This window comes from Actinokineospora pegani (assembly GCF_009745975.1).
Taxonomy (GTDB): Bacteria; Actinomycetota; Actinomycetes; order Mycobacteriales; family Pseudonocardiaceae; genus Actinokineospora; species Actinokineospora pegani.
Genome location: NZ_WHOL01000050.1, coordinates 1 through 53,321, shown reverse-complemented (window position 1 = coordinate 53,321; position 53,321 = coordinate 1). Strand labels below are relative to the sequence as shown.

Below are 53,321 nucleotides of genomic sequence, written 5' to 3'. Positions count from 1 at the left end.
GCGCCGCAAGACCCGGCAGTTGCAGGTCGGGACGGTGGGTGTCGGTTCGGACCACCCGATCTCGGTGCAGTCGATGACGACGACCTTGACCTCGGATGTCAACGCCACGTTGCAGCAGATCGCGGAGTTGACCGCGGCGGGCTGCGACATCGTCCGGGTGGCCTGCCCGTCCGCCGACGACGCCGAGGCGCTGCCCGCGATCGCGGCCAAGTCGCAGATCCCGGTGATCGCCGACATCCACTTCCAGCCCAAGTACGTCTTCGCCGCGATCGAGGCCGGGTGCGCGGCGGTGCGGGTGAACCCGGGCAACATCCGCAAGTTCGACGACCAGGTCAAACAGATCGCCCACGCGGCCCGCGACCACCGCACCCCCATCCGGATCGGGGTCAACGCCGGGTCGCTGGACCCCCGCCTGCTGGCCAAGCACGGCAAGGCCACCCCGGAAGCGTTGGCCGAGTCGGCACTGTGGGAGGCGTCGCTGTTCGCCGAGCACGACTTCCACGACATCAAGATCTCGGTCAAGCACAACGACCCCGTGGTCATGGTCCGGGCGTATGAGATCCTCGCCGAGCAGTGCGACTACCCGCTGCACCTGGGCGTCACCGAGGCCGGACCCGCCTTCCAGGGCACCATCAAGTCCGCGGTCGCCTTCGGCGCGCTGCTGCGCCAGGGCATCGGCGACACCATCCGGGTGTCGCTGTCGGCCCCACCGGTCGAGGAGATCAAGGTCGGCACGCAGATCCTGCAATCGCTGAACCTGCGCCCACGCAAGCTCGAGATCGTCTCCTGCCCGTCCTGCGGCCGCGCCCAGGTCGACGTCTACACCCTCGCCGAGCAGGTCACCGCAGGCCTGGAGGGCATGGAGGTCCCACTGCGCGTCGCGGTCATGGGCTGCGTCGTCAACGGCCCCGGCGAGGCCCGCGAAGCCGACCTCGGCGTCGCCTCCGGCAACGGCAAAGGCCAGATCTTCGTCAAGGGCGAGGTCATCAAGACCGTCCCCGAACACCAGATCGTCGAGACCCTCATCGAAGAGGCCATGCGCATCGCCGAGGAGATGGGCGAGCCCGTCGACGGCGAGACCGGCGCCCCCACCGTCAGCGTGAGCTGATCAGGTCCAGGCGCCTGCGCCGAACGGGTTCCCCGATGTCGGCCACGGCGTTTGTCTGGCAATCTTGAAGGGTGTTGCGGCTGGCAGGAGCGAGGCTGCTCGACGAGCGCGACGGGCAGGCCGTGCGGGCGGTGCTGACCGGCGACCCGGTGGCGAGCTGCATGGTCGCGTCCAGGATCGAGTCCGTGGGGTTGGACCCCTGGCGGCTCGGGGGCGAGGTGTGGGGCTGCGACCCGCGCGGGCTGCGCGGCGGCGGTCGGCTCGACGCGCTGTGCTTCGCCGGGCCGAACATGATCCCGTTGCGTGGCAAGCGCGCGGCGCTGCGGGCCTTCGCCGACCGGGCGTTGCGGCGGCGGCGGATGTGCTCGTCGATGGTGGGGCCCGCTGAGCAGGTCATGGGGTTGTGGGCGGAGCTGGAGAGCGACTGGGGGCCTGCCCGCGAGGTGCGCGCCGACCAGCCGCTGATGGCCATCTCGGACGCGCCCAGGGTCGCCGCCGACCCGCGGGTGCGGCCGGTGCGGCCCGAGGAGCTCGACCGGTACCTGCCCGCCGCCGTGGCGATGTTCATCGAGGAGGTGGGCATCGACCCCCGGCTCGGCGACGGCGGGGCCGGGTACCGGGCGCGGGTGGCCGAGCTGATCGCCGGGGGGCGGGCGTTCGCCCGGTTCGAGGGTGGCGACGTGGTGTTCAAGGCCGAGATCGGGGCCATGTCCCGCGCCGTCGGCCAGATCCAGGGGGTGTGGGTGCACCCGGACCGCCGGGGCCAGGGGCACGCGGCCGGGGGGACCGCCGCGGTCGTGGAGCGGCTGGTCACCACCATGGGCCGCACGGCCAGCCTCTACGTCAACGGCTACAACACCCCGGCCCGCGCGGTCTACGACCGGATCGGTTTCCAGCAGGTCGGCCAGTACGCCACCGTGCTGTTCTGACCCGCGTGGCCGGGACCCCGCACCCGGGCGGGGCGAACCGGGCATACTCGCGACCGTGCGCGCCCCAACCCGCAGGCTCTCCGCCCTGTTCGCCGTCGTCGCCCTGGTGCTCCCCGGCTGTGGTCTGGTCGACTCCGACAACGGCCCGGAGCAGTCGGCCGAGCAGTTCCTGGCCGCCTTCGCCGGGGGCGACTCCGCCACCGCGGCGGACAAGACCGACTCCCCGGAGTCGGCGAAGGCGCTGATGGACAAGGTGCGCGGCGCGCTCAAGCCCTCGACGGTCATCGCGCAGGTCGAGAAGGTCGACACCACCGCGTCGGGCGCCCGCGCCAGCTTCCGCGTCACCTGGGACCTCGGCCGCGCCCGCACCTGGGCCTACGACGGGTCGTTCGAGCTGGTCGGCTCCGGCGACGACTGGAAGGTCCGCTGGTCGCCGTCGGTGCTGCACCCGAAGCTGAGCGCGCAGCAGTCGCTGGCCGTGCGGGACGCCGACCCGAGCCTGGCCCCCGTCCTCGACCGGGACGGCACCGCGGTGCTGGCCCCGGAGCGGGTCATCTCGGTGCTGTTCGAGCAGTCCAAGGCAGGTGAGCAGGCCCCGGCGACGATCGAGGCGCTGGCGGGCGCGCTGAGCGGCATCGACCCGGCGATCACCGTCCAGTCGATCACCGACGGGGCCAAGGCCGCGGGCGGGGCCTACCAGGTGGTGGCGCTGCGCGACGCGGACTACCAGAAGGTCAAGGCCGCGATCTACGAGCTGCCCGGGGTGCGGTTCACCGCCGAGTCCCGGCTGCTCGCCGTCGACCGCGCCCTGGCCCCCACGCTGCTGCCCGCCATCCGCAAGGTCATCGAGGACCGGGTCAAGGGCAAGTCCGGCTACCGGGTCTTCACCGTCGACAGCGCGGGCAACGAGGACGAGGTGCTGTTCGAGAAGCCCGCCGAGTCGGCCGAGGCGGTCACCGTGGCGCTGAGCGCGAAGATCCAGCAGGCCGCGCAGGCCGCCATCGCGGGCGAGGCCACCCCGTCGATGATCGTCGCCATCCAGCCCTCGTCCGGCGACATCCTCGCCGTGGCGCAGAACGCCCCGGCCGACGCCCAGGGCCAGCTCGCGCTGACCGGCCGCTACCCGCCCGGCTCCACCTTCAAGATCGTCACCGCCGCGCAGGCGCTGGCGGCGGGCTCGGTCACCCCCGAGACCCCGGTGGGCTGCCCGGCCAGCATCGTCGTCAACGGCCGCGAGATCCCCAACAGCGACCGCTTCGACAAGGGCGTCATCCCGCTGCGCAGCGCCTTCGCGTTCTCCTGCAACACCACCTTCGCCGAGCTGTCCAAGGGCATGGGCGCGGGCGACCTGACGGCCATGGCCAAGCGGTTCGGCATCGGCGTGGACTACGTCGTGCCCGGCGTGACGACGATCACCGGGTCGGTGCCGCAGGCCAGTGACGTCAACCAGCGCGCGGAGGACAGCTTCGGCCAGGGCAAGGTCGTGGCCAGCCCGTTCGGCATGGCCGTGGCCACCGCCACCGCGGCGTCCGGGTCGGTGCCCAAGCCGGTGCTCATCCGCGGCGCCGAGACCAAGGTCGACCAGGCGCCCGAGCCGGTGCCCGCCGCCGTGCTCGACGGGGTGCGGCTGATGATGGCCGAGGTCGTCACCGGCGGTACCGCGGGCGTGCTGGCCCAGTACGGCGACGTGCGCGGCAAGACCGGCACCGCCCAGTTCGGCGACGGCACCCGCTCGCACGGCTGGTTCGTCGGCTACCGGGGCGACCTGGCGTTCGCCGTGCTGCTCACCGACGTCGGCCAGTCCGGCACGGCGGTCGCGGCCACCGGCCGGTTCCTCGCCGCCACCGGCTGAGGGCGGGGTCGTAGGCTGGTCGGCATGTCCCGTGCCGTCCTGACCCCGGGTGTCCAGACTCCGCGCCGCGCCGTGCCGTCCTCGATCGTGCGGCCGGAGTACGTGGACAAGCCCGCGCCGCGCAAGAACACCGACCCGCACGTGCAGCCGCCGGAGGTCGTCGAGGCGATGCGCGTCGCCGGGCGGCTCGCCGCGCGCGCGTTGCGGGCGGGCGGCGAGGCGGTCAAGCCCGGCGCCACCACCGACGACGTCGACGCCGTGGTGCACGAGTTCCTGCTCGACCACCAGGCCTACCCGTCCACCCTGGGCTACCGGCGCTTCCCCAAGTCGTGCTGCGTCTCGCTCAACGAGGTCGTCTGCCACGGCATCCCGGACTCGACGCCGATCGAGGACGGCGACATCGTCAACATCGACGTCACCGCCTACATCGGCGGCGTGCACGGCGACACCAACGCCACCTTCCTCGCGGGCGAGGTCGCCGAGGAGAACCGGCTGCTGGTCGAGCGCACCCACGAGGCCACCATGCGCGCGATCAAGGCCGTGCGGCCCGGCCGCCAGCTCAACGTCATCGGCCGGGTCATCGAGTCCTACGCCAAGCGCTTCGGCTACGGCGTCGTGCGCGAGTTCACCGGCCACGGCATCGGCCGCTCGTTCCACAGCGGGCTGGTGATCCTGCACTACGAGAACGCCGACGACACGACCGAGATCGAGCCGGGCATGACCTTCACCATCGAGCCGATGATCACCCTCGGCACGGCCGAGTGGGACATGTGGGCCGACGACTGGACGGTCACCACCAAGGACAAGTCCTGGACCGCCCAGTTCGAGCACACGATCCTGGTGACCGACTCCGGCGCGGAGATCCTCACCCTCCCCTGAGCTGGGCCAGCACCCCCAGCACGGCGTGCGCGACGGGCTCCGGCCNCACGCCAGGTGGTGGGCGCCCAGGTCCCACGCGGGCCAGCCCGCCGCCCGCGCGGCCAGCAGCGCCTGGCCGTCCGACAGCGCGACGTAGCCGGTCGGGCCGGTCCACGGCACGGTCGGCCTGGCCTCCTTGAGGTAGGCCAGCGGCACCTCCGGCAGCTCCGCGGTGATCTCCGCGCGCAGCACCGGGTCCTCGACCATCGCCGCCAGCGGCTCGCCCCACCGCCCGCCCGCCCGCGCCGCCGCCGCGTACCGCTCGGGGTCGAGCTCGCGCACGCTGCGCCCGGGGGTCGGCAGCTCCGCGTCGAGGTAGACCAGGGCGCTGACGTCGAGCTCCTCGAGCTCGTCGGCGAACGCGGGCAGCAGCGGCCCGGCCCCGCCGTGCCCGATGAGGGCGAGCGGGCCCCGCACCTCGGCGTCGGACACCGCGTCGGCGAACGCGCCGACCAGCCGCTGGTGCACCGGGGCCTCCGCCACGCTGGGCAGCAGGTCGAGCAGGACCGGGGGGTGGCCGAGCGCGGTCAGCGCGTCCGCGAGCGGCCGCAGCGTCGCCGGGCCGAGGTAGGGCGAGTGCACCAGGACGGCGGTGACCGATGCGCGGGACATGACGGGGATGATGGCAGCCCAGTCCGACACGACGGAGGCGGAGGCTGCGATGACCGGATCACTGCTGGTCGCGGGCACGACCTCGGACGCGGGCAAGAGCGTCCTGGTCGCGGGCCTGTGCCGGTGGCTGGCCAGGCGCGGGGTCCGGGTGGCGCCGTTCAAGGCCCAGAACATGTCCAACAACTCCGCGGTCACCCCCGACGGCGGCGAGATCGGCCGCGCCCAGGCCCTGCAGGCGGCGGCGTGCGGCCTGGAGCCGTCGGTGCGGTTCAACCCGGTGCTGCTCAAGCCCGGCTCCGACCGCACCTCGCAGGTCGTGCTGCTGGGCAAGCCGGTGGGGGTGACCAGCGCCCAGTCGTACCGCTCGCTCAAGGCGGGGCTGCTGGAGACCGTGCTGGACACCCTGACCGGGCTGCGCGCCGACTACGAGGTGGTCATCTGCGAGGGCGCGGGGTCGCCGACCGAGATCAACCTGCGCGCGACCGACATCGCGAACATGGGCCTGGCCCGGGCGGCGGGCCTGCCGGTGCTCGTGGTCGGCGACATCGACCGGGGCGGGGTGTTCGCGCACCTGTTCGGCACGCTGGCCCTGCTCGACGCCGCCGACCAGGCCCTGGTGGCCGGGTTCGTGGTCAACAAGTTCCGCGGCGACCCGGCGCTGCTGGCCCCGGGGTTGGACCAGCTCAGGGCGTTGACCGGTCGCCCGGTCCTCGGCGTGCTGCCGTGGCGCGAGGAGCTGTGGATCGACGCCGAGGACTCGCTGTCCTACACCGCCGACGGCGTGGTCGGCAGGCCCGAGCCGCCGCTGGGGGAGCAGTGGCTGCGCGTCGCCGTGGTCCGGCTGCCCCGGGTCTCCAACGCCACCGACGTGGAGGCGCTGGCCGTCGAGCCGGGCGTGTCGGTCCGCTTCGTCACCGAGCCCTCCCGGCTGGCCGACGCCGACCTGGTGGTGCTGCCCGGCTCCAAGGCCACCGTCGCCGACCTGGCCTGGCTGCGCGAGACCGGTCTCGCCGACGCCGTCCGCGCGCACGCCGCCGCGGGTTTGCCCGTCCTCGGCGTCTGCGGGGGCTTCCAGATGCTCGGCAGGCGGATCGTCGACGAGGTGGAGTCGGGTGCGGGCGAGGTCGCGGGCCTGGGCCTGCTCGACCTCGACGTGGAGTTCGCCCGCGCCAAGACCCTGGCCCGGCCGACCGGGACCGCCTTCGGTCAGCGGGCCAGTGGGTACGAGATCCACCACGGCCGGGTCACCCGCTCGGCGCACCCGGGCCTGGTGGTCCTGCCCGACGGGGCGGAGGAGGGGGCTGTCTCCGGCTCGACCATGGGGACGCACTGGCACGGGCTCCTGGAGGACGACGCGGTCCGCCGGGGGTTCCTGGCCCACGTCGCCCACCTGGCGGGCCGCACCGGGTTCGAGCCCGCCCCGGGCACCTCGTTCGCGGGCGCCCGCGCCGCCCAGCTCGACCTGCTGGGCGACCTGGTGGCCGACCACCTCGACACCGGCGCCCTGCTGCGCCTGATCGAGTCGGGCGCGCCCGCGGGCCTGCCGTTCGTCCCGCCCGGCGCCCCGGCCGGGCGGTGAGACCGGTCAGCCCGCGGAGTCGAGCTGGGCGATGAGCTCGTCGAGGAAGCCGCCCGCCTCCTTGGCGGCCTTGTCGGTGTCGCCCGCCCTGATCGCCGCGAGCAGGCCGCCGTGGTCGATGGCCGCGGTCGCGGGCGCGGCGGTGACCGTGCTGGCGACCGAGGCGCGGACGATCTCGGTGAGGCCCTGGTACAGCTCGGTGAGCAGCGGGTTGTGCGAGCAGCGCACGACGGCGATGTGGAACGCGGCGTCCTCGTCGACGCCGCTGGCGAAGTCCTGGGCCGCCATCGACCGGTCCCGCGCGCCGAGCAGGTCGTCGAGCTCGGCGAGGTCGGCGTCGGTGCGGTTCTGGGCGGCCATGCGCGCGCCCTCGACCTCCAGGATGCGGCGGACCTGCAGCACGTCGCGCAGCTCCGCCCCGGCCAGCCTGCGCACCGCCCCGGAGAACTCGCTGGTGGCGCGCACGAACGTGCCGTCGCCCTGGCGGACCTCCAGCAGGCCGGCGTGGGACAGGGCGCGCACCGCCTCGCGGACGGTGTTGCGGCCCACGCCCAGGGCGGCGACCAGCTCGGGCTCGGTCGGGATGCGTTCGCCGACCTTCCACTCGCCGCCGGTGATGGCCGAGCGCATCTGGTCGATCACCTGGTCGACGAGACCGGATCGCCGGGTAGTGGCCAACGGCACAGCGCCATCCTCTCAGTCAAACATCCTACGTTCGTCATACTCGTCCCCATGACGGACCAGCGCCGCCCGCGGTCGGGCTCGGGCGAGGTGTTCGTCGCGGATGTCCAGGGTGTCACGTCCACCATGGCGCACCAGGGCCGTTCAGTCCGCACCAGGACGTCCGGACGTCGCAACACCGCGTTGGCGGGCACGCCGCTGCTGATCGCCGGGGTGGCCCTCGCCGCGGCCAACCTGCGCCCGGCGGTGACCAGCCTGGCCTCGGTGCTCGACGAAGTCCGGGTGTCGGTCGGCGCGGGTCAGGCGTGGGCGGGCCTGCTCACCGCGGTGCCCGCCGTCTGCTTCGGCGTCGCGGGCATCCTCGCGCCGCGGCTCAACCGGGCGGTGGGCACGGCCCGCGCGGTCGGTATCGCGATGGCGGTGCTCACCGCGGGCCTGCTGCTGCGCGTGGTCGACGGCCCCGCGGTCGTCCTCGGCGGCACGCTGGTCGCCTGCGCGGGCATCGCCGTGGGCAACGTGCTGATCCCCGTCGTGATCAAGGCCGCGTTCCCGCACCGGGTCGGCCTGATCACCGGCGTCTACACCGCGGCCCTGGCCGCGGGCGGCGGGATCGGCGCGGCCGCCACCCCCGTGCTGGAGGCCGCGCTGGGCGGCTGGCGGGCCGCGCTGGCCGCGTGGGCGCTGCTCGCGGCGGGGGCGCTGCTGCTGTGGTCGCTCGCCGCCAGGCACACCGCCGCCGAGGCCGCGGGCCCGGCCGTCGCACGCCGGTCGCTGTGGGGCAGCGGGCTGGCCTGGTGGGTCACCGCGTTCTTCGGCCTGCAAGCACTGGTCGCCTACGTCGTCATGGGCTGGCTGCCCGAGCTGTTCGTCTCCGCGGGCCTCGAGCGCGGCCAGGCCGGGCTGATGCTCGCGGTCGCCAGCATGGTCGGCGTCCCGGTCAGCATGCTCGTCCCGCCCGCCGCCGCCCGCGCCGGGCAGCAGTCCACCTGGATCGCGGGCCTGACCCTGGCCGGGATGGCGGGCGCGCTCGGGCTGTGGCTGGCCCCGGCCGCCGCGCCGCTGCTGTGGTCGGTGCTGGTCGGGCTGGGCATGGCCGTGTTCTCGCTGGCGATCATGCTCATCTCGCTGCGCACCGCCACCCCCGCCGACACCGCGTCGCTCTCGGCGATGGCGCAGAGCGTCGGCTACCTGATCGGCGCGGCCGGACCGTTCCTGTTCGGCTACCTGCACGCCGCCACCGGGAGCTGGACCGCCTCGATGCTGCTGGTCCTGCTGGTGCTGCTCGGCCAACTGGTGGCGGGCTGGGTGGCGGGCAGGCCCAGGTACGTCTGACCGGGGCCTGGCCGCCACCGGTCAGTCCAGGGGCAGGTTGAGCAGCGCGTTCTCCACCAGCTCCGGCATGCCGGGGTGGATCCAGTACTGGCCCCTGGCCATCTCCCGCGCGCCCAGGCCGAAGCTCATCGCCTGGATCAGCGGCTGGATCAGCGACGGCGCCTGCGGGCCGATGATGTGCGCGCCGATGAGCTGCCCGGTGGCCGGGTCGGCGAGCACCTTGGCGAAGCCGGTGGCGTCCTCCATCGCCCAGCCGTAGGCGATGTTCGCGTAGTCCTCCGTCGCGGTCACGAACGCGCGGCCCTGCGCGCGGGCCTGCTGCTCGGTCAGGCCGACCGAGGCGATCTGCGGGCTGGTGAACACCGCGTGCGGGACGAACCGGTGGTCGGCCGCGCGCTGGTCGTCGGGGTTGAGCAGGTTGTGCTGGACGACGCGGGCCTCGTGGTTGGCCACGTGCTTGAGCTCCCACGGCGAGCTGATGTCACCCAGCGCCCACACGCCCTCGGCGGTGGTGCGCTGGAACTCGTCGACCACGACGTGGCCGGAGGCGGCGACCTCGATGCCCGCCTTGGCCACCTCGAGCTGGTCGGAGTTGGGCACCCGGCCCACCGCCAGCAGCAGCACCTCGGCCTCGACCACGTCGCCGTTGTCCAGCTCCAGGCGCTTGACCTGGCCGTCGCCGCTGACGCGGGCGACCGTGCGGCCGAGCCGCACGTCCCAGCGCCGCTGGGCCAGCTCGGTGAACCGGGCGCTGATGTCGGTGTCCTCGTGGCGCAGCAGCCGGTCGCCGCGCACCACGAGCGTGACCTCGACGCCGAAGGCGGAGAACACGTGCGCGAACTCGGCGGCGATGAACCCGCCGCCGACGATGGCCATGCGCGCGGGCAGCTCGTCGAGCCGCATCACCGTGTCGCTGGTGTGGAACTCGACCCCGGCCAGGCCCGGCCAGTCCGGGACGGCCGCGCGGCCCCCGGCGGCGAGCACGATCCGGTCGGCGGTGACGGTCCGCGCCGCGCCGCCGTCGGTGGGGGTGACCTCCAGCTCGCGCTCGCCGGTGAACCGCGCGTCGCCCTCGAGGACGGTGACGTGGGAGTTGTCGCCGTGGTGGAGCCGGTACTCGCGCCCGCCCGCGGCGATGGGGTCGATCCGGCCGAAGACCCGGTCGCGGATGTCGGTCCACCGGACGGCGTCGAGCGTCTCGTCCACCCCCAGGCGCGAGGACAGCGACGGCGTGCGCGCGGTGTCGGCGGCGTGGACGAACATCTTCGTCGGGATGCACCCGACGTTGAGGCAGGTCCCGCCGAACACCCCGCGCTCCACGATCGCCACCTTCAGGCCCGCGAACCGCGGGTCGAGCAGCGAGTTGCCGGAACCGGTCCCGATGATCACCAGATCGAAGTGCACGTCGTCATCCAACCCCATCGACCGGTCCCGGCATTCCCCCGATCGTCGGCGCGGTGGGTCAGTGCCGGTAGGTCGGGGTCAGCACCGCCCGGCCCAGCGTGTGGAAGGCCAGGTTGAAGCTGACCACGGCCGGGCTGGCCGAGCCGTCGACGTCGAGGGCCTCCACGTCCACCGCGTGCACGACGAAGTAGTAGCGGTGGTCCTGGTCGCCCTCCGGCGGCGCGGCCCCGGCGTAGGCGTGCGCGCCCATGTCGTTGCGCACGTGGAACGCGCCCTGGGGCAGCGTCGCGTCGCTGTCGCCCGCGCCGGTGACCAGCGAGCCGGTGCCGAGCGGGATGTTCACCGCGACCCAGTGCCAGAAGCCGCCGGGGATCGGGGCGTCGGGGTCGAAGCAGGTGACCACGAAGCTCTTGGTGCCCTCGGGGGCGCCGCTCCAGCTCAGCGCGGGGGAGGAGTTGGCGCCGCCCGCGGAGTCGTGCACGTGCTTGCGGTCGAGCTTCTCGCCGTCGCGCACGTCGTCGGAGGTGACGGTGAACGAGGCCGCGGCGGGCAGCAGCTCGTACGGGTCGGGCGCGACCGGGCGGTCGAGGCTCATGCGGGATTCCCTCTTTCTTCTCCTGCGGTTGTCCTGGCCGAATCTAGTCGCGGTGGCCCGCCCCCGCTCAGGGTCTTCCCTGAGAAGACCCTGGGGTTGTGGGCAAACCGGCCCGCCCGCGCCGCATCGGGCCTACTGTGGTCGGCAAAGGCAAGGGAGGGCCAGGAACATGACGGACAACGAGGTCTCGCAGGGCACGACGCGGGTGCGCTTCGCGCGCATCAGCCCGCGCGCCTACGAGCACCCCGCCGACCGGGGGGCCATGGCCACGCTGCGCGCGGTGCCCGGGGTGTCGGACGTGCTGAAGGGGGTCGCCGGGCTGTTCTCCGAACGCGGCGAGCGGCTCATGGCGCTGGCTTCGGCGATCCGGGTCGGGGAGCGGCAGTACCCGAAGATCGAGCAGTTGCGCCAGGAGAGCGCCCAGATCCTCGACCTCGACGTGGTGCCGAAGATCTACGTGCAGCGCAGCCCGGTGGCCAACGCCATGGCGGTCGGCATCGACGAGCCGTTCATCGTGCTCAACACCGCGCTGGTCGAGGCGCTGGACACCGAGTCGCTGCGGTTCGTCATCGGGCACGAGATGGGCCACATCCTGTCCGGGCACGCGGTGCTGAGCACGCTGCTGCAGCGCCTGCTGCACATCCAGGGCGCGGTCAGCTTCATCCCGGCTGGCGCGCTGGGCCTGCGCGCGGTCATCGCCGCGCTCAGGGAGTGGTACCGCAAGGCCGAGCTGACCTCCGACCGCGCGGGCCTGCTCGTCTCGCAGGACCCGGCCGCGGCGCTGCGCACGCACATCTACCTCGCGGGCGGCACCGACCTGACCCAGATCGACATCCCGTCGTTCCTGGAGCAGGCCAGCGAGTACGAGGGCACCGAGGACCTGCGCGACAGCATCCACAAGTTCCGCAACGTGGAGTCGATGACGCACCCGCTGGCCGTCGTCCGCGCCGCGCAGTTGCAGCGCTGGGCCGCCTCGGAGGACTACCGGAACATCCTCGCGGGCGACTACCAGCGCCGCGACGAGGACACGCCCACGTCGAACTTCAGCGACGACCTGCGCTCGGCGGCGAAGTCCTACAAGGACGGCTTCACCAACTCCACCGACCCGCTGGTCAAGATCCTCAACGACGTCGGCTCCGGCCTCAGCGGCGCCGCGGGCAAGGTCTTCCGCGGCTTCGGTGGCAACGGCGGTGCTGGTGGCTCTGGCGGCGCTGGTGGCGCTGGTGGCTCTTCGGAGCAGCCCACCGGCCAGCAGTAGCCAGCACGCACGCATCGGGACCCAGTGGGGGCCGCGCCGGACCGGGCGCGGCCCCCACCGGCGTCACCGGTGGAGCGCGGAGAAGTGCTGGATGTCCAACGGCGACGACCACTCCCCGCCCCAGGACCACCCGATCGCGGCGAACGCCCGCACCGCGGTGTCCCCGGCGAGCACCATCCCGGGCCGCTCCCAGGCCCGGTCCACATAGGACGAAGCGAGCTCCGGCAGCACCAGGTCGCCCTTCACGTACGGGTTGCAGAAGGGGTTCACATCGATGGCCAACCCGTAGGCGTGCGCCGACCACGACGACAGCCCGGTCCCCCTGCGGCACACGAAGGCCCCGGTGTTGTTGCCGTCGCCGGTCGGCGCGAGGTCGAGCTCGGCAGGCGCGGTCACCCGCATCTCCTCGATCGGGAACCGCGCGGCGTGCAGCTCGCCGAACACCCGTGCCACCCCGGCCGCGGCCGAGGCGTTGACGATCATCTCGCCGGTGTGCGCCCTGCCGTCGAACCCCCAGAACGACATCGTCAGGTAGCGCAGCTCGTCGCGGCCCACCGGGCAGGCGGCGGACCACGTGCTCCTGGCCAGGACGTCGGCGGGCACCGGCGACACCGTGGACGCGTACTCGCCGCCCGCGGGAGGGGGCAGCAGGTCCCGGGTCGGCAGCGCCCGGTCGGCCAGGACCGGCGGGGTGGGCAGCACCTGGCCGAAGCCGTCGGGGCGCAGCGGCAGCGGCGTCGCGCCGACGACCCAGGGCGGCGCGGCGGTGGGAGCGGGTGAACTCGGCGCGGCGCCCGCGGTGGGCGAAGCGGGCGCGGCCGTCGGCGTCCCGGTGGTCGACGCGGGCGGCTGCGCGGCGGCTTTCTGCTGCTCAGGCGTGGTGCAACCGGCCAGGGTCGCGGCGGTCAGCACGGCGGTGAGGACGAGGCGGCGCACGGCCCCAGCATGCACCACCCCGAAGGACCACCCGGTCGGGCGACAACTTGCGGCGTCCACCCGGGGCCCAGCCGACCTAGGCTGCTACAGACCGTTGCTCAGCCTCACGCTCGGGAGTCGGAATGCGCACCAGTCCGGTTGGCGCCCTGCGCCGCGCGCCCAGCATCGCGGTCTTGGCCGCGGTCGTCGTCGCCACGGCGGCGGCCCTGACCGGGCCGTTCAGCGCGAAGGCCGGGGAGCAGGTCATCGGCGGGGCGCGGGTGAGCATCGCCGACCACCAGTACATGGTGTTCCTGGCCTCGACCGACGGCCGCCAGTTCTGCGGCGGCACCCTGGTCGGCGCGGACAAGGTGGTCACCGCCGCGCACTGCGCCGTCGCCAAGCCCCCGGAGGACGTGCGGGTGGTGGCCAGCCGCGAGGACAAGCTGACCGCTGACGGCGTTGTCGCCCAGATCGAGCGCGTCTGGGTGCACCCGGAGTTCACCAGCGTCACCGCGGGCAACGACGTGGCCGTGCTCACCCTCGACCGGCCGCTGTCGAACCCGCCCATCGAGCTGGCGACCGACCCCTCGGCCTACGCCGCGGGCGCGCCCGCGACCGTGCTGGGCTGGGGGCGCACCGCCGAGGGCGGCTCCGGGTCGCGCTACCTGCTCGGCGCCGAGGTCCCGGTGGTGGCCGACACCGAGTGCTCCACGGCCTACGCCGACTACGCCGCCACCTCCATGGTCTGCGCGGGCCTGCCCGAGGGCGGCGTGGACACCTGCCAGGGCGACTCCGGCGGACCGATGATCGTCGCGGGCAGGCTGGCGGGCGTCGCCTCCTGGGGCGAGGGCTGCGCGCAGCCGGGCAGGCCCGGCGTCTACGCCAGGATCGCGACGCTGGCCGACCTCATCCGCGCCCAGATGTGATATCCACACCCGTGTGACCACACCGTCCGCGCTGCGCTCGGTGGCAGGCCCCGACCTGTCGGCCGCCGAGCTGCACGCCCTGCTCAAGCTCCGCACCGACGTGTTCATCGTCGAGCAGAAGTGCCCCTACCCCGAGATCGACGGCCGAGACCTCGACCCCACCACCCAGCACCTGTGGTGGCAGCCCGCCCAGCACCCCCTGGCCTACCTGCGCGTCCTGGGCGCCCCGGGCACGACCCGCCGCATCGGCCGCGTGTGCACCGCCGCCGCGGCCAGGGGCAACGGCCTGGGCGCGCTCCTGATGCGCGCCGCCCTGGACGTCGTCGGCCCGGACCCCAGCGAGCTGGACGCGCAGACCTACGCCCAGGCCTTCTACGAGCGCTTCGACTACACCGCCCAGGGCGCCCCCTACGACGACGACGGGATCATGCACATCCACATGACCCGGCCTGGGCCGGGTTTTGGGAGTCCCGTTCGATGAGAGTCGTGATCGGGGTGGCTTCTGGCGGTGCGGGGTGGAGGTGCCGGTACCGGTGTTGTACCGGTGCCTTCGCCCCGTGCCGCCAGGGGCCGCATCCGGCGCGACTATCGCGAACACGGGGCTTTCGAAACCCGGTCTAGTTCTTGACCGCGATGAGCGTGTAGCTGGCGGCCAGCCGGTCGGGCTGCTCGCGCAGCCGCCACTCGCCGGTCTCGGCGTCGAGGTCCATCTGCCCCGGGATCGCCTCGTACGGGACGCTGTCGTGCTCCACCAGCGTGGTCAGCCGCAAGCCGTGGTCCGCCAGCGCCGTCACGGTCTCGCCGAGGCCGTGGTTCCACGACGCCGACCGGGTGTTGGTGAACTCGATGTCGGTCGCGACGTAGGTGCCCTGCTCGTCGAACACCACCGGCTCGGCGCGCTCGAAGTACGGGTGGGCCACCGTGGGCGGGTCCTGCGTCTCGTCCAGCGCCCACAGCATGGGGTGCGTCTCGCGCAGGAACAGCCGCCCGCCCGGTCGCAGCACCCCGGCCCACCGCTCGACCGACGGCAGCCAGCACAGCGCCCCGACGCCGGTGTAGACCAGGTCGTACCCGCCCACGTCGAGCACGTCGAGCGCGGCGTGCACGTCGCTGTGGTGGTAGTCGATCTCCGCGCCGGTCTCGGCGGCCAGCCCGCGCGCCAGGGCCAGGGCCGCGCCGGAGAAGTCCAGCCCGCTCATCCGCGCGCCCAGCCGCGACAGCGACAGCGTGTCGGTGCCGAGGTGGCACTGCAGGTGCACCCCGCGCAGACCGGTGAGGTCGCCGAGCCGCTCGCGGTCGAAGCGGACCACGCCGCTGAGGAAGCCGGGGTCGGCGCGGAAGCGGTCGAGGGCGTAGTCCGGGGAGGCGGCGTGCGCGGGAGCGCGCTCGTCCCAGTTGGCGAGGTTGAGGTCGAGGTAGTCGCTCACCACCCGATCATCCCTCACGGGGCGGTCTTGGTGATGACCTCGACGGCGCGGTCGATATCGGACTCGGTGAGGTCTGCCCGCGCGGTCAGGCGCAGCCGCGAGGTCGAGTCGGGGACCGACGGCGGGCGGAAGCAGCCCACCCACACCCCGGCCGCGCGGCAGTCCTCCGACCAGCGCAGCGCCGCGTCCGCGCTCGGCGCGGGCACGGACACGACCGCCGAGGCGGGGGAGCTGACCGTGAGCCCGGCCTCGCGCAGCCGCACCGCCAGGGTCATCGCGTTGGTCAGCACCCGCTCGGCGCGTTCGGGCTCCTCCTTGAGCGTCGTCAGCGCGCTCAGCGCCGCCGCGGCGCTGCTCGGGGCCAGGCCGGTGTCGAAGATGAAGCTGCGCGCGTTGTCCACCAGGTGCTTGATCACCCGGCGCGGGCCGAGGACGGCCCCGCCCTGCGCGCCGAGCGACTTCGACAGCGTCACCGTGGTCACCACGTCCGGCTCGCCCGACAGCCCGGCCGCGTGCACCGCGCCCCGGCCGCCCTCGCCGAGCACGCCGAGGCCGTGCGCGTCGTCGACGATGAGCGCGGCGCCGTGCCCGCGGCAGGCCGCGTGCAGCTCGGGCAGCGGGGCGAGGTCGCCGTCGACGCTGAACACCGAGTCGGTGACGTAGACGGCGCGGTCGGTGCGCTTGCTCGCCAGCGCGCGGGTGGCGGCGGCGACGTCGCTGTGCCCGACGACGGCCAGTTCGGCGCGGGAGAGCCTGCACCCGTCGATGAGCGAGGCGTGGATGTTGGCGTCGGTGACGATGGAGCAGTTCTTGCCGGTCAGCGCGGTGACGACAGCCAGGTTCGCGGTGTAGCCGGAGGAGAACACCAGCGCCGCCTGGGTGCCGCAGAACCGGGCCAGCTCGAACTCCAGCTCGCTGTGCAGCTCGGTGCTGCCGGTGACCAGCCGCGACCCGGTCGACCCCGTCCCCCAGCGCAGCGCGGCCGCCGCGGCGGCCCCGCCGACGCGCTTGTCCCTGGCCAGGCCGAGGTAGTCGTTGCCCGCCAGGTCCAGCAGGTCCTGCTCCGGGCGCCGCGGGCGGAGCTGCCGCGTCAGCCCGGCCCGCTTGCGGTCCTCGGCGTGCGCGTCCAGCCAGTCGAGCGCCGCCGCGCCCGGGTGGGGTGCCTCCTGGTTCACGCCTGCGAGTCTGACACCGGGCCGGTCACCGGCCGCCACCCGGGCGGCGATACCGTCAGCCCATGCGTGGCGTGGTGAGTTTCGTCGGAGCGGGGCCGGGGGCGGCCGACCTGATCACCTTGCGCGGGGCGGCCAGGATCGCCTCCGCCGACGTGGTCCTCTACTCCCCGGCCCTGGTCGACCCGGCCTGGCTGCGCGAGCACACCCGCGCCGACGCCGACCTGGTCGACAACGCCCGGCTCACCGCCGCCGAGACCCAGGAGCTCTACCGCCGCGTGGGCAGCAGGCTCGGCAGCATCGCCTGCCTGGTCCCCGGCGACCCGGCCCTGACCCCGGACCTGCGCGACCAGCGCGAGGCCTGCGAGAAGCTGGGCCTGGACGTCGAGGTGGTCCCCGGCGTCTCCCCGGTCTCGGCGACCGCGGCGGCCACCGGCACCACGCTCGTCGAGCCGGGTGCGGACACCCTGGTCGTCGTCGAGGGCGTGGAGGGGGTCCGCGCCCTGGCCACCGCCGCGCGCACCCTGGTCGTGCACGCCCCGGCCGCCCGCGCCGCCGACCTGGCCGAGGCCCTGCTCGCCGCGGGCCTCGACGCCGACCTGCCGGTGACGGTGTCGTACAAGGTGAGCTGGCCCTCGGAGACCGTGCTGCGCACGACCATCGCCGACCTCGCCGCGGACGTCAAACGCGCCAACCTCTGGCGCAACGCCCACTTCCTCATCGGCGACACCGCCCGCACCGCCACCCCCCGCCCCGGCTACCGCCCCGCCCCCCGCGCGGACGACACGTCGGACGCCCCCGCCCGCTGGACCGCCCGGGCCCGCCGCTCCCGCCCCGACGGCGAGCCTGCCCGCCGCTGGACCCGGGCCGCTGTCGAGGCCACCCCGGAACCCGGCACCGTGGCCACCGCGGCCAAGGCGCAGACCCCCGAGCCCACCCCCGAGCCCGCGGCCGAGCCCCAGCCCGTCGAGCAGCCGGAGCCCGCGCCCAAGCCCAAGCCCGACCCGAAGCCCGCGGCCAAGAAGCCCGCCCGCAGCCGAGCCTCGACCAGGCGCACCGCCCGCAAGTCCTGACCACCGCTCCGGCCCGTCGAGGGCCAGGCGGTTCGCGTCCCAACCCGCGCGCGGGCGGTCTCCTGTTTTCTGAGTCGGCCCCCGGAACCGGCGCCCGGACACCCGATCGGAAGATCATTCCGCCCTGGGGACCCCCGATTTCAACGTTACCGGGGCCCACCGACGGTTCCGGGTGCCGAAGCGGAGTTGTCCACAGCGCGGGCGGCGATCCCGGCCGTTCACCCGCACGACGCCCGACCACCCGATTCGTGATCTTCTCCGGCCCTGCTCCCGCTGGTCACGCCAGACCCCGGCGTGGTCGAATACCGCGCATGACGGTGACGGTGATCGGCTTGGACCGGCAGGGGCTGCCGCCGGGGGCCGGGTCGGTGCTGGCGCAGGCGCGGCTCGTCGTGGGGCCCAAACACCAGCTCGACCGGCACGTGACGCCGGACAAGGAAACCCTCGACAGCTCTGGTGGGCTGCCCATCGACGAGGTCGCCCACGCGGTGGGGCCGACGGTGCTGCTGGTCAGCGGGGACCCGGGCCACTTCGGCGACCTGCGGGCGTTGCGGGCGCGCAAGCTCGACGTGATCGTCTGGCCGACGGTCACCGACGTGCAGCGGATGGCCGCGTTGGTCCGCAGGCCGTGGGACGACATCACCGTGGTCAGCGGGCGCGGGCGGGACTTCCAGCAGGCCGTCAACGTGTGCCGGGCGCGCCAGGCCGTCGCCGTGCTCACCGCCCCCGGCGCCGGGCCCGCGGAACTGGCCCGTGAGCTGCACGGGTGGCGGCGCAACATCGCGGTGCTCGAACAGGTCGGCACACCGGCCGAGCGACTGTCCATCTTGGACGTCACCGAAGCGGAGCGGCGGTCTTGGCAGGAGCCGAACCTGGTGCTGTGCCTGGCCTCCCTCGACGGGATCGGTGACGATAGCTGGTTCTCCGGCGGGCCGGTGGTGCCGCCCGTCGACGGGTGGGCGCTGGACGAGAGCGCGTTCGCCACCCGCTCCGGGGTGGGCATCGCCCCGCAGGTGCGCGCGCTGGCGCTGGCGAAGCTTGCACCCCGGCCGGGCGCCCTCGTCTGGGACGTGTGCGCGGGCTCCGGCGCGATCGGCATCGAGTCGGCCCTGCTCGGCGCCGCGGTGATCGCCGTGGAGGCCGATTCCGGCCTGTGCGTGCGGATCGTGGCCAACGCGGGCGCGCACGGCGTCGACGTGCGGCTGGCCGACGGCGAGCCGAGCCGGGTGGTGCCGACGCTGCCGCGGCCGGACGCGGTGTTCGTCGGGTCGTCGGCGCCGGAGGTCGTGCGGGCGTGCGCGGGCGCCGGGGCGGCCCGGGTGGTCGTGCTGGTGCCGGAGCTGGACCGGTTGGGGGCCACCCGGCGCGCGCTGGCCGACGCCGGGTACGCGGTGGGCGGCTGCCAGTTGTCGGTCGCGGACCTCGTCGAGCTGCCCGGTGACGGCATCGGGGTGGCCCCCGCGAGCTCCACGTTCCTGCTCTGGGGCGTGCGCGCCTGACGGTGCCGGTGACCACCGGTTGGACGGGTCCTCGTGAATTCCATCCGAAAGTCGGGTGTAGTAGGAAAACCAACCCCGCAGGTCGAGGCGCATTTCCCCACTGCTTCACCCGTTCGGATCACTCCTTTCGCAGGTGGTGTGCGGTCGCGGGCTGCCGGTAGCCATGACTCAACGGCCGGGAACCCTGTCCCGGCTACCGGCAGAAGGAGATCGCTCATGGCGCAGGCAAGGCGGTTCGTCCGCTTGGTCGGGGTTGCCGCAGCGCTGTTCGCGGCGGGCGCCGCGACGGTGTCGACCGCGCAGGCCGACCCGGTGGCCCCCTACATCGTCGGCGGGGACGCGGCGGACATCGCCGACTTCCCGTTCACCGTCGCGCTCACCACGTCCGACGGCTTCCAGTTCTGCGGCGGCTCGCTGGCCGAGGCCGACAAGGTCATCACCGCGGCGCACTGCGTCGAGGGCACCCCCGCCGCCGAGGTGCGGGTCGTGTCGGGCAGGACCGACCTGACCGCCGCGGGTGGTGAGACCGCGGACGTCACCGACATCTGGGTGCACCCGGACTACTCCGACCCGGACATCAGCGCCGACGTCGCCGTGCTGACCCTCGACACCGACCTGTCCGCCACCCCGATCGCGGTCGCGGGCCCCGCCGACGAGGACCTGTACTCGACGGGCACCACCAGCACCGTGCTGGGCTGGGGTGCCACCTCCGAGGGCGGCTCGACCTCCGACACCCTGCTCAAGGTCGAGGTCCCCATCGTCTCCGACGACGACTGCGCCACCGCCTACAGCTCCAACTACATCAGCGACTCGATGGTCTGCGCGGGCGTGCCCGACGGCGGCCTCGACTCCTGCCAGGGCGACTCCGGCGGCCCGCTGGTCGCGGGCGGCAAGCTGATCGGCGCCGTGTCGTGGGGCGAGGGCTGCGCCCGCCCCGGCAAGTACGGCGTCTACACCCGGCTGTCGGCCTTCTCCGCCGACATCCAGGCCCAGTTCTGAGCCGGGCCACCACAGGCGGGCCCGGGATGAGCGCACCGCTCCTCCCGGGCCCGTCCCCGCGCTCCGGACACCCGTTGCCGCACGGTGATTTCCCGCCGCACTGGTCATGATCACGCAAAAACCGCGGGCCCGGTTGTGCGCCCTTGAGCCGTCGTCACCCGTACGGCCGCTGGGGTGTGGGCTTTTGCCCGCGATGGCCCTAGGGTCGTCACCCGCCCCATAAGATCACCGCCAGGGCACGTGACGAGCGGAGAAGTTGTGAACGCTGCGCGAGACGGACGGCTCTCCCGACGGGCCGCGCTGCTCGGCGGCATCGGCCTCGGCGCCGCTGCCGTGGCAGGCTGCCAGCGTGAGCCCGGCGCCGGTTCCGCCGCTCAGCAGTTACTCGCCAGCCAGGCCGCGGCGCCCACCTCGGTCCAGCCGGTGATCACCGAGCGCAAGCTCTCGACCGCCCGCTACCGCGAGGTCGACTGCGTGATCATCCGCCCGGCCAACGTCCCCGCCGCGCCGATGCCGGTGTGCTTCGCGCTGCACGACCGCCTGCGCGGGGCCAAGAGCTTCCTGTCGCTGGGCCTGCCGCAGATGCTCACCGACCTCATCGACGCCGGGCACACCCCCTTCGCCGTCGCCGCCGTCGACGGCGGCAACTGGGTCGGCTACAAGGACGACGACCCGCAGCGCATGCTCTCCGAGGACCTGCCCGACTGGCTGGACCGCCAGGACCTGGCCGCCACCCCCTTCGCCGCCATCGGCCTCGGCGAGGGCGGCGCGGGCGCGCTGAACCTGGTCCGCGGCTTGAGCTTCTCCGCGGTCGCGGCGATCAGCCCGACCCTGTTCGACACCTGGCCGGACGCCAAGCGCAGCGAGATCTACGGCACCCGCGAGCAGTGGGAGGCCATCGAGCCGCTGCGCCACCCCGCCGAGTACTCGGGCATGCCCGTGGGCCTGTGGTGCGGCAGCGGCGACCGCGATTACCTGGGCACCACCAAGAAGTTCGCCCAGGCGACCGGGGCCAAGGCGGTCCACGGGCCGGGCGGGCACACCGAGGAGTACCAGCGCCAAGCGCTGCCCGACGCGCTCCGATTCGTCGCCGAGTACCTGTAGCCTGCCCGGGCGGCGCCCGCCGCCTGGCACACTGGGGAAGCACACCGATGACCGACATCCACGGGGAGCCGCTGCGCCTGGGCATCGTGCCCCTGCGCCCGCTCGTCCTGTCCGACCTCGTCACCGGAGCCTGGCAGGCCGTCCGGCGCAACCCCGGCCCGCTGCTGCTGTTGCCGCTGGCCGTGATCGCGGTGGCCCAGGCCCTGGCCTGGCTGCTGATCGTGCTCGTCCTCGGCGAGTACCCGGAGCTGACCTTCGCCACCCCGCCCGTCGAACCGGGCACCGACCCCGCCGTGCTCGACCGGTTCTGGGAGGAGCTGCGGCTGCTCGGCATCGCCGGGGGGCTGCAACTCGTCGTCATCGCCCTGCTGGGCATGGTGGCCACGGCCGTGGTCAACGTCGTCGTGCCGCGCGCGGTGTTCGGCCACACCACCAGCACCGGCGAGGCGGTGCGCCCCGCACTGGCCGCGGTACCGCGCCTGCTCGGCACAACCGCCCTGACCGCGCTGCTGCTCGGGCTCCCGTTCGCGGTCGTGGCCGCCCTCGTGCTCGTGCTCGGCCCGGTCGGCGTTCTGCTCGTGCTGGTCGCCGGACCGCTGATGCTCTACCTGAGCATCGCCCTGACGTTCGCCCAAGCCGTGGTCGTGGTCGAGGACGCCTCCCCGGTGGCCGCCCTGCGCCGCTCGCGCGAGCTGGTGCACGCGGTCGGCTGGTGGCGGGCGCTGGGGGTCAGCATGCTCGTGTCCCTGTTCTTCAGCTTCGTGACCCTCATCGTGCAGACGCTGTTCGAGCAGGTCAGCGGCGGTGGTGTGCTCGCGGCCCTGTTGGCTTCGACGCTGGTGGGCGCGGTCAACATCGGCTTCGGCGCGTCCGTGCTCTGTCTGCTGTACGTCGACCACCGTGCCAGGTGGGAGGGCATCGAGGGCCTGTGGAACAAGGCGGGGTGACCGCGCGTTCTGCGGCGTGACGTTGGTGGGCGTTGTCACTACCGGTGTGGGCGCGGACTGGGCGCGCTCAGCCGACCGGGGCGGGTTCCTCGACGCCGTCGGGCTCCCGGTCCAGGCCGAGCATGGCCAGCAGCACCAGCCGGTCCTCGGCGTCGACGGCGTGCTCGGCCACGGTGCGGGCGGCCTTGACGCGCTGCGCGCTCATGTCATCCCTGGCGTCCGAGCGGGCCTGGTTGAACTCATCGGCGGCGCCGCGCGGCAGTCCGGTGTCGCTGACCGTCATGGCTGTCTCCAAAGCGGGTTGTCCGCGCCCACCCGGGCGCCGGGAATCGGTCGTGCTTGGGGGAGCCAGTCGGGTTCCGGGCGGGGTGGGAAACACCGCCGGTGGGCTCGGGCCGGACAGTACCCCACCGAGATCGCGCCCCCGACCGGCGTCCCGGCGGCCCGCGCCCGCCCTGCTCAGGCCGGTCCGCCGCCCCCCGCCCGACACTCCCGGTAGGATCGGAAGTCGGCGCCGGGCCACCACCGGTCCGCGCCGGAGTCGGTCCCCGCGCACCGCGGCCGGGCGACCGCGCGGGCGAGATGGCCCGCACCCCGCGCCGCGACGCCCCGCGACACCCCCCGATCTCCCGGAGAAGCCCCATGGCGGACACCCGCCCCAGCCCTGCCCAGCCCGGTTTCGCCGACCTCGGCGTGCCCACCGCGCTAGTGGCCGCCCTGGCCGCCGAGGGCGTTGCCGCGCCGTTCCCGATCCAGGCCGCGACCCTGCCGGACGCGCTGGCGGGCCGAGACGTGCTCGGCCGGGGCCGCACCGGGTCCGGCAAGACCTACGCGTTCCTCATCCCGGTGCTCGCCCGCCTCGCCGCGTCCGGCCGCGAGCGCGCCCCGGGCCGCCCGCGCGCGCTGATCCTGGCCCCCACCCGCGAGCTGGCCACCCAGATCCACGAGGCGGCCGCGCCGCTGGCCACGGCCCTGGGCCTGCGCACCACCACGATCTTCGGCGGCGTGCGCCCCGGTCCGCAGGTCAGCGCGCTCAAGGCCGGGGTGGACCTGCTGGTGGCCTGCCCCGGGCGCCTCGCCGACCACATCGCCACCCGGCACGCCCGCCTGGACCGGGTCGAGGTCAGCGTCCTCGACGAGGCCGACCACATGGCCGACCTGGGCTTCCTGCCCGCAGTGCGGCGCCTGCTCGACGACGTGCCCCCGAAGGGGCAGAAGCTGCTGTTCTCCGCGACCCTGGACAACGGCATCGACGTGCTGGTCCGCCGCTACCTGACCGACCCGGTGACGCACAGCGTCGACTCGGCCCGCTCCCCGGTGTCGGCGATGACCCACCACGTCTTGCACGTCGACCGCCCGAACCGGCTCCCGGTGCTGGTCGACCTGGCCTCGGCCCCCGGCCGCTCCCTGGTCTTCACCCGCACCCGCCGCGGCGCGACCCGGCTGGCCCGCCAGCTCAACGCCGCCGGTGTGCGCGCCGTGGAACTGCACGGCGACCTGGGCCAGAACGCCCGCACCCGCAACCTCACCGCCTTCGCCGACGGCTCCGCCCCCACCCTGGTGGCCACCGACATCGCCGCCCGCGGCATCCACGTCGACGACGTGACCCTGGTCATCCACGCCGACCCGCCGGTGGAGCACAAGGCCTACCTGCACCGCTCCGGCCGCACCGCCCGCGCGGGCGCCTCCGGCACCGTGGTCACCCTGATGACCGACGAACAGGTCGACGACGTCCGGGCGCTGACCCGCAAGGCGGGCATCACCCCGACCACCACCAAGGCGGGCCCCGGCCACCCCCTCCTGGCCCAACTGGCCCCAGGCGACCGCATCCTCACCGACACCACCGACCGCCCGTCGGCCACCCCGCCGCGCAAGCGCGCCCCCAAGGCCCGCGCGCCCAAGGCGGAGACCAGCCAGCCCCGCAAGCCCGCCGCCCAGTCCGCGTCAGCCCAGTCCCGATCCACCCAGCCCCGCACCGGACAATCCCGATCCACCCAGTCCGGCGGCAGGCCTGTCTCAGGCACCCCGCGCTCCGGCGCTTCGGGCGGGGGCGACCAGGGCCGTCGCCGCGCACCCCGCCGCGACCGCGGGCAGGGCCAACCCGGCCAGTGACCAGAGCAGTGCCCTCCCACCGCGACGGTGGGAGGGCACTCGCCGTCCGGTGCCCCTACGGCAGGGCGCGGTCCGGCCGGTGGGTCACTCTGATCGCGTTGAGCACCGGCGGCTGCTTCCCCCGCAGCGCCGCCAGTTCCACCGCGATGGAGCCGCCCTCGGGCACCGTCACCCAGAACTCGTGCACGTCGGCGGCCAGCGTGCCGACCCGGGCGGCGATGTCGTGGTTGGCGAGCACCTTCGTCCCGTTGACCGAGACGTCGAACACCCGCCTGCCCGGCGCCAGGCCCGCCTTGAGCTCCGCGAACCCGAGCTGCACCTGGTAGGTGCCCGCGGGCAGCGCGTCGAACCGGTAGCCGCCCGCGCTCTCCCGCTGGGACCGGAACAGCGCGTCGTCATCGGTTCCGGCGATGTCCTTCTTGGACGTCACCACCGGACCGCCGCTGAGGTGGCCGAAACCGCCCGGCGTCCACGCCTGGTCGGGTACCCAGGCGTCGGCGCCCCGGTCGGTGTGCGCCGAACCGCCGACGTTGACCCCGGTGCGGTGGGCCGGGACGGTCAACGACACCGGGACGGTCAGCGTCGGGGTGCGGCCCGCGTTGGTCGTCAGGGTGATCGCCGCCTCGTGCACGCCCGGTGGCAGGCCCACCGGGTCCACCCGAATGGTGATCGCCTGGGTCTGGCCCGGTTGCACCGTCGCTGAACCCGGGACCGCCCACGCCCACGGCGCGGTGGAGGCCAGGGTGTGGTTCAGCGGCAGGTCGCTGATGCTGCCCAGGGTCTTCGTGGCCGCGCGGAGCTGCCCGGCCTGGGCGAGGAACGACAGCGGTGCGGTGTCCAGGTCCGCGCGCGGTGTCTCCAGGGCGAAGTCCGCCGTCAGGTCCGCGCCGACGGTGACGTTCCTGGTCTGGGGCGCGTAGAGCGGCTTGGACACCTCGATGCTGTAGTCACCCGTGGTCAGCCGGGTGCTGTAGCGGCCCTGGTCGTCGGTGGTCACCACCGCCGCCTCCGCGTCCGCCTCGAGCACCCGCACCGTCGCGCCCCCGACGCCGCCGCTGTCGTTGGCGTCGGTGACCTGGCCGCTGACCGTCGCCGAGGTGGGTGGCACGAACCGGATCGACTGGGTGTCGGAGAGCACGGCGGTGTTGAGCGAGTACTGAAGGGCCACCGTGCCCGTCGCGTTCTCCACGCCGATCGTCGCCGACTCGCCGCGCTCCCGCGTGCTCGCCGGGTCGATCCCCCGGTAGCGCAAGGAGATCTGGCCGTTCTCCGAGAGCACGATCTCGAAGTCCACTCGCGACGGTTGCTGGTAGAAGCCCGCGTTGCGCCACTCCACCACGAACTCGCGGTTGGGCGCGGCGCCCAGCGTGGACGTGGCCACCTGGCTGCCCGAGTCCAGGATCAGGTCGTCCCAGAACGCGTAGATGGCCGCGTTGGGCGCGTTCCCGGCGGGGAGCGCGACGTTGGAGAAGGCGGTGGAGCGCGCCAGGAAGTTCAGGTGCCCGTTGCTGGACGCGAACGCCCGCGTGTAGGTGCTGCCGTAGTAGTAGAACGGGAACGGCAGCGCGACCTCCGCGGCCGCGTCATCCCCCGACAGCGCGATCGGGGTCTCGGCCTGCACGTACGGCGCGGACTCCAGCACGCAGGTGGTGCCGAAGGAGTCCGCCCGGCTGGGCAGGGTCACGGTGACCTGCTCGTCGCCGTCCACCACGAGCTCCTGCGACCTCGGGTCGGAGCAGCCGCCCGCGGCGGCGTCGAGCTGGTAGGCGCCCGCGGGGACGTCCGGGACGCTGAACGCGCCGGTGGCCGAGGTGGTCACCGGGGCCAGCGGGGTCCCGGCCAGCCGCACCGACGCGCCGGAGACCGGTGTGCCCTCGGCGTTGGCGACCGTCCCGGCGACGGTGTGCCGGGCGACGGGGGTCAGCGGCACGTCGCGGGTCGTCGTCTGGTCCTCGGCGATGGTGAGGGACGCGTTGCCCGTCCCGTAGCCGAAAGCGCTGACCTCGAGGGTGTACTCGCCGACGGGCAGGGTGGAGGTGAACGAGCCGTCGCCGGTGGTGACGACCGTGCGGTCGCTGGGGCCGTTGACGGCCACGGACGCGCCGACGACGGGGGAGCCGGTGGCCTGGTCGGTGACCCGGCCCGCCAGCGTGCCGGTCGGGCCGCGCGGGGAGCGCTCGACGGCGGTGAACGCGTCGAGCTTGCCCTCGCCCCAGATGTTGTTGTCCGCCGCGGTGCCGCCGCAGGAGGTGGCGTCGACGTCGGCGGCGGTCGTGTCGAGCAGCTCCGAGGTGCGCGCGAGGTCGCCGATCAGGGACGGGGCCGCCGCCCACAGCAGCGCCACGGTGCCGGAGGTGTGCGGGGCGGCCATGGAGGTGCCGCTGTTGAGCTCGTACCCGCCGCCGGGCACCGCGGAGCGCACGTCCTCGCCGGGGGCGGCCAGGTTCGGCTTGACGTCGCCGTTCTCGCCGGGGCCGCGGCTGGAGAACGAGGAGATCCGCCCGGAGGAGGTGAACGAGCCGGACGCGTAGGTCTCGACGTTGTCGCCGGGCGAGCCCGCGGTGTCGCAGGACGGGCCGGAGTTTCCGTTGGAGAAGGACGGGAACATCCCCGCCGCGCGCCAGGCGGCGACCGTCTCGCGGTACCAGGGGTCGACGCTGGAACCGTTGGACGAGCCCCACGAGTTGTTCACCACGTGCGGGCGCAGATCCGGGCGCGGGTCGGCGCCGGAGAGGTCGGTCGGGGCCAGCATCCACTCGCCGGAGGCGAGCAGGGAGGCGTCCGAGCAGCCGTTGGTCTCGCAGCCCTTGGCCGCGATCCACCGGGCGCCCGGGGCCACGCCGATCTGGTTGGCCGCGCCGTCGTCGCCGACCGCCGTGCCCATCGTGTGGGTGCCGTGGCCGTTGTTGTCGCAGGGGGCGTCGGTCGCGCACACGCCCGCGGGGTCGAACCAGTTGTGGTTGTGGTCGAAGGCGCCGCCGCCGGTGTTGCCGCGGTACTGCGCCACGAGCGCGGGGTGGGTGTGCTCGACACCGGAGTCGATGTTGCCGACCACGATGCCCTCACCGCGGTCGCCGAACTCGGACCAGACCCGGTCGGCGCCGATCGCCGCGATCCCCCACTCGACCGAGTTCACCTCGCTGACGGCCTTGCCGGGCAACGGCTTCGGCAGCTCGTAGGTGGTGGCGGGCAGGATCGCCGCCACCTCGCCGTGCGCGGCCAGGGACGCGGCCAGCGCCTCGGTGCCGCCGCTGACCTTGACCGCGTTGGCGATGAAGAACGCCTGGTAGCTGATCTTCGCGGTGTCGAGTTCCTCGCGCACCGCGGCCTGGCTGCGCCGCGCGGTGGTCCGCAGCGCGTCGACGACCGCGCGGCCCCGGTCGTTCCAGTCGGCGACCCGGGACGGCCCCGACAGGTCCGCGCGCTCGGTGAACGACACCCAGAAGTCCGCGCTGTCCTTGGTGTCGAGCGCGGCGGCGACCCGCTCGTCGATCTTGTCCGGCGGTGCTCCCCCCGGCGCGGCGGCGGCCGGGGTGGTGAGGGAGCCGAGCAGGGCCAGGACAGCGGTGGTCAAGGTGAGTGTGGTTCGACGTCTCGTTCGGCGCAGGGGATGTTTCGCTGACAAGATGGTCTCCCAACTCGCGCGGCAGGGGCGCGCGTGTTTGCCGGTGGTCGGGTGCCGACACACCGGGCTGCCTCTGACGCTGCCGCAGCCGGGCCGCCCGGAGAAGGCGCCGCGACGGGCGTTCTCCGGGCAACGCTGGGCCATTCGCGGGTTTCTGCCCTTGGTTTGCCCCGTTTCCTGTAACGAGCCCACCCCGACCGGTGACGTTCTTGTCAGTGAATGCCGAACTCGCGGCGGGGGTGGTCACCGGTGGACAGCCGGAACGTGTTGGAACGCCTGGACATGCCGCTCGTGCTCTGCGTCGGCACGACCCCCGAGGAGGTCGCCGCCGTCACCACCGCCACCGGCGGCCGCGCGGCGGTGCTGTACGTGCCCGACCAACGCGCCCTGCGCACGGCCCTGGGCCCCGCCCCCAAGCCGGTGGTGACCGTCCACCACGTGGTCGAGCACGCGGGCCTGCGCCTCGACCCGACCACCCGCACCGCCGCCTGCCACGGCGCCGAGCTGGCGCTCTCCGCCCGCGAGTTCGACCTGCTGCTGGCCCTGGCCGCCAACCCCGGCCAGGTCTGGACCTTCGCCGACCTCACCACCCACGTCTGGGACCGCCCGTACGTGGGCGACGCGCAGGCGGTGGTGTCCGCCATCAAGCGCTTGCGCCGTCAGCTCCGCGCTACCGGCAGTACCACCACGGTCGACTCGGTACGCGGCGTCGGGTACCGGCTCACGCTGTGAGCAGTGGGTATGCGCGTCGCGCATATCGCGAGCTGAAACAGGTTCTGCGCTCCTACACTCGAAGTCGAGGACATGGGGAGGTGGTGCGTCATGCCCAGGTGCGGGAACTGCTCCGCGCTGTTGGCGGCGGACAACCAGGCGGTCCACTGCGGGCCGTGCGCGAGGCGCGCGGTGTTGGGCGGCGGCGCCCCGGAGAAGCCGGACGCGTTCTGGCGCAGCCCTTCGCTGCGGGAAGCGTTCCGCGCCCGGCACTTCGGACATGTGGTCCTCTCCTACCGCTTGGCGCACCGCCCTGCGCTGTCCCAGGCCACCGTCGGCCGGTGGCTCGATCTCACCCAGAGCGCGGTCAGCAGGCTGGAGCGCTCGCCTGAGCGCGTGACCGACCTGCGCAAGCTCGAGCTGTGGGCGCGTGCGCTGCGCGTTCCTGAGCCGCACCTCTGGTTTCGCCTGTCCCCGCTCCTCGAGCCGGTGCCCCCGCAGGATCCGGCCGCGCCGTGGGACGAGTTGCTGCTTCGGTTGGCGCGGACCGAGGTGGGGGCGGCGACGATCGAGCAGTTGCAGGTGCTCACCGAGGAACTGTGTTGCGAGTACGCCTGGCGGGACGCCGGGGAGTTGCTGGCGGAGGCGCGGCGGGGCTTGCGGGGGATCACCTCGCTGCTCGCGGGGCCGTGCTCGTTGCGGGAGCACCGGGAGTTGCTCGTCCTCGCCGGGTGGTTGGCGCTGTTGGTCGGGTGCGTCGAGTACGACCGGGGTGATCCGCGCCGGGCCGAGGCTGGCCGGCGGGCGGCGTTGCGGATCGGGCGGGAGGCCGGGCACGGCGAGATCGTGGCGTGGGCGTTCGAGATGGCGGCGTGGTTCGCGTTGACGCGGGGGCGGTGGGCGGCGGTGGGGGAGGCGTGCGCGGCGGGGACGGCCGCGGCGCCGCACTCGTCGGTGGCGGTGCAGTTGAGCGCGCAGGCGGCGAAGGCGGCCGCGCGGATGGGGCGGCGCGAGGAGGTCGTGCGGACGTTGGACGAGGGGCACCGGCTGTTGGGGGCGCACGAGCGGCCCGCGCGGCCGGAGAACCACTTCGTCGTCGACCCGGGCAAATGGGACTTCTACGCCATGGACTGCTTCCGGGTCGTCGGCGAGGACCGGCGGGCGGCCGAGCACGCGCGGGAGCTGCTGCGCCCCGACAAGGCCGAGCGGGCCCCGATGCGGGCCGCCGAGGCGCGGCTGACGTTGGCGGTGGCCGCGGTGCGGCGCGGGGACCTCGGTGAGGCGGAGCGGTGGACGGCGGCGGGGTTGGCCGCTGGCAGGCGGTCGCGGGAGTCGCTGCGGTTGGTGGCGGGGGAGGTCGTGCGGGAGGCCTCGCGGCTGTTCCCCGGCGACCCGGCGGCGCGGGCGGTGGTGGGGTTGGTGACGGACGCCTTCGCTTGATGGGTGGGTCACACCGAAGGGGTGGTCTGCTGGACATCGGACGTTCACCCGTCATGCTGTGGCGCATGAGTGAGCAGCACTACCTGGCCGGTCTCGACCTCGCCGGCCGCCGTGTCGTGGTCGTTGGCGGCGGCACGGTGGCGCAGCGGCGGCTGCCGAGGCTGGTGGGCTCCGGGGCGCGCGTGGAGCTGGTGTCGCCGGAGGCGACCCCGTCGGTGGAGGCCATGGCGACGGCGGGCGAGATCGTCTGGCACCAGCGCGATTACCGCGCGGGCGACCTCGCCGAGGCCTGGTACGTGCTGTGCTGCACCTCCGACAGCGCCGTCAACTCCGCGGTCGCCGAGGAGGCCGAGCGGGTGCGGGTGTTCTGCGTGCGCGCCGACGCCGGGAAGGCGGGCAGCGCGGTCACCCCCGCGTCCGGCGAGTTCGACGGCCTGCTGGTCGGCGTGCTGGCGGGCGGCGAGCACCAGCGCTCCGCCGCGGTGCGCGACGGCCTGCTCGACGCGCTGCGCGAGGGGCGCGTGTCCGACCGGGCCAGGGCCCCGCAGGAGCCCGGGGTGGCGCTGGTCGGCGGCGGCCCGGGCGACCCCGAGCTGATCACCGTGCGCGGCCGCAGGCTGCTGGCCCGCGCCGACGTCGTCGTCGCCGACCGCCTCGGCCCGCGCGACCTGCTCGACGAGCTGCCGCCCAGTGTCGAGGTCATCGACGCGGCCAAGATCCCCTACGGCCGCGCGGCCACCCAGGACGCCATCAACGAGGCGCTGATCAGCCACGCCAGGGCGGGCAAGTTCGTCGTGCGCCTCAAGGGCGGCGACCCGTACCTGTTCGGCCGCGGCTTCGAGGAGCTCATCGCCTGCGCCAAGGCGGGCGTCCCGACCACGGTCGTCCCCGGCATCACCTCCGCCTTCTCCGTCCCCGCCGCCGCCGACGTCCCGGTCACCCACCGCGGCGTCGCCCACGAGGTCGTCGTGGTCTCCGGCCACATCGCCCCCGACCACCCCGACTCCCTGGTCGACTGGGACACCCTCGCCCGCCTCTCGGGCACCGTCGTCATCCTCATGGGCGTGGACAAACTCGGCTCCTTCGCCAAGACCCTCATCGCGGGCGGCAGGCCGGGCTCGACCCCGGTCGCGGTGGTCCAGGAGGGCACGACCCGCAACCAGCGGGTGCTCCGCTCCACTTTGGACGCGGTAGCCGACGAGGTGCTCACCCAGGGCTTCCGCCCCCCGGCGGTCACCATCGTCGGCCCGGTCGCGGGCCTCGTCGACGAACTCACCCCCACGGGCGACCCCGCCTGACCCGCGCCCCCGCCGTGGCGGACCCCCGTTTTCCACGCTGTCCAGCCACCCCTGGCGCTATTCTCAACTCGGTGGTCAGCCCAGGCGGTGGAACTCCAACGCGACCACGGTGGCGATGGTGTCGGGCAGCTCGGCGATCCGGCCGCGGCAGCCGGTGGCGAGGATCTTCCAGTTCTTCAAGGGCGCGATGCACCGCTCGACCGCGACCTGCAGCGACGCGTGGGGCTTGTTCGCCTTTTCCCCCATGAGGTCCGCGACCAGGGCTTGGGACATGTTCGACCGCGGCAGGACCAGCACGGTGACCACCGCCCGGAACAACCCCAGCACGGGCGGGCGCCCCGTCCGGGGCCGCACGCCCAGGTGACGGTGGACGCGGGCGACGAGGTCCTGATCTGATCGCGGTCGAGCCCGGTGGGATTTTGGTACCGACCGGAGCTGTTGTCCTGCTCAGAGGCGTGATCGACTTCTGAATAGCCCTCACCGAGGATTTCGGACGCCTGACACGCGGTTATCCACCGCCGCCCGAGTCGCCACACGGACGACAGGAATTAGGTGAACCCCACGCGGCGCTCAGCGTTCTGGCTCCTGATCGTCTTGGGGGTTCTCCTGGCGTTGGTGTCTTGCGCCGAGGCCGAGACCGAAGTCGTGCAAGACGACGCGTTGGACGCGCGTTTCGCGAGTCTGCTGGCCGAAGAGCGGGATTCACCGCTGGCCGACTTGGTCGTGGGCGACTGGGACCGCGTCCACGTCCGGGCCGTTGAGTCGTTCAGGGTGCGGTTCCAGCCCGGCGTCTTCGATCGCCAGGTCGTGGTGCATTTCGATGAGGAGAGCAACGTGCTGCGATTGGTGGGAGCCCCCGCCGAACGCTGACCCGCTAGTCCGGCCACTCCCAGCGCACGCCCATGATCCCCGGTCCGAAGTCCAGGGCGACCGCGTGCGCCTTCCCGTCCGGCGTGACCTCCAGCTTCCGCCTGCTGGTCACCGCCTCGTCCCCGTCGAGCGTGTACTGCTCGAGGTGGGCGGGCAGCGCCCGCGGGTCGAAGCGCAGTTCCATGACGAACTCGCGGACCGGGCTGGTGAACTTGCGGCAGTAGGAGTGGTCGCCCTGGGAGTAGGGCGGGCCGGGGTGGTGCAGCGCGTAGTCGACGATGGTCGTCTCGCCGCGGCTGAGGGGTTGGTCGAGCATGATCTCGGCGGCGATGAGGCCCGCGGTGGCGTCGTGGGCGACTCGGCCGATGCGGCAGTTGTCGCCGGAGGTGACCTCGGGGAAGGGTCTGCTGGGGACCTCGAGGTCGTAGACCATGAGGGTGCGGTCGGCGCCGTCGCGTTCGGCCCGCAGGACCTGGCGGACCTTGATGCGCTTCTCGCCGCGGTCGACCGCGACCTCCATGCGGTCGTGCTGGCTGAGCTTGGTCAGCGCGGCGTCGGTGGTGTAGTCGATGCGGCGCAGCAGGTGGGAGACCGGTTCGCTGTTCGCCCACAGGCTCTCGATCGAGAGCCGGGACGACTCGCGGTTGACCCGGCCGCGCGGCCGGGGCGGTCCGAGCAGGGCGATGAGTGACCCGGTCGGCACGCCGAGGACGTCCTCGAGGTGGCCCAGCGCGGCCAGCGACTCGGCCCGCTCCGGGCGCCGCCGACCGGACTGCCAGTAGCTCAGCGCCGTGACGCTGATCGACACACCGCGCGCCCGCAGCCGGTACTGGATGCGGTCCAGGCTCAGCCCGCTGGCCTGGATCGCCGACCGCAGCGCGACCGGGAAGGCGTCCGCGGCCGGGGACTCCGGCCGCGTCGCCGCCAGGCCTGTCGTCAGAGCCGCTCGCACCTTCTCGTTCTGGTGAAGTTCCCGAACTGGCTCACGGGTGGCACCGCTACCCATGTTCACTCCCTGGGGTTACCCCTACGCCCTGGCAATGACAGTACGTCCTGGTAGCCGCCATTGGTAGCGTGAATGTTAATTTCTGGGTGACGGCGTCACTGCTTCGCGTGACAACACAACGCCGGTGGGCGTATTCGATTACCACTAACGGGTCTAATTGATTGCGCTAATCGGGCCAGACCGCCCGAGGGAGGTCGTGGCCCCGGCGCGTGTCCGTGCCCGGGTCAAACCTGCTTGTCACCCGCGCGGGACCGTTGGTTAGCCTGACCAGCGCAGGCGGCGTGTGAGTGACCGAGGAACCCGCGCCGCGTCCCACCATCTGGACTAGGAGCACTAGACCCGTGATCCGCACGCACGAGGCCGGGACCCTCCGCGCCGAGCACGCCGGGCAGACAATCACCCTCAGCGGCTGGGTGGCCCGCAGGCGCGATCACGGCGGGGTCATCTTCATCGACCTGCGCGACGCCTCCGGGGTCGCCCAGGTCGTCTTCCGCGAGGGCGAGATGGCCGAGCGGGCGCACCGGCTGCGCGCCGAGTTCTGCGTCCGGGTCGTCGGCGAGGTGTCGGTGCGGCCCGAGGGCAACGACAACCCCGAGTTGCCCACCGGCGCGATCGAGGTGCTGGCCACCGAGCTGGAGGTGCTCAGCGAGTCCGCGCCGCTGCCCTTCCCGCTCGACGACCACCTCTCCGTCGGCGACGAGGTGCGCCTGCGCCACCGCTACCTGGACCTGCGCCGCACCGCCCCGGCCAACGCCATCCGGATGCGCAGCGAGGCCAACCGGATCGCCCGCGCGATCCTGCACGAGGAGCGGTTCCTCGAGATCGAGACGCCCACGCTGACCCGGTCGACCCCCGAGGGCGCCCGCGACTTCCTGGTCCCGGCCCGGCTGCGCCCGGGGTCCTGGTACGCGCTGCCGCAGTCGCCGCAGCTCTTCAAGCAGTTGCTGATGGTGGGCGGCCTGGAGCGGTACTACCAGATCGCCCGCTGCTACCGGGACGAGGACTTCCGCGCCGACCGGCAGCCGGAGTTCACCCAGCTCGACATCGAGATGAGCTTCGTCGACCAGGACGACGTCATCGCCCTCGGCGAGAGGATCGCCAAGGCGCTGTGGTCGGAGCTGGCCGGGCACGAGATCACCGGCCCGATCCGGCGCATCTCCTACCGCGACGCCATGGCCAAGTACGGCTCGGACAAGCCCGACCTGCGCTTCGACCTGGAGCTGACCGAGCTCACCGACTACTTCAAGAGCACCCCGTTCCGCGTTTTCCAGGCCCCGTACGTCGGCGCGGTCGTCATGCCGGGCGGGGCCTCGCAGCCGCGCCGCCAGCTCGACGCCTGGCAGGAGTTCGCCAAGCAGCGCGGGCACAAGGGCCTGGCCTACGTGCTGGTGGGCGAGGACGGCGAGCTCGGCGGCCCGGTCGCCAAGAACCTGTCCGAGGCCGAGCGCGCGGGCCTGGCCGAGGCCGCGGGCGCCAAGCCCGGCGACTGCGTGTTCTTCGCCGCGGGCAACCCCGCCGACGCCCGGTCGCTGCTCGCCGCCGCCCGCCTGGAGATCGGCAAGCGCTGCGGCCTGATCGACGAGAGCGCCTGGTCGTTCGTGTGGGTCGTCGACGCGCCGCTGTTCGAGGAGGCCTCCGCCGCCCAGTCCGCCGGGGACGTCGCCGTCGGCTCGGGCAAGTGGACCGCCGTGCACCACGCCTTCACCTCCCCGCACCCGGAGTGGATCGACCGCTTCGAGGAGGACCCGGCCAACGCGCTGGCCTACGCCTACGACCTGGTGGTCAACGGCTACGAGGTCGGCGGTGGCTCCATCCGCATCCACCGCAAGGACGTGCAGGAGCGCGTCTTCGCGCTGATGGGCATCGACGGCGAGGAGGCGCAGGAGAAGTTCGGCTTCCTGCTCGACGCCTTCTCCTACGGCCCGCCCCCGCACGGCGGCATCGCCTTCGGCTGGGACCGCATCGTCATGCTGCTGGCGGGCGAGGAGTCGATCCGCGAGGTCATCGCCTTCCCCAAGACCGGCGGCGGCTTCGACCCGCTGACCAGCGCCCCGGCCCCGATCACCGCCGACCAGCGCAAGGAGGCGGGCGTCGACTTCAAGCCCGCCCCCAAGCAGGACAAGCCCGCGGCGGGCTAGGCCGGGTGCCAGGTCGACCGCGTCGTCGACGCGGTCGACCTGCTGCGCGCCCACGCCGCCGGGGGGACGGTTGGCAACGGAATGGACTTCGTTAGTTATTGACGGGCATCTCGTTCTGGATCGTTCGACAGCGCTACGGTCAGCCTGCGGGCGTCGTGCCCGTCATCGTGAAAGCCTTTCGTGACCTTCCGCGGCGGGTGACGCGCTCGGTGCGCGAGTAGGGTCGGAGGAGATGAGTGTGGAGATCGCCGCCGATCCGCCCGACACCTCCGGTGCCGCGCGTGCTGAATCTGTGCGCGTGGAAGAGGTCAACGCCACCGTCCTGGCGGCGGAGGCGCTGCTCAGCAAGCGGTTCGGGGCCAGGGTCGAACTGGCCGACCCAGAGGACCTCGGTGGCAGCGGCCGCTCGACCGTCCTGCGGGTCAAGGTCGCCGCCACCCCGTTCTCCCTCCCGCGCAACCTCGTGGTCAAGCGGTACGGCCAACAGGACGCCGCCCAGCCGAGGGACAGTTGGGTGCGCGAGGCGGTCAGCTACCAGTTGTTCACCGCGCTGGTCGCCGAGGACCGGATGTGCCCGGAGCTGTTCGCCCACGACAGCGGCTCCCGGCTGCTGGTCATGGAGGACCTCGGCCGCGCCCCCACGCTGGCGGGCAAGCTGCACGGCGACGACTCCCGCGCCGCCGAGGCCGCGCTGCTGTCCTGGGCCCGCTCCCTGGGCAGGCTGCACGCCTCCACCGCGGGCCGCGAACCCGACTTCGACGCCCTGCTGCGCAGGCAGAACCCGCCCCAGGACAAGGACCCGCTGGCCACCGACGGCCCGCGCGCGCTGGCGGAGCTGCCCGCCCTGCTGCGCGAGGTGTTCGACGTGGACACCGCCGACCACGTCGCCGAGTTCGCCCGGTCCGCGCTGGCCCTGCTCGACACCGGCCGCCACCGCGCGTTCAGCCCGTCGGACTCCTGCCCGGACAACAACCTGATCACCACCAGGGGCGTCCGCTTCCTCGACTTCGAGGGCGGCTGCGTGCGGAACATGATGTTCGACGCGGCGTTCCTCACCGTGCCGTTCCCGTCCTGCTGGTGCGCCTTCGCGCTGCCGCGGGGCATGACCGAGGCCATGCTCGCCGCCTGGCGCGCCGAGGTCCGGGTCATGTGGCCCGACCTCGACGACGACGCGGTGCTGCTGCCCAAGCTGCTGCGCGCGCAGGTCTTCTGGATCTGGCTCACCACCTGGCAGTTCCTCACCGTCCCCGACCACGCCGAGCTGGCCTCGATCGGCCCGCACGAGCAGCCCGTCCCGACCGACGTGCTGATCGCGCGCTGGGCCGACCTGGCCAAGGCCGCCGACGCCGCGCACGAGACCGAGGTCGCCGGGCACGCCGTGCGCGTGGTCGCCGCGCTGACCGCCCGCTTCGGCCAGCGCGCGCTGCCGCTGTACCCGGCTTTCGCCGAGGGCTGAGCGGCTTCCCGACACGGCCTAGGCTCTGGGCATGTCTCTGGTTGAACGCGCGCTGCTCGGCCCCGGCCCCTCCAACGCCTACCCCGAGGCGACCGCGGCCCTGGCCGCGCCGCTGCTGGGCCACCTCGACCCGGAGTTCCTCCGCGTCCTCGACGAGACCTGCGACCGGCTGCGCCGGGTCTGGGGCACCGAGAACGCCAGGACGCTGCCGCTGTCGGGCACCGGGTCCATCGGCATGGAGGCCGCCTTCGCCAACTTCGTCCGCCCCGGCGACGTGGTCGTGGTGGGCGTCAACGGGCTGTTCGGCGAGCGCATGGTCGACGTCGCGGGCCGCTACGGGGCCGACGTGGTGCGGGTGGACCACGACTGGGGGCAGCCGGTCGACGTCCAGCGGGTGCTCGACGCACACCCGGAGCCCTCGCTCGTGGCCGCGGTGCACGCCGAGACCTCGACCGGGGTGCGCAGCGACGTCAAGGCGCTGGCGCACGCCGTCCACGCCCGCGACCAGCGGGCCCTGGTGGTCGCCGACTGCGTCACCTCGCTGGGCGGCATCGAGGTCGAGATCGACGCGTGGGGTGTCGACGTCGCCTACTCCGGGACGCAGAAGTGCCTCGGGGTGGCGCCCGGCCTGTCGCCGTTCACCGTCTCCGAGCGGGCCTGGGACCGGCGCGTGCAGCGACCGCCGACGTGGTACCTCGACCTGAACCTCATCGGCGCCTACGTCGACGGCTCCTCCGGCGGGCGCACCTACCACCACACCGCCCCCGTCGCGATGATCGCCTCGCTGCACGCCGCCCTGGGCCGCGTCCTGGAGGAAGGGCTCGAGGCCGTGCACGAGCGCCACCGCGCCGCCGGGCAGCGGCTGCACGAGGGGCTTGCCGAGCTGGGCCTGGAGCTGTTCGCCGCGCAAGGCCACCGGCTGCCCGAGCTGACCACCGTGCGGGTGCCCGAGGGGGTCGACTCGGCGCGGGTGCGGCAGGCCCTGCTGACCGACTACGGCATCGAGATCGGCGCGGGCGTCGGCGCGTTCGCCAGCTCGGTGTGGCGGATCGGGCTCATGGGGCACAACGCCCGCCCGGATCGGGTGGAGATGGTGCTGGGCTCGCTGCGCCGGGTGCTGGCCGGGGCGTAGCGTCGAGGGGATGCGAGCCACCTACCTGCACGGCGAGGGCGACATCCGCCTCACCGACACCCCGCAGCCGGAGATCGAGCACCCCACCGACGCCATCGTGCGGGTCACCGCGGCCTGCGTGTGCGGCTCGGACCTGTGGGGCTACCGGGGCGCGCGCGGCGGCGAGGCGCGGCGGATCGGGCACGAGTTCGTCGGCGTCGTCGAGGAGGTCGGCGCCGAGGTCCGCACGCTGCGCGCGGGGGACTTCGTCATCGCCCCGTTCGTCGTCAGCGACGGCACCTGCGGCCCCTGCCGCGACGGCGTGCAGACCTCCTGCGTCAACGGCGGGGCCTGGGGCTCCACCAGCCGCGCGGGCGAGCGCCTCGACGGGGCGCAGGCCCAGTGGGTCCGCGCCCCCTTCGCCGACGGCACCCTGGTGGCCACCCCGGTCACCCCGGCCGACTCCCTCGTCCCCGCCCTGCTCAGCCTCTCCGACGTCATGGGCACCGGCCACCACGCCGCCGTGTCCGCGGGCGTCTCCCCGGGCGACACCGCCGTGGTGGTCGGCGACGGCGCGGTCGGCCTCTGCGCCGTCCTCGCCGCCACCCGCCTCGGCGCCGAGCGGGTCATCGCCATGTCCCGCCACGCCGACCGCCAACGCCTCGCCACCCGCTTCGGCGCGACGGACATCGTGGCCACCCGCGGGGACGAGGGCGTCGCAGAGGTGGCGGAGCTGCTGGGCGGCAGGGGCGCCGACGCGGTGCTGGAGTGCGTTGGCACGAAGGAGTCCATGCGGCAGGCGTTGGACTCGGTCCGCCCCGGTGGGCGCGTGGGGTACGTGGGCGTCCCCGCCGGGGGCCCTGAGCTGCCCATCGGCCAGATGTTCTCGAACAACATCGCCGTGGCCGGGGGTGTGGCGCCGGTCCGCCACTACCTGGACGCGCTCCTGGCGGACGTGCTGGACGGCAAGCTGGACCCCGGGCCGGTGTTCGACTCGGAGTACCCGCTGGAACGGGTCGCCGACGCCTACCGGGACATGTCCGACCGCAAGGTCATCAAGCCGCTGCTGAAGCCCTAGGGCTTGCTGGCCGACACCACGAACAGCGCGGGCACCGCGAGGAACGTGCCGTCCGCGCCCCGCCGCCACGCCTCGGCGGTCAGCGCCTCGGCCTCCGCCGCGGTGATCGCCCCGGTCTCCTGCGCGATGGCCAGCCCCGGCCCCGGGTACAGCGGCCACACCATCGCCGGGTCGGTGTGCACCGGCGAGTACGGCTGGACCTCGACGTCGACGAAGCCCGCCGCGCGCAGCGTGTCGGCCGCGCGCACGCCGGAGCGGCCGTTGGCCAGGTTGTCCGAGGACGCGGCCAGCACCGCGCGGGCGGCGCGCGGGTGGTCGGTGGCCACCGACATGGCGTCGGAGTCCAGGTCGACGAGCACGATCCGGCCGCCGGGGCGCAGCACGCGGTGCGCCTCGGCGGCGGCGCGGTCGGGGTCGTCGAGGTGGATGTAGACGCGCTCGGAGTGGTACCAGTCCAGCTCCCCGTCGCCCGCGGGCAGCGCGTAGGCGTCGCCGACGCGGAAGTCGTGCCCCGGGTTGAGGCGCTCGGCCTCGGCCACCATCGCCGCGCTCAGGTCCACCCCGAAGGCCGTCAGCCCGCGCGCGGTCAACTGCGCCACCACGGTGCCCCGGCCCGCCCCCACGTCCACCCCGCGGCCCGTCCCCAGTCGGGCGTAGCTCAGCTCGCGCAGCCGCACCGTCTGCGGCATGGCGTCCAGCCGCTGTAAGAGGTCGACGAACACGCCCGGGTCCGCAGCCTGGTCGACGTCGGTGAACTCGGCCAGGTTCTCGTAGGTGTTCTCCATGCCGCCAAGTCAACACCAAACCAGACTTATCGGGCGCTTCCCACCCTGGGGCGCACCCGGGCGGCCGCCTCCTCCACCGTGCAGCGCACCATCCCGGCCCGCTCGCACCGGCGCACCACCGCGCCGTGCTCGCGCCACAGCCGCAAACCCCGGCGCAGCAGCAGCGGCACCGCCTTGCGCGACTCGGCCACGTCCCTGGCGAACCGGCGGGCGAACGTGCGGCCCGCGCTGGGCGCCAGCACCAGCGCCTCACCCAGCACCCCGGCCCGCTCGCAGTCGGCCACGATCCGGTCGGCGAACAGCCCCTCGGCCACGAACACCGGCGACCCGCCCAGCGACAGCGTGCTCGACCCGACCCTGCGGTCGGCGCCGTACTCGTAGACCGGGACCTCGGCGGCGCCCTCGGTCGCCAGCGCCACCACGGCGGCCAGCGCGTCCGGCGCGTGCCAGGACTCGGGCGCGTCCCAGTCCGCGCGCCCCGCGGCGTCGCGCGGCAGGGCCGGGTCGTCGCCCTCGCGGTAGAAGTGGTCCAGGTTCAGCACCGGCAGGCCCAGCCGGGCGCCGAGGGTGGACTTGCCGGAGCCGGACGGCCCCGCGAGCAGGATGACGGTCGAGGTCACGGGGTGTGATCCTCGCACACGCCGCCGGCTACTCCGCCGAGGTCTTCGGCAGGATCGTCTCCACGTAGGGCACGAACACCTTCTCGTACAGGTCGCGGTCCATGAACTCCGCCGAGCGCAGCACCCGGCGGCGGAACCGGCGCAGGTCGCCCAGCCGGTCCTGGGCGGCCAGCCGGGCCCGGACGTTGATCGACAGCCGGGTCACCTCGTCACGCGCGGCGGCCACCGCGGCGGGCGCCGCCCCGCCCACCAGGCCGTCCATCAGCTTGGCGAGTTGGTCGATCTCGTGCTCGAAGTGCTTGAGGTCGTGCGGGACGCGGTAGAACCTGTCACGCCAGTCCACGTGTGCTCAACTCCCCGACAGACCTGCCCTGGGTGGGTCGTGTTTCCGCACAGTGTTCCCCGGGGTCACCTCACCCGCGTGACCCGGGTGAGCGGTTTGTGTCACACCGCGGGAAGCGGCCACCGAAGCCACCCGCTGGGCTGGTCCAACCACACGAACTGCTCGCCCGAGGTCACGGAGACACCGAACCGACCCACGTCGGGACGTCCTGAATCGGCGAAGACCCGCCACGCTGTCTCCACCGTGTCCCACAGGCGCCTGCGCCCGCGTTGGACCACGTGATGTGTCCCGGCGGGTGTCGACTCGGCGACCACATCGGCCCTCGATCCGTCCGAGGCGCACAACGTCACCACGGGTTGGCGTCCGCCGTCGATCATCACCTCGTTGCGGTAGAGGGATTCCGCGCCGTGGATGTGCAGTTGGAGGAGGAAGCGGAAGTCCGCGTCGTCGACCATCGGAAGGGGCGCGAGACGGGTCGTCGATCGCGCGGTGGGAGTCGCGGTGGCAGCCGACGCGACCTGGTGGGGCCGCAGCGGGTTGTCCACCTCCGGCCGCATCCACATGAAGTGGCCGCCCATCGGCAGGAACCGCCCGGAGACCTTTTCGCCTGCTTTGGTCAGCAGGCACAGGGGGCCGGTCGCCAGTTCGCCGCGGACGTTGGCGATGATCTTGCCTCCCGGCGCGAGTTGGTCGATCCAGGCGGCAGGGATGGCGGGCACCGCGGCCGTGGCGATGATCCGGTCGTACGGTCCGTGGTCCGGCACGCCGTCGCCACCGTCGCCCACGACCAGGACGGGCGTGTATCCGAGTGTGGCGAGCGCGTTTCGGGCCGTGGTGATGAGGTCTGGATTCAGGTCGACGCTGACGACCTTGTCCGCGCCTAGCCGGTGGCACAGCAGGGCGGCGTTGTAACCGGTCCCGGTGCCGATCTCCAGCACCCGGTGCCCGGTCCTCACCTCCAGGCGCTCCACCATGCGGGCCATCAGGCCCGGACTCGTGGACGAACTGGTGGGCAACGACAACACCGCGCCATCGGTGGTCGTCCATCCCGCTGGGTGTGGTCTGTGCTCCGTTGTGAGCGCGTGGTCGGAGTACACCGCCTTGAGCCACGGCTCAGGATCAACGGCGGCGGAGAGTTCCGGTCCGCCGACCGTCAGCAGGAAGCGCGGCACGAACACATGCCGTGGGGTCTCAGCGAAGGCGGCCAGCCAGGCCGGGTCGGTGAGGTCACCGCTTCCACGCAGGCCATCCGCCAGCGATCTCGCCAACTCCCGCCACGTGTTCACAGGCTGGGTCACTCGGTCACCTCTCCGGTGAGTAGGTCAACCAGAGCAGCCGTGATGGGGATGCCTGCCTGACGTTCCAGCCACAGCCACTGCCCAGCCGGATTGCACTCCAGGAACACCCACTCGTCCTCGGGCGTGACCACGAAGTCGAACGCCCCGAATGCTAGACCAAAAGCATCCAGGTATGTCACTGCCTTGCCGACAACATCGGATGGCACGTCGATTGGCGCATAGGACAATGCTGCGTAGTCCGCACGCCAGTCGAGTCGGGCCGCTGCGCTTCCGGCGTGAATCGCCACGCCGAGGGCACGTTTGCCCACCATCGTCACCCGAACCTCGTACTGCTTGGGTACCCGGGACTGGAACAAGTGCGCCGTCACGGCGAGAGCAGTCGGATCAATGACTCCGGGATCGACTGCCGTGGTGTAGGTTATTCGGACTTTTCCGTCGACGCTGTGAGCGAGGGAGGAGAGCGTCTTGCACACGAGGGGGCCGACCGCGTCTGCGAAGTCGATCACGGCCCGGTGATCGGTGGTGATCAGCGTTGACGGCACGCTCAGTCCACACCGCGCCGCAGTCCGCAACTGAAGTGGTTTGTACTCGGCAACTGCGATCTTCGCTGGGTTGTTCACCCAAGGAACGTCCAGGCTCGTCAGCACGCCACTTACTCCCAGTCTCGCTTCTTCACTCGCGAATGCCAGGTCGGCAGGAGAGAGACCATGGGGAAATGTGAACCGTGAGGGCCTTCGGTAGTAGACAGACTCGATTTCCGCGAACCTGACGTCGCCGAGTTCGCCGTTCCACCGGCCACCGAGGAGTTTTCCGGTGAGCCCGAGTTCGCTCGGAAAGTCGCCGATGTCCATCCGACGCGCCGGGCGCGACCTCCGGGCCAGTTCATCCACGACGACGGTCGCGGTCGGGTCGTCGCGCGATCCGATGACGAGCACTGTCGAGCCGTGATGCCCCATTGGATCAACTGTCGGTGACGATGATGGGCACGGCGTCGGTTTCCATTTTTCCGTCACTGGTGTACTGGGTCTGTTTGACCTCGGTGTCTCGGGTCGCGGTGGTCTCATCTTTGCCGCATTCGATGGGAACCACGGCAAGTGAGGCAGACCACGGTCTGATCGAGCCTGTGGTGTGAGCAGGAGGCGCGTACCCGCCGCGCTCGGTCAGTGGCAGCAGGGCGGGGCGGGGGAACAGTGGGTCGCGCTGGATCGTCATGTGGTTCACTCCTGGCCGGTGGTGCTGTCGAGTTCGGCGATCGCCTGGCTGGCCAGGTCGACGAGCTGGCCCAGGTTGTCCCGACCGAGGGTCAGGGTGTACTCGCCGCCGTGTCCGAAGTGGAGCGTGGCGTTCTCGTTCTCCGAACACGTCTCGAAGCGCATGGACACCTTGCGGTCCAACTCGACCCACGTTTCCACCGACACGCCCGAACGGGTGTAGAGCCCCATCGTCTCGCCTCCACCGGCTATGGTCTGCCTCGGGCTTGACGCCCGACTGTCTCCCTTGAAGATTAGGGCGACGGTCGGGCTTGGGGCTAGTCGTCTGATCGGGTGAAACGAGGGAGTTCGACATGGGGCAGGCCCGCCCGACCTTCGAGCGCAGGCAGCTCGGGCTCACTCTGCGCAGATTGCGCGATTCGGCGGGCGTCACCCAGCAGGCGGCGGCGGACGCGGTGGGCAAGGTCCGGTCGCGGATCGTGCAGTTGGAGGACGGCACCGCGACCGCCAGCGAAGAGGATCTGACCACGCTGCTCGACTGCTACGCCGTGGCGGGGGACGAGCGCGAGACCGTGCTCGACCTCGGCGCCCAGGCCCGGCAGCGCCGCAAGCGACGGGTGCACATCGACCAGTTGCCCGACGCCTACCAACGGTTCGCCGACCTCGAGGCCAGCGCGTCGGAGATCAACTGGTTCGAGACCGGCATCATCCCGGGACTGCTCCAGTCGCCCGGCTACGTGCAGGCGGTTCTGGCCGAGGGTGACGGCATCTGGTGGCAGCACGCGGATTCACAAGAGTCCGAACGGCTCGCCTACCGCATGGACCGGCAGGCGCGACTGCTCAATCCCGAAGATCGGCGAATCATGCGGTTCGTCATCACTGAGGACGCGCTGCGGGCGAACCTGGGTAGCGCGGAGGTGATGCGCGAGCAGTTGCACCACCTGCTCGGACTACTCGACAAACTCCCGGACCTGAACGTTCGTGTGCTGACCAACGAGGCGTACGGCAATCCCGCGAGAGGGAGTGGTCTGTGGGTCTTCGGTTTCGGTCAGCGCGGTACGCCGGTCGGGTACTCGCCATCGGTCTTGGGGCCGTCGATGTACTACGACGGCGAAACTGAGGTGGAGAGTATGCTGCGTGCGTTCTACCGCGTGTGGGAACTTGCGTTGAGCCGCAAGGAGTCCCGGCGGTTGATGCAGCGTATCGCCAAGGAGTTGTGATCATGGTGCGGGACACCGGTTGGTTCAAGAGCACCCGCAGTGGTGCAGCCAACGAGGGCTGCGTCGAGGTGCGGATCACCGCGGCGGAGACCGGTGTCCGGGACACCAAGAACCGGGCCGGTGGCGCGCTGAGCGTGCGCAGCGCCGTGTGGGCCACCTTCGTCAACGACGCCAAGGACGGCCGGTACGACCTGTCTGCCTGAGCGGGTAGCGTCGCCCAGGTGGAACAGGAGTTCGACCTAGACCTCTTCGGCAGCACCTCCGGCCCCCCGGCACAGCGCCCGGAGCGCCCCCGCGCGTCCGCGCCGCTGCCCGTGCGGATGCGCCCGGCGACCCTCGACGAGGTCCTGGGCCAAGACCACCTGCTCGGCCCCGGCGCCCCGCTGCGCCGCCTGGTCGAGGGCGCCGCGCCCGCCTCGATCCTGCTCTACGGCCCGCCCGGCACCGGCAAGACGACCCTGGCCACGCTGGTCTCCTCCGCGATCAATCGCCGCTTCGTCGCCCTGTCCGCGCTGTCGGCGGGGGTCAAGGAGGTGCGCGCGGTCATCGACGACGCGCGCAGGCGGCTGACCCACTCCGGCGACCAGACGGTCCTGTTCATCGACGAGGTGCACCGCTTCTCCCGCACCCAGCAGGACGCCCTGCTCGGCGCGGTCGAGGACCGCATCGTGCTGCTGGTCGCCGCCACCACCGAGAACCCGTTCTTCTCCGTCGTCTCCCCGCTGCTGTCCCGGTCCCTGGTCCTGCAACTGCACCCCCTCGGCGACGAGGACGTGCGCGCCCTGGTCCGCCGGGCCGTCGCGGACGAGCGCGGACTGGGCGGCGAGGTCACGCTCGACCAGGACGCCGAGGACCACGTGGTGCGCCTGGCCGGGGGAGACGCCCGGCGCGCGCTGACCGCCCTGGAGGCCGCCGCCGACTCCGCGCTGGCCACCAGCGGCGGCGTGGTCGACCTGGCCACCGTCGAGGCGACCGTGGACAAGGCCGCCGTCCGCTACGACCGCTCCGGCGACCAGCACTACGACGTCACCAGCGCGTTCATCAAGTCCATCCGCGGCTCCGACGTCGACGCCGCCCTGCACTACCTGGCGCGCATGATCGAGGCGGGGGAGGACCCGCGCTTCATCGCCCGCAGGCTCGTCGTGCACGCCACCGAGGACATCGGCATGGCCGACCCGACCGCGCTGCAGACCGCCGTCGCCGCCGCCCAGACCGTGCAGCTCATCGGCATGCCCGAGTGCAGGCTCGCCCTCGCCCAGGCCACCGTGCACCTGGCCACGGCCCCCAAGTCCAACGCCGTCATCACCGCCATCGACGCCGCGCTCGCCGACGTGCGCGCGGGCGGGGCGGGCCAGGTCCCGCCGCACCTGCGCGACGGGCACTACGCGGGAGCCAAGAAGCTGGGCAACGCCGAGGGCTACCGCTACCCGCACGACGTGCCCGAGGGCGTGGTCCGCCAGCAGTACCCGCCGGACGGGCTGCGCGGCCGCGACTACTACGACCCGACCCAGCGCGGCGCCGAGCGCGCCCTCGCCGACCGGGTGCCCAAACTGCGCAAGGTCATCCGCGGGGATTGATCGCCTGTGGATAACTCCGCGCGCCGATCCGCGCTGGGGAGCACACTGGTCCGGCAAGTGCGCAGGTGCGGGCAGGCCGGGTCGGATACGACGCGGTAGCCTGACCGCGATCACGCCCCGGAACGCCCCGGGAGCGTGCCGAAGTCGCCGTCGAAGGAGGGCTCGTGACAGCAGGGCAGATCGCCGCGCTGATCGCCGCGGGCGCGTTCGTCCTGTTGGTGGTCCTGATCGGCATCGTGCTGTTCAAGCTCGGCCGCACCTTGGACGAGACGACCATCGCGATCCGCAAGGCGCACGAGAACAGCGACCCGCTGTTCGTCGGCGCCAACACCACGCTGACCCACGTCAACACCCAGCTCGAGCGGGTCGACGGAATCACCTCGAACGCGCAGGCCGTCAGTGGCAACATCTCCGCGCTGACGTCGGTCTTCACGGCCACGCTGGGCGGACCGCTGGTCAAGGTCGCCGCGCTGTCCTACGGCCTGAGCAAGGCCGTGCGCGCGCGCCGCAAGGCCAAGGCGGGCGCCGCCATCGAGGGCAAGCAGACCCGTCCGGCGCTCATCGGCCGCAAGCGGGGCAAGTCGTGAGGCGCCTGTTCTGGATGGGCGTCGGCGCAGCCGCGGCCATCGCCCTCAACCGCAAGGCCCGCGAGACCGCGCACGCGGTCACCCCGGCCGGTATCGCGGGCAACGTCGGCGACGCCCTGCGCGAGCTCGCGGGCGCCCTCGGCACCTTCGGGGCGGACGTGCGCGCGGGCATGAGCGAGCGCGAGGTCCAGCTCTCCGAGCAGGTCGAGGCCCGCTCCGGGGTCACCCCCGGGGCCAGGCACGCCCTCGGTGGCGGCGCGCAGCGCAGGCCCCGCCGGACCACGGGCGACGCGCGAGCGCGCCGGGCGGACGGCTGAGCCCCGCCCCGCCGTTCGCCGCGCCCCTAGGCCGCCGAACCCGCTCGACCCCCCTTGAGGACCGACAGTGCAGACACATGAGATCTCCCGCCGCTTCCGGGACCACTTCGTCAACAGCGGCCACACCGCCGTGCCCAGCGCCTCGCTGATCCTCGAAGACCCCACGCTGCTGTTCGTCAACGCGGGCATGGTGCAGTTCAAGCCGTACTTCCTCGGCGACGCCCCGGCCCCGTGGCCGCGCGCGACCAGCATCCAGAAGTGCGTGCGCACCGGCGACATCGACGAGGTCGGCAAGACCACCCGGCACAACACGTTCTTTCAGATGGCCGGGAACTTCTCCTTCGGCGACTACTTCAAGGCCCAGGCCATCGAGCACGCCTGGGCCCTGCTGACCAACTCCCAGGACGACGGCGGCTACGGCTTCGACCCCGACCGCCTGTGGGCCACGGTCTACAACGACGACGACGAGGCCCTGGAGCTCTGGCGCAAGGTCGCCGGGCTGCCCGAGGAGCGCATCCAGCGCCGCGACGGCCTCGACAACTACTGGGACATGGGCGTCCCCGGCCCCGGCGGCCCCTGCTCGGAGATCTACTTCGACCGCGGCCCCGAGCACGGCAAAGACGGCGGCCCGGTCGCCGACGAGGACCGCTACCTCGAGGTCTGGAACCTCGTGTTCATGCAGGACATCCGCGGCGAGGAGTCCCCGAAGTACGGGCACAAGCCGATCGGGTCGCTGCCGCGCAAGAACATCGACACCGGCATGGGCGTCGAGCGCATCGCCACCCTGCTGCAGGGCGTCGACAACGTCTACGAGACCGACCTGGTCCGCCCGGTCATCGCCAAGGCCGAGGAGATGTCCGGCCGCCGCTACGGCGCGGGCAACCCAGTCGACGACGTGCGCTTCCGCGTCATCGCCGACCACGCCCGCTCCGGCATGATGATCATCGGCGACGGCGTCACCCCCGGCAACGAGGCCCGCGGCTACGTACTGCGCCGCCTGCTGCGCCGGATCGTGCGCTCGGTGCGCCTGCTCGGCGTGCAGGAGCCGGTGCTCGGCGAGTTCGCCGCCGTCGTCCGCGACACCATGTCGCCCAGCTACCCCGAGCTGGCCACCGACTTCCCGCGCATCGACAAGATCATGCGCAAGGAGGAGGAGACCTTCCTCGCGACCCTGTCCAGCGGTTCGAAGATCTTCGACCTCGCCGCGGACAAGCTCGTCGCCGACGGCAAGGCCACCCTGCCCGGCGACAAGGCCTTCCAGCTCCACGACACCTACGGCTTCCCGATCGACCTGACGCTGGAGATGGCCGCCGAGCGCGGCCTGAGCGTCGACGAGACCGGGTTCCGCGAGCTGATGGGCGAGCAGCGCGCCCGCGCCAAGGCCGACGCCGCCGCCCGCAAGACCGGCCACGGCGACCAGTCGGTGTACCGGGACCTGCTGGCCCTGGGCAACACCGTGTTCACCGGGTACGAGGAGTTGGCCACCGAGGCCAAGGTCCTGGGCCTGGTGCGCGACGGCAAGCGGGTCAGCGGCGCCGGTGAGGGCGAGATCGTCGAGGTCGTGCTCGACCGCACCCCGCTCTACGCCGAGTCCGGCGGCCAGGAGTCCGACGCGGGCACCATCACCACCGCCTCCGGCGTGGAGCTCGAGGTCGTCGACGTGCAGAAGGTCGCCCGCAAGCTGTGGGTGCACCAGGTCCGCGTGCGCTCGGGCGAGATCACCGAGGGCGCCGCGGTGGAGGCCCGCGTCGACCCGGAGTGGCGGATCGGGGCCCGCCAGGGCCACTCGGGCACGCACATCGTGCACGCCGCCCTGCGCCAGGTGCTCGGCCCGACCGCGTTGCAGTCCGGCTCCTACAACAAGCCCGGCTACCTGCGGCTCGACTTCGGCTGGTCCGGCGCGCTGTCGCCGGAGACGCGCAGCGAGATCGAAGAGGTCTCCAACCTCGCCGTCCGCTCCGACCTGCCGGTCAGCGTCGTCTACACCGACATGGGCGGGGCCCAGGACATGGGCGCGGTCGCCCTGTTCGGCGAGACCTACGACGAAGAGGTCCGCGTCGTCGAGATCGGCGGCCCGTGGTCGCGCGAGCTCTGCGGTGGCACCCACGTCGAGCGCTCGTCGCAGATCGGCCCGCTGACGCTGCTCAGCGAGTCCTCCATCGGCTCGGGCAACCGGCGCCTGGAGGCCTACGTCGGCATGGAGGCCATGCGCTACCTGGCCAAGGAGCGCGCCCTCGTGCAGGGCTTGGCCGCCATGCTCAAGGTGCCCGACGCCGAGGTCCCGGCCAGGGTCGAGGCCCTCGTCGACCGGCTGCGCGCCGCGGAGAAGGAGCTGGAGAAGCTCCGCGCGGGCCAGTTGCTGTCCTCGGCGGGCACACTCGCCGAGCAGGCCGAGGACATCGGCGGCACCGCCCTGGTCGCGCTGAAGGCCCCGGACGGGATCGGCGGCGGCGACCTGCGCACCCTGGCCATCGAGGTTCGCAACCGCCTGGGCGCGCGTCCCGGCGTGGTCGCCCTGTTCTCCGCGGGCGAGGGCGGCAAGGTCGCCTTCGTCGTGGCCACGACGTCGACGGCCAGGGACAACGGCTTGGCCGCGGGCAAGCTCGTGCCCGCCTTCGCCCCGGCCATCGAGGCCCGCGGCGGCGGCAAGCCCGACCTCGCCCAGGGCGGCGGCGCCAACTCCGCGGGCATCGGCGAGGCCGTCACCCTGCTGCGACGGGCCCTGGTCGGCGCGTGAACCCCAAGCCGCACCGGCCGGGAGCCGACGACCCCGGCCGCGGGCGCAGGCTCGCGGTCGACGTCGGCTCCGTGCGCGTGGGCGTCGCCCTCAGCGACCCCTCCCCGGTCCTGGCCTCACCCCTGCTCACCCTGGCCCGCGACGAGAAAGCCGGGTCCGACCTGGTCGAGCTCGCGAGCCTGGTCTCCGAGCACGAGGTCGTCGAGGTCGTGGTCGGCCTGCCCAGGACGCTGGCCGACAAGCACGGCACGGCGGCGCAGGCCGCGCACTCCTACGCCACCGACCTCGCCCAGCGGGTCGCGCCGGTGCCGGTGCGGCTGGCTGACGAGCGCTTGACCACCGTGACCGCCGCGCGCATGCTCAGCCAGCGGGGCGTGCGCGGGAAGAAACAACGCGCCGTCGTCGACCAAGCCGCGGCCGTGGAGATCTTGCAGGCCTGGCTCGACGCCAGGGCGAGCGCGCTGGCCCGATCTGCGGAGGCGGACTCATGACCGACGACCTCGGCCTGTTCGAGGACGAGCCCACGCGCCGGATCAGGCCCGTGCGCAAGCGCAAGAAGGACCGCAAGAAGCTCAAGCTGGCGATCGTCGGCGCGGTCATCCTGCTGATCCTCGGCGGCGGCGCCTGGTACGGCTACCGGCTCATCTCCGGGATCGGCGGCTACGACGACTACGCCGGGGGCGGGGAGACCGACCTCGTCATCGAGGTCAAGGACGGCGACTCCACCGGCGCCATCGCGGCGACGCTCGCCGAAGCCGACGTCGTGGCCAGCTCCAAGGCCTTCGTCGCCGCGGCCGCGACCAACGACAAGGTCCGCTCGATCCAGCCCGGCTACTACGTCATGCGCACCAAGATCTCCGGCGCGGACGCGGTCTCGCGGATCGTCGACCCCAAGGCGCGCGTGGGCAACCTGCAGATCAAGGCTGGCACCCAGTTCGACGACCTCACCTTCGGTGAGACCAAGACCCTCGGCGTGCTGACGCTGATCTCCAACGCCACCTGCGCCGAGCTCAACGGCAAGAACACCTGCGTGCCGGTGGAGGAGCTGCGCGAGGTCTCCGAGGAGGCCGACCTGACCGCGCTCGGCGTGCCCGCCTGGGCGGTGCCGGACGCCTCCCGCGCTGAGCCCAAGCGCCGCCTCGAGGGCCTGATCATGCCCGACGTGTACGAGGTCCGGCCCGGCTCCACGGCCGAGGAGGTCTGGAAGAAGCTGATCGCCGACTCCGGCGCCCGGCTGGCGAGCGTGGGCATGCCCGGCCTGGCCGACGGCACCGGCTTCACCCCGTACCAGGTGCTGGTCATGGCCTCGCTGGTGCAGCGCGAGGCGATCGCCGCCGACTTCGGCAAGGTCGCCAGGGTCACCTACAACCGGCTGTCCGAGCCGATGCCGCTGCAGTACGACTCCACGGTCAACTACGTCCTCGACCGGCCGACGATCCTGACCAGGCCCGAGGACCGGGACAAGACCGGCCCGTACAACACCTACTCGGTCACCGGCCTGCCGCCGACCCCGATCGCCGCCTCGAGCGCCGCGGCCATCCAGGCCGCGGCCAAGCCGGACGAGGGCTCCTGGCTGTACTTCGTGCGGTGCCAGAAGAACGGCACGTCCTGCTTCGCCGACACCTACCCGGAGCACCTGGCGAACATCCAGCTCGCGAGGGCCAACGATGCCTACTGAGCCGTCGCGGCGGGCCGCCGTGCTGGGCTCGCCGGTCGAGCACTCGCTGTCGCCGGTGCTGCACGGCGCCGCGTACGACGCGCTCGGCCTCGACTGGTCCTACGAGCGGGTCGAGTGCACCGAGGACGCGCTGCCGGGCCTGGTCGGGGGACTGGGCCAGGAGTGGGTCGGGCTGTCGGTGACCATGCCGGGCAAGCGCGCCGCCCTGCGCTTCGCCGACTCCGCCACCGAGCGCGCCGCCGCCGTCGGCGCCGCCAACACCCTCGTGCACCGCCCCGACGGCTCCTGGCTGGCCGACTGCACCGACGTCGACGGCGTGACCGGCGCCCTGCTGGTCGCGGGCGCCTACCAGCCCAGCGGCGGCGACTCCGCCCTGGTCCTGGGCGCGGGCGGCACCGCGTGCGCCGCCCTGGCCGCCTTCGCCGCCCTGGGCGTCTCGTCGGCCACCGTCGTGGTCCGCGACCCCGCCCGCGCGGCGGAGGCCGAGGACTGCGCCGACCGCTTGAGCCTGCCGATCACCGTGACCGAGTGGGCCAAGGCCGACTTCGCCGACCTGGCCACCGCCGCCGCCGTCCTGGTGACCACCGCCCCCGCGGCCGCCATCGAACCGGTCGCCGACGCCCTGTCCCGGGCCCAACACGTCCTCGACGTCGTCTACCACCCGTGGCCCACCCCCCTGGCCCGCTCCGTCGAATCCCGGGGCGGCCACCTGGCCACGGGCTTGGACATGCTGCTGCACCAGGCCTTCGGCCAGGTCGAACACTTCACCGGCCAGTCGGCCCCCCGAGTCCCCATGCGCGACGCCCTGCGGGCCGCCGTCCCGGACCAGGTACCCCTGCCGCTCTAGACCCCGTCGCCCCGCACGGATTCGCAGTCCTGTCAAACGCCCATCCCCATGCCATCGGGGCAATGACAGCACGCCATCTTCTTCGTACCTTTAAAGCATGACCACCCCAACAGCCCACCCAAACCTGTTGTCCCCCAACGCTTTCCCCCTGACCGCCCTAGGCCTCCTGGTCCTCGCCCTGGCCTGGGCAACCCCCCTGCAACTCTGCGCCCTGGCCGCCGGCTACACCACCGGCGCCACAGCCCGGCACGCCCTGACCCGCTTCTCCCCGCAAACCCGCGCAGGCCCCCACGCCCCAGAACTGGCCACCGGTCTCCTGTGGACACTCATCGCCACCCTCTGGCAACACAACACAATCCCCACCACCTGGCTCCCACCCCTGCTCACCCTCACAGCCCTAACCGTCCCCCTGTCCCTAGCCGACTTCCACACCCTCCACCTCCCCCGAGCCCTCACCATCCCCCTAGCCATCCTCACCCCCACAACCCTCCTGATCCCCGCCCCCAACCGCCTCCTCCCCATCCTCATCGGCACCACCCTCTTCGCCCTACCCCACCTAGCCCTACACCTCCTGACCCCCACAACCCTCTCCCGAGGCGACGTGATCATCGCCTTCCCCCTGGGCGCGATCCACGGAGCCCTGGGCCCAGCGACGATCCTGCCCGCAGTCCTCCTAGCAGCCCTGACCTCGCTCGCCCTGGCAACCACATTCCCCCACCGATTCACCCAAGGAATCCCCCACGCCCCCGGAATGCTCGCCGCCACAACAGCCCTAGCCCTACTCCACGCAACCCCCTGACCACCCGCGCCACCCACAACCACCGCACTGCACCCCACACCCAACGGACCCACCACCCCCAGCCCAGCCCGGTCCAGCCCGGTCCAGCCCAGCCCGTCCAGCCCAGCCCAGCCCAGCCCAGCCC

General features: G+C 73.0%; 50 protein-coding genes. 33 read left to right on the top strand and 17 right to left on the bottom strand.

The window, feature by feature from the left end; all coding sequences use genetic code 11:
- The 5 genes from ispG to GCL84_RS05080 all read left to right on the top strand — a co-directional run.
- The coding region (ispG, locus tag GCL84_RS05100; protein WP_156754177.1) for a flavodoxin-dependent (E)-4-hydroxy-3-methylbut-2-enyl-diphosphate synthase at window positions 1–1,108 on the top strand (1,108 nt) is incomplete at its 5' end.
- A gap of 71 nt (window positions 1,109–1,179) precedes the next feature.
- The gene (locus GCL84_RS05095) at window positions 1,180–2,037 is read left to right on the top strand and encodes a GNAT family N-acetyltransferase (protein WP_197523027.1); all 858 of its coding nucleotides are present in this window, start codon (window positions 1,180–1,182) and stop codon (window positions 2,035–2,037) included.
- 55 nt (window positions 2,038–2,092) lie between these two features.
- The gene (locus GCL84_RS05090; RefSeq protein ID WP_156754176.1) at window positions 2,093–3,889 is read left to right on the top strand and encodes a penicillin-binding transpeptidase domain-containing protein; all 1,797 of its coding nucleotides are present in this window, start codon (window positions 2,093–2,095) and stop codon (window positions 3,887–3,889) included.
- Between the two features lie 24 nt (window positions 3,890–3,913).
- Complete coding sequence (map, locus tag GCL84_RS05085) at window positions 3,914–4,768, top strand: type I methionyl aminopeptidase (RefSeq protein ID WP_156754175.1); 855 nt, start codon at window positions 3,914–3,916, stop codon at window positions 4,766–4,768.
- Window positions 4,769–5,468: 700 nt separating this feature from the next.
- The gene (locus tag GCL84_RS05080) at window positions 5,469–6,998 is read left to right on the top strand and encodes a cobyric acid synthase (RefSeq protein WP_156754174.1); all 1,530 of its coding nucleotides are present in this window, start codon (window positions 5,469–5,471) and stop codon (window positions 6,996–6,998) included.
- Window positions 6,999–7,004: 6 nt separating this feature from the next.
- Here GCL84_RS05080 and GCL84_RS05075 read toward each other — a convergent pair whose 3' ends face one another.
- Complete coding sequence (locus GCL84_RS05075) at window positions 7,005–7,682, bottom strand: FadR/GntR family transcriptional regulator (RefSeq protein ID WP_156754173.1); 678 nt, start codon at window positions 7,680–7,682, stop codon at window positions 7,005–7,007.
- Between the two features lie 48 nt (window positions 7,683–7,730).
- Between GCL84_RS05075 and GCL84_RS05070 the strand changes: the two genes are divergently transcribed.
- Window positions 7,731–9,011 carry an MFS transporter gene (locus GCL84_RS05070; protein WP_328618757.1) on the top strand — a complete coding sequence of 427 codons (1,281 nt, stop codon included), beginning with the start codon at window positions 7,731–7,733 and terminating at the stop codon, window positions 9,009–9,011.
- Between the two features lie 21 nt (window positions 9,012–9,032).
- On the opposite strand, the gene GCL84_RS05065 is transcribed toward GCL84_RS05070, so the two are convergent.
- Both GCL84_RS05065 and GCL84_RS05060 read right to left on the bottom strand, forming a co-directional pair.
- Window positions 9,033–10,433: a mycothione reductase gene (locus GCL84_RS05065; RefSeq protein ID WP_156754172.1), complete on the bottom strand. Its 1,401-nt coding sequence runs from the start codon at window positions 10,431–10,433 to the stop codon at window positions 9,033–9,035.
- A 40-nt stretch (window positions 10,434–10,473) separates the two neighbouring features.
- On the bottom strand, window positions 10,474–11,010 hold the full coding sequence (locus GCL84_RS05060) for a YbhB/YbcL family Raf kinase inhibitor-like protein (protein WP_156754171.1): 537 nt from the start codon (window positions 11,008–11,010) through the stop codon (window positions 10,474–10,476).
- Between the two features lie 169 nt (window positions 11,011–11,179).
- Between GCL84_RS05060 and GCL84_RS05055 the strand changes: the two genes are divergently transcribed.
- Window positions 11,180–12,268, top strand: a complete 1,089-nt coding sequence (locus GCL84_RS05055; protein WP_156754170.1) for a M48 family metallopeptidase — start codon at window positions 11,180–11,182, stop codon at window positions 12,266–12,268.
- A 63-nt stretch (window positions 12,269–12,331) separates the two neighbouring features.
- On the opposite strand, the gene GCL84_RS05050 is transcribed toward GCL84_RS05055, so the two are convergent.
- On the bottom strand, window positions 12,332–13,204 hold the full coding sequence (locus GCL84_RS05050; RefSeq protein ID WP_235926003.1) for a M15 family metallopeptidase: 873 nt from the start codon (window positions 13,202–13,204) through the stop codon (window positions 12,332–12,334).
- 122 nt (window positions 13,205–13,326) lie between these two features.
- On the opposite strand from GCL84_RS05050, the gene GCL84_RS05045 reads away from it, so the two are divergent.
- Together GCL84_RS05045 and GCL84_RS05040 are read left to right on the top strand one after the other, a co-directional pair.
- Complete coding sequence (locus GCL84_RS05045; protein WP_156754169.1) at window positions 13,327–14,112, top strand: S1 family peptidase; 786 nt, start codon at window positions 13,327–13,329, stop codon at window positions 14,110–14,112.
- 13 nt (window positions 14,113–14,125) lie between these two features.
- Entirely contained in the window at window positions 14,126–14,593 is a 468-nt protein-coding gene (locus GCL84_RS05040) for a GNAT family N-acetyltransferase (protein ID WP_235926002.1), read from the top strand.
- A gap of 136 nt (window positions 14,594–14,729) precedes the next feature.
- Here GCL84_RS05040 and GCL84_RS05035 read toward each other — a convergent pair whose 3' ends face one another.
- Both GCL84_RS05035 and GCL84_RS05030 read right to left on the bottom strand, forming a co-directional pair.
- On the bottom strand, window positions 14,730–15,539 hold the full coding sequence (locus GCL84_RS05035) for a class I SAM-dependent methyltransferase (RefSeq protein WP_156754168.1): 810 nt from the start codon (window positions 15,537–15,539) through the stop codon (window positions 14,730–14,732).
- Window positions 15,540–15,553: 14 nt separating this feature from the next.
- Entirely contained in the window at window positions 15,554–16,714 is a 1,161-nt protein-coding gene (locus tag GCL84_RS05030; RefSeq protein ID WP_156754167.1) for an 8-amino-7-oxononanoate synthase, read from the bottom strand.
- A gap of 62 nt (window positions 16,715–16,776) precedes the next feature.
- Here GCL84_RS05030 and GCL84_RS30560 point away from each other — a divergent pair, with 62 nt between their 5' ends.
- The 5 genes from GCL84_RS30560 to GCL84_RS05005 all read left to right on the top strand — a co-directional run bounded on the left by GCL84_RS30560 (window position 16,777) and on the right by GCL84_RS05005 (window position 22,333).
- On the top strand, window positions 16,777–17,784 hold the full coding sequence (locus GCL84_RS30560) for an SAM-dependent methyltransferase (RefSeq protein WP_156754166.1): 1,008 nt from the start codon (window positions 16,777–16,779) through the stop codon (window positions 17,782–17,784).
- Between the two features lie 311 nt (window positions 17,785–18,095).
- Window positions 18,096–19,283, top strand: coding sequence for a bifunctional cobalt-precorrin-7 (C(5))-methyltransferase/cobalt-precorrin-6B (C(15))-methyltransferase (locus tag GCL84_RS05020; protein WP_156754165.1), 1,188 nt, complete (start codon window positions 18,096–18,098; stop codon window positions 19,281–19,283).
- 216 nt (window positions 19,284–19,499) lie between these two features.
- Complete coding sequence (locus GCL84_RS05015; RefSeq protein ID WP_156754164.1) at window positions 19,500–20,282, top strand: S1 family peptidase; 783 nt, start codon at window positions 19,500–19,502, stop codon at window positions 20,280–20,282.
- Window positions 20,283–20,540: 258 nt separating this feature from the next.
- The gene (locus tag GCL84_RS05010) at window positions 20,541–21,386 is read left to right on the top strand and encodes an esterase (RefSeq protein ID WP_156754163.1); all 846 of its coding nucleotides are present in this window, start codon (window positions 20,541–20,543) and stop codon (window positions 21,384–21,386) included.
- 47 nt (window positions 21,387–21,433) lie between these two features.
- On the top strand, window positions 21,434–22,333 hold the full coding sequence (locus GCL84_RS05005) for a hypothetical protein (protein WP_156754162.1): 900 nt from the start codon (window positions 21,434–21,436) through the stop codon (window positions 22,331–22,333).
- Between the two features lie 67 nt (window positions 22,334–22,400).
- Here GCL84_RS05005 and GCL84_RS05000 read toward each other — a convergent pair whose 3' ends face one another.
- Window positions 22,401–22,616 (bottom strand): hypothetical protein, encoded by a 216-nt coding sequence (locus tag GCL84_RS05000; RefSeq protein ID WP_156754161.1) that lies wholly within the window; start codon window positions 22,614–22,616, stop codon window positions 22,401–22,403.
- A 359-nt stretch (window positions 22,617–22,975) separates the two neighbouring features.
- On the opposite strand from GCL84_RS05000, the gene GCL84_RS04995 reads away from it, so the two are divergent.
- Window positions 22,976–24,445: a DEAD/DEAH box helicase gene (locus GCL84_RS04995; RefSeq protein ID WP_156754160.1), complete on the top strand. Its 1,470-nt coding sequence runs from the start codon at window positions 22,976–22,978 to the stop codon at window positions 24,443–24,445.
- Window positions 24,446–24,500: 55 nt separating this feature from the next.
- Here the strand turns inward: GCL84_RS04995 and GCL84_RS04990 are convergent, their stop codons facing one another.
- A complete protein-coding gene (locus GCL84_RS04990; protein ID WP_197523026.1) occupies window positions 24,501–28,019 on the bottom strand; it encodes a carboxypeptidase regulatory-like domain-containing protein in 3,519 nt (1,172 codons plus the stop codon).
- A gap of 300 nt (window positions 28,020–28,319) precedes the next feature.
- On the opposite strand from GCL84_RS04990, the gene GCL84_RS04985 reads away from it, so the two are divergent.
- The 3 genes from GCL84_RS04985 to cobA all read left to right on the top strand — a co-directional run bounded on the left by GCL84_RS04985 (window position 28,320) and on the right by cobA (window position 31,519).
- Window positions 28,320–28,802 carry a winged helix-turn-helix domain-containing protein gene (locus tag GCL84_RS04985; RefSeq protein ID WP_197523025.1) on the top strand — a complete coding sequence of 161 codons (483 nt, stop codon included), beginning with the start codon at window positions 28,320–28,322 and terminating at the stop codon, window positions 28,800–28,802.
- Between the two features lie 90 nt (window positions 28,803–28,892).
- Window positions 28,893–30,221, top strand: coding sequence for a hypothetical protein (locus GCL84_RS04980; protein ID WP_235926001.1), 1,329 nt, complete (start codon window positions 28,893–28,895; stop codon window positions 30,219–30,221).
- A 65-nt stretch (window positions 30,222–30,286) separates the two neighbouring features.
- Entirely contained in the window at window positions 30,287–31,519 is a 1,233-nt protein-coding gene (gene cobA / locus GCL84_RS04975) for a uroporphyrinogen-III C-methyltransferase (RefSeq protein WP_156754157.1), read from the top strand.
- A gap of 75 nt (window positions 31,520–31,594) precedes the next feature.
- On the opposite strand, the gene GCL84_RS04970 is transcribed toward cobA, so the two are convergent.
- Window positions 31,595–31,846: a hypothetical protein gene (locus GCL84_RS04970; protein ID WP_156754156.1), complete on the bottom strand. Its 252-nt coding sequence runs from the start codon at window positions 31,844–31,846 to the stop codon at window positions 31,595–31,597.
- A 225-nt stretch (window positions 31,847–32,071) separates the two neighbouring features.
- Between GCL84_RS04970 and GCL84_RS04965 the strand changes: the two genes are divergently transcribed.
- Window positions 32,072–32,389 (top strand): hypothetical protein, encoded by a 318-nt coding sequence (locus tag GCL84_RS04965; protein ID WP_156754155.1) that lies wholly within the window; start codon window positions 32,072–32,074, stop codon window positions 32,387–32,389.
- 4 nt (window positions 32,390–32,393) lie between these two features.
- On the opposite strand, the gene GCL84_RS04960 is transcribed toward GCL84_RS04965, so the two are convergent.
- A complete protein-coding gene (locus GCL84_RS04960; RefSeq protein ID WP_235926000.1) occupies window positions 32,394–33,341 on the bottom strand; it encodes a helix-turn-helix domain-containing protein in 948 nt (315 codons plus the stop codon).
- Window positions 33,342–33,736: 395 nt separating this feature from the next.
- Here GCL84_RS04960 and aspS point away from each other — a divergent pair, with 395 nt between their 5' ends.
- The 4 genes from aspS to GCL84_RS04940 all read left to right on the top strand — a co-directional run bounded on the left by aspS (window position 33,737) and on the right by GCL84_RS04940 (window position 39,178).
- Window positions 33,737–35,533: an aspartate--tRNA ligase gene (aspS, locus tag GCL84_RS04955; RefSeq protein WP_156754154.1), complete on the top strand. Its 1,797-nt coding sequence runs from the start codon at window positions 33,737–33,739 to the stop codon at window positions 35,531–35,533.
- Window positions 35,534–35,765: 232 nt separating this feature from the next.
- A complete protein-coding gene (locus GCL84_RS04950) occupies window positions 35,766–36,989 on the top strand; it encodes a hypothetical protein (protein ID WP_156754153.1) in 1,224 nt (407 codons plus the stop codon).
- A gap of 31 nt (window positions 36,990–37,020) precedes the next feature.
- Window positions 37,021–38,121 (top strand): pyridoxal-phosphate-dependent aminotransferase family protein, encoded by a 1,101-nt coding sequence (locus GCL84_RS04945; RefSeq protein WP_156754152.1) that lies wholly within the window; start codon window positions 37,021–37,023, stop codon window positions 38,119–38,121.
- A gap of 10 nt (window positions 38,122–38,131) precedes the next feature.
- Window positions 38,132–39,178, top strand: a complete 1,047-nt coding sequence (locus tag GCL84_RS04940; RefSeq protein ID WP_156754151.1) for a zinc-dependent alcohol dehydrogenase family protein — start codon at window positions 38,132–38,134, stop codon at window positions 39,176–39,178.
- On the opposite strand, the gene GCL84_RS04935 is transcribed toward GCL84_RS04940, so the two are convergent.
- The 7 genes from GCL84_RS04935 to GCL84_RS04905 all read right to left on the bottom strand — a co-directional run bounded on the left by GCL84_RS04935 (window position 39,175) and on the right by GCL84_RS04905 (window position 43,666).
- Window positions 39,175–39,963 (bottom strand): methyltransferase domain-containing protein, encoded by a 789-nt coding sequence (locus tag GCL84_RS04935; RefSeq protein ID WP_156754150.1) that lies wholly within the window; start codon window positions 39,961–39,963, stop codon window positions 39,175–39,177. The genes GCL84_RS04940 and GCL84_RS04935 overlap by 4 nt on opposite strands.
- A 26-nt stretch (window positions 39,964–39,989) precedes the next feature.
- Window positions 39,990–40,583 (bottom strand): uridine kinase, encoded by a 594-nt coding sequence (locus GCL84_RS04930; protein ID WP_235925999.1) that lies wholly within the window; start codon window positions 40,581–40,583, stop codon window positions 39,990–39,992.
- A gap of 28 nt (window positions 40,584–40,611) precedes the next feature.
- Window positions 40,612–40,926, bottom strand: a complete 315-nt coding sequence (locus tag GCL84_RS04925) for a hypothetical protein (RefSeq protein ID WP_156754148.1) — start codon at window positions 40,924–40,926, stop codon at window positions 40,612–40,614.
- A 101-nt stretch (window positions 40,927–41,027) separates the two neighbouring features.
- Window positions 41,028–42,224 carry a methyltransferase domain-containing protein gene (locus GCL84_RS04920; RefSeq protein WP_156754147.1) on the bottom strand — a complete coding sequence of 399 codons (1,197 nt, stop codon included), beginning with the start codon at window positions 42,222–42,224 and terminating at the stop codon, window positions 41,028–41,030.
- A complete protein-coding gene (tgmB, locus tag GCL84_RS04915) occupies window positions 42,221–43,180 on the bottom strand; it encodes an ATP-grasp ribosomal peptide maturase (RefSeq protein ID WP_156754146.1) in 960 nt (319 codons plus the stop codon). Before tgmB ends, GCL84_RS04920 begins: the two co-directional genes overlap by 4 nt.
- Window positions 43,181–43,184: 4 nt before the next feature.
- Window positions 43,185–43,436, bottom strand: a complete 252-nt coding sequence (locus tag GCL84_RS04910; protein ID WP_156754145.1) for a hypothetical protein — start codon at window positions 43,434–43,436, stop codon at window positions 43,185–43,187.
- 5 nt (window positions 43,437–43,441) lie between these two features.
- Window positions 43,442–43,666, bottom strand: coding sequence for a hypothetical protein (locus tag GCL84_RS04905; protein WP_156754144.1), 225 nt, complete (start codon window positions 43,664–43,666; stop codon window positions 43,442–43,444).
- A 122-nt stretch (window positions 43,667–43,788) separates the two neighbouring features.
- Between GCL84_RS04905 and GCL84_RS04900 the strand changes: the two genes are divergently transcribed.
- The 10 genes from GCL84_RS04900 (at window position 43,789) to GCL84_RS04855 (ending at window position 53,197) form a co-directional block, all read left to right on the top strand.
- The gene (locus tag GCL84_RS04900; RefSeq protein WP_156754143.1) at window positions 43,789–44,655 is read left to right on the top strand and encodes a helix-turn-helix domain-containing protein; all 867 of its coding nucleotides are present in this window, start codon (window positions 43,789–43,791) and stop codon (window positions 44,653–44,655) included.
- Window positions 44,656–44,657: 2 nt separating this feature from the next.
- Complete coding sequence (locus tag GCL84_RS04895) at window positions 44,658–44,858, top strand: DUF397 domain-containing protein (RefSeq protein ID WP_156754142.1); 201 nt, start codon at window positions 44,658–44,660, stop codon at window positions 44,856–44,858.
- Window positions 44,859–44,876: 18 nt separating this feature from the next.
- Window positions 44,877–46,232 (top strand): replication-associated recombination protein A, encoded by a 1,356-nt coding sequence (locus GCL84_RS04890; RefSeq protein WP_235925998.1) that lies wholly within the window; start codon window positions 44,877–44,879, stop codon window positions 46,230–46,232.
- A gap of 164 nt (window positions 46,233–46,396) precedes the next feature.
- Window positions 46,397–46,819: a DUF948 domain-containing protein gene (locus GCL84_RS04885; protein WP_156754141.1), complete on the top strand. Its 423-nt coding sequence runs from the start codon at window positions 46,397–46,399 to the stop codon at window positions 46,817–46,819.
- Window positions 46,816–47,136 (top strand): hypothetical protein, encoded by a 321-nt coding sequence (locus GCL84_RS04880; RefSeq protein WP_156754140.1) that lies wholly within the window; start codon window positions 46,816–46,818, stop codon window positions 47,134–47,136. Before GCL84_RS04885 ends, GCL84_RS04880 begins: the two co-directional genes overlap by 4 nt.
- 67 nt (window positions 47,137–47,203) lie before the next feature.
- The gene (alaS, locus tag GCL84_RS04875; RefSeq protein ID WP_156754139.1) at window positions 47,204–49,873 is read left to right on the top strand and encodes an alanine--tRNA ligase; all 2,670 of its coding nucleotides are present in this window, start codon (window positions 47,204–47,206) and stop codon (window positions 49,871–49,873) included.
- On the top strand, window positions 49,870–50,364 hold the full coding sequence (gene ruvX / locus GCL84_RS04870; RefSeq protein ID WP_156754138.1) for a Holliday junction resolvase RuvX: 495 nt from the start codon (window positions 49,870–49,872) through the stop codon (window positions 50,362–50,364). The genes alaS and ruvX overlap by 4 nt, the downstream gene beginning before the upstream one ends.
- Window positions 50,361–51,551 (top strand): endolytic transglycosylase MltG, encoded by a 1,191-nt coding sequence (mltG, locus tag GCL84_RS04865; protein WP_156754137.1) that lies wholly within the window; start codon window positions 50,361–50,363, stop codon window positions 51,549–51,551. Before ruvX ends, mltG begins: the two co-directional genes overlap by 4 nt.
- The gene (locus tag GCL84_RS04860) at window positions 51,541–52,398 is read left to right on the top strand and encodes a shikimate dehydrogenase (RefSeq protein WP_156754136.1); all 858 of its coding nucleotides are present in this window, start codon (window positions 51,541–51,543) and stop codon (window positions 52,396–52,398) included. Before mltG ends, GCL84_RS04860 begins: the two co-directional genes overlap by 11 nt.
- A 97-nt stretch (window positions 52,399–52,495) precedes the next feature.
- On the top strand, window positions 52,496–53,197 hold the full coding sequence (locus GCL84_RS04855) for a hypothetical protein (RefSeq protein ID WP_156754135.1): 702 nt from the start codon (window positions 52,496–52,498) through the stop codon (window positions 53,195–53,197).
- Window positions 53,198–53,321 lie beyond the last annotated feature (124 nt).

Excerpts from the sequence above, each read along its gene's own strand:
- map (WP_156754175.1), top strand. The coding sequence starts at position 3,914 with ATGTCCCGTGCCGTCCTGACCCCGGGTGTCCAGACTCCGCGCCGCGCC.
- GCL84_RS05080 (WP_156754174.1), top strand. The coding sequence starts at position 5,469 with ATGACCGGATCACTGCTGGTCGCGGGCACGACCTCGGACGCGGGCAAG.
- GCL84_RS05070 (WP_328618757.1), top strand. The coding sequence starts at position 7,731 with ATGACGGACCAGCGCCGCCCGCGGTCGGGCTCGGGCGAGGTGTTCGTC.
- GCL84_RS05065 (WP_156754172.1), bottom strand. The coding sequence starts at position 10,433 with ATGGGGTTGGATGACGACGTGCACTTCGATCTGGTGATCATCGGGACC.
- GCL84_RS05060 (WP_156754171.1), bottom strand. The coding sequence starts at position 11,010 with ATGAGCCTCGACCGCCCGGTCGCGCCCGACCCGTACGAGCTGCTGCCC.
- GCL84_RS05055 (WP_156754170.1), top strand. The coding sequence starts at position 11,180 with ATGACGGACAACGAGGTCTCGCAGGGCACGACGCGGGTGCGCTTCGCG.
- GCL84_RS05045 (WP_156754169.1), top strand. The coding sequence starts at position 13,327 with ATGCGCACCAGTCCGGTTGGCGCCCTGCGCCGCGCGCCCAGCATCGCG.
- GCL84_RS30560 (WP_156754166.1), top strand. The coding sequence starts at position 16,777 with ATGCGTGGCGTGGTGAGTTTCGTCGGAGCGGGGCCGGGGGCGGCCGAC.
- GCL84_RS05020 (WP_156754165.1), top strand. The coding sequence starts at position 18,096 with ATGACGGTGACGGTGATCGGCTTGGACCGGCAGGGGCTGCCGCCGGGG.
- GCL84_RS05015 (WP_156754164.1), top strand. The coding sequence starts at position 19,500 with ATGGCGCAGGCAAGGCGGTTCGTCCGCTTGGTCGGGGTTGCCGCAGCG.
- GCL84_RS05005 (WP_156754162.1), top strand. The coding sequence starts at position 21,434 with ATGACCGACATCCACGGGGAGCCGCTGCGCCTGGGCATCGTGCCCCTG.
- GCL84_RS05000 (WP_156754161.1), bottom strand. The coding sequence starts at position 22,616 with ATGACGGTCAGCGACACCGGACTGCCGCGCGGCGCCGCCGATGAGTTC.
- GCL84_RS04995 (WP_156754160.1), top strand. The coding sequence starts at position 22,976 with ATGGCGGACACCCGCCCCAGCCCTGCCCAGCCCGGTTTCGCCGACCTC.
- GCL84_RS04980 (WP_235926001.1), top strand. The coding sequence starts at position 28,893 with ATGCCCAGGTGCGGGAACTGCTCCGCGCTGTTGGCGGCGGACAACCAG.
- cobA (WP_156754157.1), top strand. The coding sequence starts at position 30,287 with ATGAGTGAGCAGCACTACCTGGCCGGTCTCGACCTCGCCGGCCGCCGT.
- GCL84_RS04950 (WP_156754153.1), top strand. The coding sequence starts at position 35,766 with ATGAGTGTGGAGATCGCCGCCGATCCGCCCGACACCTCCGGTGCCGCG.
- GCL84_RS04945 (WP_156754152.1), top strand. The coding sequence starts at position 37,021 with ATGTCTCTGGTTGAACGCGCGCTGCTCGGCCCCGGCCCCTCCAACGCC.
- GCL84_RS04940 (WP_156754151.1), top strand. The coding sequence starts at position 38,132 with ATGCGAGCCACCTACCTGCACGGCGAGGGCGACATCCGCCTCACCGAC.
- GCL84_RS04935 (WP_156754150.1), bottom strand. The coding sequence starts at position 39,963 with ATGGAGAACACCTACGAGAACCTGGCCGAGTTCACCGACGTCGACCAG.
- tgmB (WP_156754146.1), bottom strand. The coding sequence starts at position 43,180 with ATGGGGCATCACGGCTCGACAGTGCTCGTCATCGGATCGCGCGACGAC.
- GCL84_RS04910 (WP_156754145.1), bottom strand. The coding sequence starts at position 43,436 with ATGACGATCCAGCGCGACCCACTGTTCCCCCGCCCCGCCCTGCTGCCA.
- GCL84_RS04905 (WP_156754144.1), bottom strand. The coding sequence starts at position 43,666 with ATGGGGCTCTACACCCGTTCGGGCGTGTCGGTGGAAACGTGGGTCGAG.
- GCL84_RS04900 (WP_156754143.1), top strand. The coding sequence starts at position 43,789 with ATGGGGCAGGCCCGCCCGACCTTCGAGCGCAGGCAGCTCGGGCTCACT.
- GCL84_RS04895 (WP_156754142.1), top strand. The coding sequence starts at position 44,658 with ATGGTGCGGGACACCGGTTGGTTCAAGAGCACCCGCAGTGGTGCAGCC.
- mltG (WP_156754137.1), top strand. The coding sequence starts at position 50,361 with ATGACCGACGACCTCGGCCTGTTCGAGGACGAGCCCACGCGCCGGATC.
- GCL84_RS04860 (WP_156754136.1), top strand. The coding sequence starts at position 51,541 with ATGCCTACTGAGCCGTCGCGGCGGGCCGCCGTGCTGGGCTCGCCGGTC.
- GCL84_RS04855 (WP_156754135.1), top strand. The coding sequence starts at position 52,496 with ATGACCACCCCAACAGCCCACCCAAACCTGTTGTCCCCCAACGCTTTC.